Source organism: Corallococcus sp. AB038B (assembly GCF_003668955.1).
GTDB lineage: Bacteria > Myxococcota > Myxococcia > Myxococcales > Myxococcaceae > Corallococcus > Corallococcus exiguus.
On sequence record NZ_RAWO01000014.1, the window covers coordinates 170,915 to 226,719 of the forward strand.

Here is a 55,805-nt window from a genome sequence, read left to right on the forward strand (position 1 = left end):
TGCCGTGTGATGGATGCCGACAGCGCCGCGCGCACCGTGGTGGAGGCCCTGGACTCGGAGGACCTGCTCGAAGGGGCCCGCGTGCTGGTGGCGCGAGGCGACGAGAAGCCCCGCGTCGTGCACCCGCCGCTGTTCCCCGTGCTCAAGTCGTAGGCGTTTCCGGGGCCTGGGGAGCCTGGGGAGCCTGGGGCGACTGGCCCCGGGGCCCGAAGACACGGAACAGCAGCACCAGCGACGGCCCCACCGTCACCAGTCCCACCCCGAGCGCCACCAGGAGCAGCCGCTGCACCACCGGCTGCGCCGCCGCGCTCTGGAGCGTCAGGTTCGGGTAGACGAGGTACGGCGCCTGCGACACCGCCCACCCCAGCACGATGAGCCCGCCCTGCGTGGCCGCCGCCACCCGCGCGGCCCGGAAGCTCCGCGTCCACAGGAGCGCGAACGCCGTCACCGCAGCCACCGCGGTCCCCACGTGCAGCGCGAGCGCGAACGGCGTCTGGAGCAAGCCCGTCCACACCCGGGGCGCACCCTCGCGCGACAGCAGCAGGGCGGCCAGGGCCAGCGGGAACAGGAGCCCACCCGTCACCAGCGCCCGGCGCCGGAAGTCCTCCGCCAGCTCCTGCGTCGGCGCTTCATGCGTGAGGTACACGGCCGCCAGGAACGCGAACAGGCCCAGTGTCAGCACGCCCACGGACAGCGCGAAGGGCGACAGCCACGACGCGAAGAAGCCACTCACCACCGCGTGCCCCTGCATGCGGATGGCGTCGCTGGCCACCGCGCCCACGCACATGCCCAGCAGCAACGGCGCCACCACGCTCGCCACGCTGAACACCACGCCCCAGCGGCGCTCCACCGCGTCCCCGCGCGTGTCATAGGCGCGGAAGGTGAACGCCGTGCCCCGGAACACGATGCCCAGCACCAGCAGCGTCAGGGGCACGTGCAGCGCCACGCTCAGCGCCGCGAAGGCGCGCGGGAAGCCGCTGAAGAGCAGCACCAGCCCCACGATGAGCCAGACGTGGTTCACCTCCCACACCGGGCCGATGGCGCGGGCGATGAGCGCGCGCTGCTCCGCCTTGCGAGGCCCGCGCGCCAGCAGGTCCCACACCCCGCCGCCGAAGTCCGCCCCGCCCAGGAGCGCGTACAGCACGAACGTGCCCGCCATCGCGAGCCCCAGCACCGTCGTCTCAATGGGCATGGGCCACCTCGCCATCCACGGCCGCGCCGGGTCCCTTGGGCAGCGTGCCCGCCACCTGCCGCCAGAGCACGAAGAGCACCGTCACCCCGAGGAACAGGTACACCGCCGTGAAGGTGAAGAACGGCGCGGCCAGGTGCGGCACCGGAGTCACCGCCTCCCCCGTGCGCATCACGCCACGAACAATCCAGGGCTGCCGTCCCCACTCCGTGACGAGCCACCCCGCCTCCAGCGCCACCAACCCCAGCGGCCCCGACCAGAGCCACGCGCGCATCATCGCCCTGCCGTGCGGCCACTCGCGGCCCCGCCACCTGCGCCACAGCGTGGCCAGCGCGAGCAGCGCCATCAGGCTGCCCGTGCCCACCATCACCTGGAAGGCCATGTGGACCTTGGCCACCGGCGGCCAGACGTCGCGGGGGAACTCGTTCAGGCCCTTCACCTCCGCGTTGGGATCCGCGAACGCCAGGATGGAGAGCCCCTTCGGCAGGTCGATGGCGCCCGACACCGTGCCCGTCTCCACGTCCGGCCATCCGCCCACCTTCAGGGGCGCGCCCGACTCCGTGTGGAAGTGCGCCTCCATCGCGGCCAGCTTCACGGGCTGCTCGCGCGCCACGTGCTTCGCGGACAGGTCCCCCACCAGCGGCTGCGCGAGCGCGGTGACGCACGCGAGCGGCAGGGCGATGGACAGCGCCTTCTTGTGGAACCCGGCGCCCGGGTGTCTCAGCAGGATGAAGGCGTGGATGCCCGCCATCGCGAACGCGCTGGCCTGGTAGCAGGACAGGAGCACGTGGGCCGTCTGGTACTGCCAGCCGGGACTGAACATGGCCACCAGCGGCTGCACGTCCGTGGGCCCCGACGGCGTGGGCGTGAAGCCGGACGGGTTGTTCATGAACGTGTTCACCAGCGTGACGAAGAACGCGCTCGCCGCGCCGCTCACCGCCACCATCACGCCGCTGAACAGGTGCAGGCCCGGCGACACGCGCTCGCGGCCGTACAGGTAGATGCCCAGGAAGATGGCCTCGGTGAAGAAGGCCACGCCCTCCAGACTGAAGGGCAGGCCAATCACTTCGCCATAGCGGCCCATGAACTCCGGCCACAGCAGGCCCAGCTCGAACGAGAGCACCGTCCCGCTCACCGCGCCCACCGCGAACAGGATGGCGGTGCCCTTGGCCAGCTTCTCGCTGAGCTTCCGGTAGTCCGCGTCCCCCGTGCGCCGGTGCTTCAGGTCGCTCAACACCATCAACACCGGCAACGCCACGCCGGCAGCCGCGAACACGATGTGGAACGCGAGCGAGAGCCCCATCTGCGCGCGCGCATAGAGCAGGTCCGTCATGGACATCAGTCTGCTTTATGCGTGAATTTTACGCATTCAGTATTTCTTATCTTTATCCGCAGGCACCTTGGCGATGGCCCGCGAGGGCACCAGGGTCTGGATGGAGTTGCGGGCCACGGCGGTGGCGAGCGAGGTGGCGAAGATCATCACCACCTTGCGGCCCAGCTCCGCGCCCAGCGGCTTGTCCTCGATGCTGGTGGCCACGCGGTCCGGGTGGGCCCAGGCGCGCTCCAGGGCCTTGCGGCGCATGCGGCGCACGCGCTCGTCGTGGTGGCGGGCGCGGTAGATGGCGAAGCCCACGCCCAGGCCCACCGCCACCAGGGCGGCCGCGCCCACGGTGATGAGCAGGTCCTTGTTCTGGTTGACGTGGTAGCGCACGTCCGTGGCGCGGGTGCGCCGGCGGTCCAGCTCCTCCAGGGTGAGCAGCAGCTCGTCGCGGATGCGGTCCGCGGTCTGCTCCACCTGCTCGCGGTCGCCCATGCGCTTGGTGATGGCGTGGTCCGCGTGCGCTTCGGTCTCGGGTGCCTGGCTCATTGCAGCGTCTCCCGGGTCATTTGAAGGTCCGTCTTCAAGCGCTCCTGGGTGTGGACCAGCGGCTTCTTGGGAATCCGCTTCGTGCCCAGGAACAGGAGGAGGCCGGCCACGGCCAACAGCACCGCGCCCACGATGAGCACGCCCACGGCGGCTCCCAGGGGCAGCGCCAGGCCCAGCGCGACGAAGAGCACCGCCAGCGACGTGAGCGCCAGCACGGCCCCGGCACCCAGGAAGATGCCCGCCAGCTTGGCCGCCTGCAGTTCCTGCTTCAGCTCCTTCTTGGCGTGCATCACCTCCGCCTTCACCAACAGGCGGGTCTCCGACAGCGCGTGCCGGATGAGTTCGGGGGTGGAGAGCGTCTCCAGCTGGCTTCGCTCCAGGCGTTCTGATTCGAGATCCACGACCGTGCCTCCGACAGGATGACTTCCAGGGCACCACCGCCGAACGCCTGCCTGGCGTCCCGGCTGCCCCGGTCTGTCCTCAAGGTGGTCAGGAAGGGTGTGTGGGAGAAGTCCCGCCGCACACCCCATCCGCGTCCGGCTGCCTGCCTGGTGCCCCCACCCTCCCGGGCGGGCCCGGCGAGGCCGACGGGGTCGGCCGGGGCCAGGCGGTTAGCGGCGGCTCTTCTGATGCGCGATGGCCGTGGCCAGCGTCTCGCGCACCTGGCGGGCGCGGAACAGGCGGTCCGCGGTGTCCAGCAGGTTCTCCGCGTACAACACCTGCTTGCGCAGGCGGGCCGGGATGGCGCGGGTGCCCAGGTGCGCGCCCAGCAGGGCGCCGGTGAGGGCCGCGGCCACGTCCGCTTCGCCGCCGCAGCGCAGCGTGAGGACCACGGCCTCCCGGAAGTCGTGCGGCACCTTCAGCGTCGCGTACAGCGACGTGAGCAGCACCGGCACCACGTGGCACGGCAGGCCGTCCACGCCCTTCAGCTCGCTGGGGGGCACGCCCACCTTGCGCAGCTGGTTGAGCGCGCGCTGGGTGTCCCAGGTGAGCAGGCGCGGCAGGTGGCGGATCTCCTCCGCCAGGTTCTTGTCGTGCACGGCGGCGGACAGCGCCAGGGCCTCGCAGAAGGCCGCGGGCGTGAGGGCCTCCTGCTCCATGCCCAGCGCGACGGCCTGCGCGAACGCGGCGGCGGCGGCGGCGCAGACCGGGTCCTTGTGCGTGATGACGGTGAGCACGCCCGCGTCGTGCGGCAGACGCGCTCGCTGACCGCTTTCGAAGAGCCCCACCACCAGCGCGCGGCTGAGCACCGACGGGCACTTCGTGCCCAGGGGCGCGCCCGCGCTCATCCACGGCGTGCCGCTCGCCAGCCGCTGCAGCGCTTCCGACAGGCTGCGCGGCGGCTGGAGGATGATGCCCTCCTGCCACAGCCACGCCAGGTGCAGCGCCGCGCTGCGGCCGTCCACCTTGCCCTCGCGGATGACGCTCTCCGCGGCCGCGAGCAGGAGCTGCGTGTCGTCGCTGAACTGGCCCTTGGCGAACTTGCCGCGCGGCCGGGGCGCGAAGTCCTCCGCCAGGCCGGGCAGCCGCGCCAGGCTCGCCGGGGGGATGCCCCTCAGCGGAAAGCCGAGCGCATCCCCGATGGCGAGCCCCAGGAATGCCGCATGAAAACGGTCCTGGCGGTCTGCGGGAGTCAGCGGCATCGGAGGAGCAGAGATTACCCGAGCCTCAGCCAAGGACGAGCACCGAGATGAACGCTGCGATGGTGCGCGACGCGATGGCGGATCGATCATGGGGCCTTGACGTGCACGGAGTGGCTGCGGTGGAGCGCTGGACAAGAAAGGTCCCGCTGGATTGCACCACGCGCGTCGCCACTGTCCGCCTCCTCCGCCGCAACCACGGCGCAACCGGGGGCGCGGTAGCTATCGCATCCCGCTGCGTTTCAGCAAGCAGGCGGGCCTGTTGAAACGCGCGAGCACGCGTGCATGTCCAACTTCGAATGCTGCGCATGGACCGAAAGGGACGCACGGGTGGCCTCGTGCGCGTGCGCTGCCCACGGGCTCAGGTGTTCACCTTGACGCGCGTGACTTCACTTCGTCCACGCGCGTGCGCGCGGATCACGCGTCGTCACGGCCCAGGTTCACCACCGCCATCAGCCGCGCCACCACGGCCTCCGCGCCCTGGTGCAGCCGTGAGCCGTCCCACAGCGCGGGGGACGTGTGGCCGCCGCGCTCCCGCCAGTCCTTCTCCACCTCTTCGTAGGTGAGGTTGCGGAAGCGCACGCGGTCCTCCAGCGCGTGGTCCGTGACGAAGCGGCGCGCGGTGGCGGACGGCGGATCCGCGATGCGGTGGAACAGCTCCAGGACGGGCGACTCGGGCGTGCTCATGACTTGAGCCGCATCATGCGCCGTCCGAGCCCCGGAACGCGAAAAGGGTGGAGCGCCGGTCCCCACGTCCTTGGGGGATTCGGAGCACCACCCTTCCGGTACCGCACGCGCGCCCAAAGAAGGGGCGCGGGTGAGCCCCTTAGCGGGACTCGGAGGCGCTGATGCGCGCGGCCTCGCGGCGCACCGCGGCCTGCTCCAGCGCGTAGCGCGCGTCCGCGGCGTTCAGGTCCTTGAGGCGCGCCTGGGCCTCTTCCATGCGGCGGCGGGCACCCGCGACGTCGATGCCGTTGACGTGCTCGGCGGCGTCTGCCAGCACCAGCACCTTGTCGTTGCTCACCTCCACGAAGCCGCCGGCCACGAAGTAGCGGTCCTGCTTCCCCGCCTCGATGAGGGTGAGCGTGCCCGGCTCCACCAGCGACAGGAACGGCGTGTGGCCGGGACGCACGCCGAACAGGCCCTCTCCGCCCGGCACGATGGCCTCGTCGGCCTGCACGGACAGGATGCGCTTCTCGGGGGTGACGATCTCGACAGTCAGCTTGGCCATGAAGGTCCTCGTGCTACCGCACTACCGCATCAGAAAGTCAGCCGCTGGGTCTTCACACCCACCGGCTCGAACTCCACCACCCCAGCGTCCGTCAGGCGCGGGCCCCTGCCCGGGATGCCCAGCGTGCCCTCCAGCCACTTGAGGTGGTGGGCCATCTGCCGCACTTCCGACAGCTGCTTCGTCGTCATCAACTCCGTCAGCCGCCGCTCCTGGAGCTTCTGCCCGGTGCGGTCGAACTGGGCGGCCACCATCACCCGCGCCCACGCCAGGCTCTGGCCCTTCGTCCTCTTCTTGCTGGGGAGCGGCTTGCCCTTCTCCACCAGCGGGTAGAGCACCCAGACCTTCTCCCCGTCGTTGGACGCGAAGTAGAGGTCGTCCACCGTCCCCACGCACACGTCCGCCGACCAGAGGGGCCCGCTCTCCTTGAGCATCTCCAGCCGGCACTTCCCCACGCCCACGTCCACCGAGCGGACGCTGTAGAGGCCGTTCGCGCTCACCCGTGCCCGGCTGCCGCGCTCCTCCGCCAGGGCGGAAGGCGCGGCACCACAGACGAGCAAGGCGAGCGCGACGGTCAGGCGCATGGGAGCTTTACCTTACGCCGCCGCCAGCCTGCTGGCCTTCTCCCGCGCCTCTTCGATGGTGCCCACCATGTAGAAGGCGGACTCCGGGAGGTCGTCGTGCTTGCCGTCCACGATCTCCTTGAAGCTGCGGATGGTGTCCTGGAGCTTCACGTAGCGGCCGTCCAGACCCGTGAAGACCTTGGCGACGAAGAACGGCTGGGACAGGAAGCGCTGGATCTTCCGGGCGCGCGCCACGGACAGCTTGTCCTCTTCGGAGAGCTCGTCCATGCCGAGGATGGCGATGATGTCCTGGAGCTCCTTGTAGCGCTGCAGGACACCCTGGACGCGGCGGGCCACGGAGTAGTGCTCGGCGCCCAGCACGTCCGCGGACAGGATGCGGCTGGTGGAGTCCAGCGCGTCCACGGCGGGGAAGATGGCGAGCTCCGCGATGGAGCGGCTGAGCACCGTGGTCGCGTCCAGGTGGGCGAACGCGGTCGCGGGGGCCGGGTCCGTCAGGTCGTCCGCGGGCACGTAGATGGCCTGCACGGAGGTGATGGAGCCCTTGGTGGTGGAGGTGATGCGCTCCTGCAGGCCGCCCATCTCCGTGGCGAGCGTGGGCTGGTAACCCACCGCGCTGGGGATGCGGCCCAGGAGGGCGGACACTTCCGAGCCGGCCTGGGTGAAGCGGAAGATGTTGTCCACGAAGAGGAGCACGTCACGGCCCTCCACGTCGCGGAAGTACTCCGCCATGGTCAGCGCGGACAGGGCCACGCGGGCGCGGGCGCCGGGCGGCTCGTTCATCTGGCCGTACACGAGGACCGCCTGGCTCTTCTCCAGGTTGTCGGTCTGGATGACCTTGGTCTCCTGCATCTCGTGGTACAGGTCGTTGCCTTCGCGGGTGCGCTCACCGACGCCGGCGAACACGGAGAAGCCGCCGCGCTCCACGGCCACGTTGCGGATGAGTTCCTGCAGGAGCACCGTCTTGCCCACGCCGGCGCCGCCGAACAGGCCGATCTTGCCGCCACGGGTGTAGGGGGCGAGCAGGTCGATGACCTTGATGCCGGTCTCGAACATCTGCACGCGCACGTCCTGCTCCGTGAACGGAGGGGGGGCGCGGTGGATGGGCCAGTACTCGGTGGCGTTCACCGGGCCCATTTCGTCCACCGGCTCGCCGGTGACGTTCATGATGCGGCCCAGGGTGGCCTTGCCCACCGGCACCTGGATGGGGGCGCCCGTGCTGCGCACCGGCATGCCACGGCCCAGGCCCTCGGTGGAGTCCATGGCGATGCAGCGCACGGTGTTCTCGCCCAGGTGCTGCGCCACCTCGATGGTGAGGTTGTCCTTCTCCGCGCCCAGGTTGGGGTTGGTCAGCTTGAGGGCGGCGTACACCTCAGGGAGCCCGCCGGGCGGGAACTCCACGTCGACCACGGGGCCGAGAACCTGCGTGATCTTGCCAGTCGTCGGGACTTGAGCGCTCATGGGACTCCTCTGCCTTGTCTCGTGTGGCGAGCGGCCGGGGCGCCGCCGCCCGTCAGGAAATCGAACCCCGAAGAGGGGTGTGGGCGGGCCCCCTTTACCGGGGGGTGCCCGGCAGGGTCAAGCCTCCCGGGTCCGCGCACGTAAGTCCCGCTTAGCGGAGCGGTGTCCCGCACGCCAGTCCCTTGCTGTTCCCCTCTGTCCCGCCTGCCCGGTGGGGGGGCCTGAGTGGGGGGTCTGAAAATACGAAGGGCCCGTGCCCGGCGCTCGTGGGAGCGCGAAGCATCGGGCCCTCCTGGGGGTGCTGCCGGGCGGGAGGCGGGCTACTTGAGGGCCTCGGCGCCGGAGACGATCTCCATGAGCTCCTTGGTGATGACCGCCTGGCGGGTGCGGTTGTAGAGCAGGGTGTAGCTGGAGATCATGTCCGTGGCGTTGTTGGTGGCGTTCTCCATGGCGCTCATGCGCGCGCCCTGCTCGCTGGCCACGCTCTCCAGCAGCGCCCGGTACAGCTTGATGTTCACCGCCTGGGGCACCAGCCGGTCCAGCACGGCCTGGCGGGACGGCTCGTACTTGAAGTCCACCAGGGCGGGCGCGGCGGCCACGGTCTCCGGGGTGGGCGTGGCGGCGGCCTTCGCCGTGGCGGGCTGCAGCGGCAGCAGCTGCGACACGACCACGTTCTGGGTGATGGCGGAGACGAACTCGTTGTAGACGACGTAGACCGCGTCGACCTCATCGTTGAGGAAGGCGGCGGCCAGCTCTTCCGCGACGTTGGCGGCGGAGCGGTAGTTCAGCGTCGCGTACAGGCCGGCGAAGTCCTTGCGGATGGACTGGCCGCGGTTGCGGAAGAAGTCGTTGCCCTTGCGGCCCACCGTGGAGACGCGCACCTGGAGGTTGCTGTTCTCGTACAGGTAGCGGTTGGCGCGGCGGATGACGTTGGAGTTGAAGCCGCCGGCGAGGCCGCGGTCGGACGTGAGGAGCAGCAGCTCCACGCGGCGGATGGGGCGGGTGGCGAGCAGCGGGTGCGCCAGCTCCTGGTCGGCGGAGCGCACGGCCAGCTCGGAGATGATCTGCTCCAGCGTCTGCGCGTACGGGCGGGCGGCGAGGATGGCGTCCTGCGCCTTCCGAAGCTTCGCGGCGGAGACCATCTTCATGGCCTTGGTGATCTGCCGCGTGTTCTTCACCGAGCGGATGCGCTTGCGGATGTCGCGAAGGGACGCCATGGACCGGAAACTCCTCTGAGACGTGCGGCGCGCGCCCCGTGACAGCCCGGGCTGGCCATGAGGGACGGCGGGCCCCCTATATAGGCGGGGCGGGGGCCGGTCAACGGCGGGGTGCCCGGACGTAGGCCCCCTGCCAGCCTCCAAAGCCCGCCGCCACAGCCGTCCGGGGGCCGGGCGGGCGTGACCAGTTCCCGGCAGAGGGCCGCGAGTGGTGCTTTCCGACCGGGGCGCGCCGGAAGAGAATGGCCCCTTCCGACTGTTCCGCGGGGTCCATGAAGGCTGGCGGCACGACCAGGGTGTGGGTACGCAGGGGCCTGGGGCTGCTCGGGCTGGCCCTGGCCGTCCTGCTGGGTCTGTCCCACTTCGTGCGCCTGCGCTACCAGGGCCGCATCGTGCCGCTGGCCGTGGCTCCGGAGGCCCCCGTGGCCCTGGTGTTCGGGGCGGGGCTGGCGCCGGGCGCGGTGCCGTCGCCGGTGCTGGCGCAGCGGCTGGACGCGGCCATCGCGCTCTGGCGGCAGGGCAAGGTGCGGTCGCTGCTGGTGAGCGGGGACAACTCCGCGCCCTTCCACAACGAGACGCGGGCCATGCGGCGCTACCTGCTGGAGCACGGGGTGCCGGCGGACGCGGTGGTGGGAGACGAGGCGGGGCTGTCCACCTACGACAGCTGCCTGCGGGCGCACTCGGTGTTCGGCGCGAACCGGGCGGTGCTCGTCACGCAGCGCTTCCACCTGTCGCGGGCGCTCTTCATCGCCAACTCGGTGGGCATCGACGCCTGGGGCGTGGCGGCGGACGAGGGGCGGGCGACTCCCTGGCGCTACACGGTGCGCGAGACGCTCTCCCGGGTGCTGGCGCTGGGGATGGTGCTGCTGGAGGTGAAGCCCGGCAGCACTGACGGCCAGCCGCCGACGGCTCCTCGCTGACGGGGTCCGGGCCCGCCAGGCAGGCGGGCGGCGTCCATTGCCGCTCCCGTCCGGGGGGACCATTTTCGAAGGGACACGGAAGCTTTTCTCAACCGTCCCTGTCGAGGAGACCCCATGCGGTTCAACAAGCTCGGAGACGAGGATGTGGGCGAGTCCACCTCGCTGCGCCACCGGAACCCGGACACTGGAGAGGACGAGATCAACATCACGGACCAGGACCTGGCCCTGTCGCCCCCCATGGAGGAGGAGGCGGATGCGCGGGACATCCTGCCGGATCAGATCCAACGCTTCGGCCGGGGGGATGAGGAGGAAGAGGAGCGCGAGCTGACCGCGCAGCCCGACGAACCCGGCCCGCGCGCCCAGTCGCCGGACCTGCTGCCCGAGGGGTAGCCGGGTCCAGCAATCGGGTGCGGCGTAAGAACAGGGCGCGTCCCAGGACATGGGACGCGCCCCTTGTTTCAGGCGGGGCCTCCGAGGGAGGCCCCGTGCGGCTCAGGACCGACGGCGCGAGGACTTCTTCGCGGCGGCCTTGCCCGTGGCCTTCTTGGCGGCCCCGCGCGTGGATGCGCCCTTCTTGGCGGCGGCGCCCTTCTTCGGGGCAGCCCCCTTCTTCACGGCGGCCTTCTTCGCGGTGGCGCCCTTCTTCGGGGCAGCACCCTTCTTCGCGGTGGCGCCCTTCTTCGCGGCAGCCTTGCCCGTGGCCTTCTTCGCGGTGGCAGCCTTCTTCGCGGCGGCCTTGCCCGTGGCCTTCTTCGCGGCCCCACGCGCGGGCGCGGCCGTCTTCGCGGCAGCCTTGCCCGTGGCCTTCTTCGCGGTGGCACCCTTCTTCGCGGCGGCCTTGCCCGTGGCCTTCTTCGCGGCCCCACGTGCAGGCGCGGCCTTCTTCGCGGCGCCCTTCTTGCCAGCCGCCTTGCGCGCTCCCGCCTTGGTGGAGACGGCTTCGGTCGGCGCCTCCGCTTCGGCGGCTTCGGCCTTCTTCGTGGCGGCCTTGCCCGTGGACTTCTTCGCGGGGGCGGACGGCGTCTCGGTGACAGCCTTCTCGCGGCGGGCTTTCTTCACGGCGGGGCGCTTGGGCTCGGGCTCCTCGAACAGCTCCTCCTGTTCGGCGGGTTCGGCCTCCTCCTCGCTGGACACCTCGGCCTCCCCGGCTTCGAACTCGTCGGCGGACTCCGCGGCTTCGAGCTCCTCCTCCTCGTCGGCCTCCTCTTCCTCGCCCGCGTCACGGGCCAGGGCGGCCAGGGCGCTCGAGTAGTCGCCGCCACGGCCAGCGGGAGCCTCCTCGTCCTCCTCCGCCTGCGCGGCAGCACCGGACAGCGCGCCCTGGAGCACGGCGTTCATGGCGCGCGCGAAGGTCCGCTCCCCGAAGCTCTCCACCTCTTCCACGGGCGGAATCAGCACCTCGAGCATGTCCTTGAGCGCGCGGTACAGCCGCATCTCCTTCTTCTCGCCGTCAAAGGTGCCGAAGACCCAGGTGTCCCCGTCCAGCGCGTCCACCCAGCCAGGCAGCGGCCCGCCGCCGTCCCCCTGCTCCTCCATCGCGGACTTGCGCGCGACGAACAGGTGCCGGTGCGCCCCCTTCAGCCCGAAGCGCCAGACGCCCGCGGCCGGCAGACCCACCACCATCAGCCGGGTCTTCTCCAGGACGCTGGGCTCCCCCTCGTCGCCACGCAACGGGAACAGCCGCACCTCACCCTGGAACTCACCGCCGTTGAGCGACTGGTACAGGTCCGCCAGGTCCTCGGGGAACGGGACGCCGCACTCCGTCTCCGCGCGGCGGACCTCCTCCGCCAGCACACCCACCGAGGTCGCCTTCGCCGACTTGCGCAGTGCCTCCAACCACTCGTGCATGACCCCTCCACGACATCGACAGCCACCAGGGCTCGCACCTTATGGCGCCTTGGGCCCTCGTGAGCAGTGTGCATGTCGGGTTTCGTCCACCCGACGTCCTGTAGACATACCTGGACAACCTGACACGCCCGCCCCTCCATCCCTCCAGGCCGCCTGCCCCGGGTCCAGGCAACCCGCATGGAAGCCCGGTCCCCCGGGCGTTAGGAAGGGCGCCATGGCGCATCCCGTAAGCATCGAGGCGACGACCGAGACCTTCGACTCGCTCGTCATGGAGCCCCGCGACGAGCTGGTGGTGGTGGACTTCTGGGGCCCCGGCTGCCCGAACTGCGACATCTACGCCGCCGCCGAACCGGAGCTCCTCAAGGAGCTGGACGGCGCCCCCATGCGCGTCGTCAAGGTCAACGCCTACGAACACGAGGCCCTGGCCACCCGCTTCGGCCTGTACGGCATCCCCACCTTCCTGCTGTTCCGCAACGGCAAGCTGCTGGGGAAGATGAGCCAGTACTACGGCAAGCCGTACTTCCTGGGCGTCATCCGGGACCACCTGCCCGGCGGCGCCAAGGCCCAGGCCTGAGCGTTCAGTCCCGGTAGCCGCGCGCCTGCAGCCGGAACAGGTGCGCGTATCGCCCGTCCAGCGCCATCAGCTCGTCGTGGCTGCCCAGCTCCTGCACCGTGCCGTTGTGGAGCACGGCGATTTGATCCGCCATGCGCACCGTGGAGAAGCGGTGCGAAATCACGATGGCGATGCGGTCCGCGGCCAGCGCCTGGAAGCGCTCGAAGAGGGCGTGCTCCGCCTCCGCGTCGATGCTGGCCGTGGGCTCGTCCAGGATGAGCACCTCCGCGTCGTCGCGCATGAAGGCGCGAGACACCGCCAGCTTCTGCCACTGGCCGCTGGACAGCTCCTGGCCCTTCTCGAACCAGCCGCCCAGCATCGTGTCGTACTGGGCCGGCAACGCCGCGATGACCGAGTTCGCCCCGCCCTGCTCCGCCGCCCGTTCGATGGCGGGCCGGTCCTCCAGCGCGGGCACGTGTCCCAGGCCGATGTTCTCCGACACACTGAACTGGTAGCGCACGAAGTCCTGGAACACCGCCCCGAAGCGGCCGCGCAGGTCGTCCGCGTCCATCTGGGCCGTGTCCACGCCGCCGTAGAGAATCTGGCCTTCGGAGGGCTCGTACATGCGCAAGAGCAGCTTCACCAGCGTGCTCTTCCCCGCGCCGTTCTCCCCCACCAGCGCCAGCTTCTGGCCGGGCTTGAGCGTGAGGTTCACGTTGCGCAGCGCCCACGCGTCCTTGCCCGCGTAGCGGAAGGACACGTCGCGCAGCTCGATGGCGTTGTTCCTTCCTCGCGGCGGTGAGACGGCGGGCAGGAGCCTCGGCGCGTTCTCCAACGTGGGGATGTCCAGGTAGGCGAAGAGGTTGCTCATGAAGAGCGCGTCCTCGTACATGGAGCCCACGCTGGTGAGGATGCCCTGGAACGCGGCCTGCCCCTGCCGGAACACGGCCAGGTACAGCACCATGTCACCCACGGAGATGCCGCCGGCCGCCGCGCGGCTCGCCACGAAGAGATAGCAGCCGTAGAAGGCCGCCAGCGACAGGAGGCCCAGGCCCAGGCCCCACACCATGCGCTTGCGCGCGAGCGCCCGGTCCTCCGCGAAGAACTTCTGGAACAGGTCGCGGTAACGGCCCAGCACCAGCGGCCCCAACCCGAAGAGCTTCACCTCCTTCACGGTGCTGTCGCGCGTGAGGATCCACTCCAGGTAGTTGAGCTTGCGGCCCTCCGGCGCGCGCCACGAGTACAGCCGGAAGCCCTCCGCCGCCAGCCGCGCCTCCGCGATGAACGCGGGGATGGACGCGGCGAGCAGCACCACCACGCTCCACGGCGACAGCGCCACGAGCAGCACCGCGTAGGTGGACAGGGTGATGACGTTGCGCACGATGCTGAACGCCTGCATCACCAGCGACAACGGGCGCGCGTTCGCCTCCCGCCGCGCGTTCTGCATCTTGTCGTAGGTGTCCGAGTCCTCGAAGTGCTTGAGCTCCAGGTCCAACGCCTTCTGGAGGATGCGCTCGTTGAGCAGGTTGCCCAGGTGCGCGCGCAGGAGGTCCTTGGTGAGCGTGAGCCCCCGCTCCACCACCGCGGAGGCCACCATCAGCGCGAACTCCGTGGCCACCAGCCCCACCACGCGCGAGTTCGCCACCACGTCGCCCTTCGCCGCGGCCACCACCGTGTCGACGATGAGCTTGCCCACCCACGCGATGCCCGCCGGCAGCACCGCCGCCACCAGCGTGAGCACGCCGAGCACCACCGCGCCTCGGGGGCTCGCCCGCCAGAAGAGGTGGAAGGTGCCGGGCAGCTGCTTGAAGAGGACGCCCGCGTTCTTCAGACGGGCCCGGAGCGATGGCGGTGTCGACGGCGTGGGAGGTGGCAAGGTGCCGCCCCTCATAACGCCTCGACGCCCGCCGCGCTGGACTTCCCTGCTTTCAGGAAGCCGGTGCGCCCCCGCCGTCCGGCAGGGTGGAGGGCGGGGCGGCGTGCCGCGAGATGAGCACGTCGCAGCGCGAGTGCCGCAACACGCCCTCGGTCAACGCGGTGGGCGGATTCGCGGAGGACATGCCCAGCGTGAGCAGGTCCGAGTCGCGATCCCAGGCCTCCGCGAGGATGCACTCGCACGGGTCTCCGAAGCGCAGGCGGATCTCCATCGCCCGGCCCGTCTCCCGGTACGGCGCCAGGAAGCGCCCGAGCGCCCTTCGCGCCGCGTCCTCGCGCTCCTGCCGCAGCCCCAGCTGCCGCGTCAAGGGGACATCCTCACGGCGCAGGGCCTCCTCCTCCTCGCGCAGGTCCACCACGTGCAGCACCTCGATGGGGGTCGAGGCCGGACACAGGCGCATCGTCAGCTCCAGCGCGCGGCGGGACTCCCGTGAGAAGTTCACCGCGACGAGGGGCCGGTGGTAGACGCGGCCCGGGTGCGGCATCACCACCAGCACGGACGCGTCAACCTCCCGCACCAGCCGCATCACCATGGCGTCGTCCGGCAGCGGCTTGGCCGGTTGGGGCAGGTGCGGCCAGCCCACCACCAGCACCTCCACGCCCTGGTCCTTCGCCAGCTCCGCCGCCTCGTGCGGCGCGTCACCGGTGCGCAGCTCCTCGCGAACATCCACGTCGGGCCGCTGCCGCAGCCGCTTCGCCGCGGACGTCACCGAGCGGCGCAGGCACTGCTCTCCGTCCACCGTCCCATCCGGGCCGGAGTGGCCGTCCAACCGCGGGCTCACGTGCAGCACGCTGAAGGCCGCCCCGTGCGCGAGCGGGAGTCGCAGCGCGCGGGCGAGCGCGAACTCTGACTGCAGCGAGAAGTCCAACCCCACCGCCACCCGCCGCAGCCCCCGCTGGGCGCGCAGGAGGCCGTCAGGCAGCAGGGGCAGGCTCCTTCGGGAAGACACGTTTGGCCTCATCTCGACTCCCTTCCACCTCACCGATGGGACGCACTGCGCGGATGGGTTCTCCGCCTCGCGCGAGCACTCATCGACATACATTCAGGCCCGTCGGTGGATGTGCCACCCGTCTTTTGCGGGGACGCTGCGTCCTCAGCCTGGCGGCGGGGCACGCGAGCGGCGTGGCCCGGCGGCCGCTCCGGCGAGGGCAGGCGGACAGGCATTCCATCCTCTGGACGCCGTCCTGCTTCTGTAACGTTTTCAGGGCGCCCCACCGCTTCGTTCAAGGACTCCAGGGCAGGCATGCGTTCAGGGCCGCCATTTCAACGGTTTGAGACGTTCACCGCAGGACCTTGGGGCATGGGGGTGTTTTCAGAGGCTCGGCCAGCCCTTTGCAAAGACCTCTGACCGGCTTCTCACGAGGCCATGGGCGGCGGGTCGGACGGCAGGTCGCAAGGGAGCGGGAACATGCGCGGGGTCATCACCGGACGTGAGGTGGTTTCCAACCTGGGACTCATCTACCGGGAGTTCGGGACAGCCTGTGTGTTGCGCTGCCTCTGGGTGATGCTCAGCGGGAAGTCCACCACCTTCCTGGAGGTGGCGTGTCCCTGCGAGAAGATGCGGCAGTGAGCACGCGCCGCTGAAGACAGCTCGGGCCGCGGGAAGCACCAGCTTCCGCGGCCCGAACAGTTTCAACGGCGGTGTGAGGTGTGTTGCTAGCGCTGATACGGATCCGCGTCACCGCGACGCACTTCCTCGCGCTCGTCGACCTTGTCCTTGATGGCGTGCTTCACGTCCTCGACCACGCCCTTGACCTTGCCCTTGAGCGTGTCCGCCTTGCCTTCGGCTTCCAGCGAACGGTCGCCCGTCGCCACGCCCACGGTTTCCTTCACCTTGCCCTTGGCCTTGTCAGTCCACTCGCCCATGGCGTCCTCCTGACGTCGGTGTGTGAATCGTTGTGGAGGACAACGTGCGCACGTCATGGGCGGGCGGCAGGTGACGGTGGCTCGTCCGCACGGCCGCCCTGCTCGGACCGGGACAAGCCCGAATGTCAGGCAATGGACATTGCACGGCGCGCGCTGAAACGACACGCGCCCTGCCCTGCCTACCCGTTGCGCCCCTGTTATTCGCGGAGACCCGGGAGTCTGGCTCGCAAGACGAAGACGTTGCATTGACGCATCCGCACTTCGCCCTCAGGCTTGAGCCGTTCGACTGGATCCGTCACCCGATGACACAGCCATCCCCCCCCTCGACCCAGGCGCTGCTCTTCAAGCTGCTCTTGCTGCGCACGCTGGTCGTCACGGTGGCGGTGGCGCCGGCCATCTACGTCGACATGCAGCTGCTGGACGTGGACGCGAGCCACACGGGGTTCGTGCTGGGCGTCGTCACGCCCATCGTCATTGGCGGGCTGGCGCTGGTGGTGCCCATTGGCGCGGTGGGTGCGCTGTTGCGGTACGCGGTGGAGGCGAAGGCGAGTCCCGCGGAGCGGCTGGGGCGGCTGTTGCGGCTGCCGGGCGTGCTCACGTTCGTGGAGGCGCAGGCGGGCTGGTTCCTGGGCGGCATCTTCTTCAACGGCGCCATTGGTCTGGCGCTGGACCGGCCGCCGCGCGTCATCCTGGTGGGCGTGGCGGTGGCGATGAGCGCGGGGCTCTTCAGCGCGCCCATCATGTACATGCTCTACGAGAAGGCGCTGGCGGCGGTGACGCTGGAGGCGTTCCGCCGCGCGCCGCACGAGCGCCCCGCGGGAGAAGGGCTGTTCCTGCCCCGGCAGAGCTGGTTCCTGCCGGCCATCGTCGTGTCCGCGCTGTTGATTACGTGCATCACGAGCATCGCCACGTTGCAGCTGCGGCTGGAGAAGAACCTGTCGTCGCTGGCGGACGACCTGGAGCTGTCGGGCGAGTACCGGGGCGCGGCGCGGGTGCGCTCGCGCATCCAGCCGTTGCAGCGTGATTTGACGCTGCCGGTGGCGTTCCTGGGCGGGTTCGCGGCGCTGGGGGCCATCTTCACGGCGGCCTGGGCGGCGCGCCGGCTGGCGCAGGGGGCGAGGGCGGTGGGTGCGTCGCTGGACGCGCTGGTGGAGGGCCGCGCGTCTCCGCCGCAGTGGGTGTCCACGGATGAGCTGGGCGATTTGTCCGCGCGCACGTGGCTGCTCTACGAACAATTGCAGGAGCTGCCCCGGGCGCTGAGTTCGTCCGCGGGGCACCTGGCGAAGGCGGGCACGCGGCTGACGGAGGCGAGCGACCAGCAGAACCGGACGCTGTCGCGGCAGGCGTCGGCCATCCACCAGGCGCGCACGACGGCACAGGAAATCCAGCAGATGTCGAAGCTGGCGGCGAGCCGCGCGGGGAGCGTCCTGCAGGTGGCGGAGCGCGCCGCGGCGATGGGCAAGCTGGGCGAGGAATCGCTGGCGGGCACGGAGCAGGGGCTCGACGACATCCGCGGCCTGACGCACGGGTTGAATCAGCAGGTGGTGGACCTGGGCACGCGGGCTCGCGAGGTGGGCCGGGTGTCGGAGGTGGTGAAGTCGCTGGCGGACCAGTCGCACATGCTGGCCATCAACGCGGCCATCGAAGCGAGCCGCGCGGGTGAGCAGGGCCGGGGCTTCGCGGTGGTGGCGCGGCAGATGCGCGAGCTGGCGGACCAGTCCATCAAGGCGACAGGCCAGGTGCGCGGGCTGCTGGAGGGCATGGAGACCGCGACGGGTGAGGCGGTGGTCACCGCGGACAAGAGCTCGGCGGGCGTGGAGGCGGCGCTGGTGCCGCTGCGCAAGAGCGGCGAGCGGCTGCGGGAACTCATCAAGCTGACGCATGAGTCCGCGTCGGCGGTGCGGCAGATTGCTGAAGCCGTGGCGCAGCAGCACGCGGGCGTGGATCAGCTGTTCGGCGCGGTCAGCGAGATGGATGAGCTGATGGCCGCGACGCTGCGACAGCTGGGCACGACGCAGGAGGCTGCGACGGCGGTGGCTCAGGCGACGGGGCAGGTGTCGGAGCTGGCGGAGCGGTACGTGTCGTAGTCTGGCATTCCGTCTGCCATTGCATTAGCCTCTACACCGGTCGAAAAACGGCGGACCGGTTCGGTGAGCCCCGGTCACTTCCATGGTGGAAGCGCTTGTCCGTCTCCTTCGGGATTCAGGACCCACGGCCCTTCGAAGGCATTCGTGTGCCTTCGCGAGGTCCACCATGAAGCTGAATCACCTTGATCTGCAGGTCCCCGACGTCCAGGCCACCGCCCGCTTCTTCACGCGCTACTGCGGCTTCACGTCGCACGCGAAGAACCATGACTCGCCCGCCATCGCCATGCTCGGCGGGACGGATGGCTTCGTGCTCATCCTCCAGCGCCGCAAGCGCGACTCCGACGTCTTCCCCGAGGACTTCCACGTCGGCTTCCTCCAGGACTCCGAAGCCCCCGTGCTCGCCTTCCATGAGCGCGTGAAGGCAGACGGCCTGGAGGTGTCCGACGTCATCCGCAACAACCGGGGCACCCTCGTCTACTGCCGCGCCCCGGGCGGCATCCTCGTGGAGGTGAGCTGCCGCCCCGGCGCCGCCTGACGCGCGCCCCTTCAGCCGCTCCGCGCCATGCGGAGCGGCGCCTGTTCTCCGGCGTCCTCCATGGGCGGCACGTACGGCCAGCCCTTCAGCGGACCCTTGCCGGCTTCGCGCGTGAGGTAGTCCGCCGCGATGTTCGCGCTCTCCATGATGGTCAGGAGCCCGCTTCCCGGGTGCGTCCCTCCGCCCACGAAGTACAGCCCCTCCACCTGGGCGTTCTTCACTCGCGGCCTCAGCGGGCCCAATTGCATCCAGGTGTGCGACAGGTTGAACACCGCTCCCCGGAACACGTTGAAGTCGTCCCTCCACGTCTCCGCCGTGAAGTAGCGCTCCGCCTTCACGTGCTCTCGCAATCCCTTGATGCCCACCTTCTCCAGCATCTTCGGGATGCGCTCGCGCAACGTCGCTTCCGTCTTCGCCCAGTCCACCGGGCGCGCCGTGTTGGGCGTGGGCACCAACACGTACAGCGTGGAGTGCCCCTTCGGTGCTCCCGTGCCGTCCGTCACTCCCGGGTTGCACACGTAGAAGGGCGGGTCGTCCACGTCCACCGTGCGGTCCTCCAGCGCGTCCTTGTCCGTGCGCCTCGCGCTCTCCGACAGGTAGATGAGGTGGTGCGGCAGGTCCGCGTACGTCGTGTCCAACCCGTAGTACGCCATGAACGTGCTGCACGAATACTTCGCCCGCTCCAACGCCCCGTCCGACAGCCTCGAGCCTTCCCGCAGCTCCGGCGCCAACAGCTTCTGCGCCGCGTACGCCAGGTCCGCGTTCACCACCACCGCGTCCGCGTCCAACATCTCGCCGCTCGCGAGCTTCACTCCCACCGCTCGCCCGGCCTCCGTGCGCACCTGCTCCACCGCCGTGCCCATCCGGAACGTCGCGCCCAGGTCCTGGGCGCACTTCATCATCCCTCGTGACAGCTCCCGGAAACCGCCCTGCACGTGCCACACGCCGAAGCACAGCTCGATGAACGGAATCACGCTGAACACCGAGGAGCACGTCGTCGGGTGCAGCCCCAGGTACTTCGACGGGTACGCCAGCGCGTATGTCATCCGGTCGTCGTGGAAGAACGAGTCCAGCTGCCGGTAGAGCGTCTGCCACGGCTTGAAGCGCAGCGTGGGCGCGAGCCTCCAGGGCGCGTAGTAGTCCAGGCTGCCCGCGTTCGTGCAGATGAACTTCTCGTACGCGAGCGCGTACTTCCTCCTCCCGTCCTCCATCCACTCCTGGAGCGCGCGCCCCTTCCCCGCTCCGAACTTCTCCAGGTCCTGGCCCATCCGCTCCAGGTCCCTCCGCGTGTCCAGGTGCGTGCCGTCCCAGAAGTGCACGCGCGTGTTCGGGTCCACCGGCACCAGCGTGACGTAGTCCTCCAACTGCTTCCCCGCGCGCCAGAAGATCTGCTTCAGGATGCCCGGCAGTTGGAGGATGGACGGGCCCGTGTCCACCGCGTACTCGCCGTCCTGCCCGAGCGTGAGGCCCTTCATCCGGCCGCCGGGCACCGCGTCCTTCTCCACCACGGTGACCCGGAAGCCCTGCCCCGCGAGGTTGATGGCGGCCGTCAGGCCTCCCGGGCCCGCGCCCACGACGATGACGTGCTGAACCATGTGCCTCACGATGCCCGGCCCCATGCCGCCTGGCGACTTCCCTTGAGGACGGCTCGGACAAAAAAGCGTTTCCGTCCGGGACTCCGGGCGTCCCGCCGAACGTTGGCTCCAGGCCGGACCCGCTCCCTCCCTTGGGAGCGTTCGCTGGAAGACGGGCCCACATCCTGAATCCCCAGGGTGCCCTGCCTCCTGTAGCCTGCGACGCGCATCCATGAATCCCCCCTCGGAGGCCCGCCCACAGGAAGTCCTGCTGTTCACCCTGGAGCGGCAGCGCTACGGCCTGCCCGTGGAGGACGTGCGCGAGCTGGTGCGCGCCGCGCGCCTCACGCCCCTGCCCCGGGCCCCTGACGTGGTGGAAGGCCTGCTCAACCTGCGCGGTGAGCTCTTGCCCGTGCTGGACCTGCGACGCCGCTTCCGCCACCCCGCTCGCGCCCTGTCGCCCATGGACCACTTCATCGTCGCCTCCGCCGGTGGACGGCTGGTGGCGATGCGCGTGGACCGGGCCGAGGGGCTGCACGCCGTCACCCCCGGGGAGTGGGACCCGTCTCCGCGGGAGCTGCCGGGCGTTGGGTATGTGGCCGGCGCCGCGAAGCTGACGGACGGGCTGGTGCTCGTGCACGACCTGCGCTCCTTCCTCTCCGAGGCGGAGGCGCTGCAACTCGACACCGCGCTCGGAGCCCTTCCGGAGCCTGCTTGATTGGCGGTGTCCTGCCCCCGGGATTCAAGGAGGTGCTCGCCCTGGTGGAGGAGCGCGCCGGGCTCGCCGCGCCCAGCTGCCTGGCCGCGGCGCTGGAAGGCATCCAGCGCGCCATGGCCCGCGCCAACCAGGACGACGTGGACGTCTACCTGCGCGAGGTGTCGTTCGACAACGCGCTCCTGGACGACCTGCTCACCGAGCTCACCATCGGGGAGACGTACTTCTTCCGCACCCACGAGCACTTCGACCACCTGCGCCGCGTGGTGCTGCCGGAGCTGCGCGAGCGTCAGGGGCCGGAACACCTGATGCGCGCGTGGAGCGCGGCGTGCTCCTCCGGCGAGGAGCCCTACTCCATCGCCGCGCTGCTGATGGCCGAGGGCTGGGAAGACCACATGACGGTGCGCGCGACGGACGTGTCGCGCACGGCGCTCCAACGCGCCCAGCAGGCCCGCTACACGGACTGGTCCCTGCGCGGCCCCTCCGCGGACCGCATGCGTCCCCACCTCAAGCAGGAGGGCCGCTTCTACCAGCTGTCGCAGGACGTGAAGCGCCGCGTACAGCTGGGCTACCTCAACCTGGCGCTGGAGACATGGCCCTCGGCGGAGAGCGGCCTGTGGCAGCTGGACGTCATCTTCTGCCGCAACGTCCTCATCTACTTCAACCGCGCCACCATCGAGGGCGTGGCGCGCAGGCTCCATGCGTCCCTGGACGACGGCGGGTACCTGTTCACGGGGCCGTCGGATCCGCCGCTCGGGGACTACGCGCCGTTCGAGCCCGTCCTCACGGAGTGGGGCGTGCTGTACCGCAAGCCCCTGGCCGGCTCGAACGCCGGGCACTTCGTCCCGCTCCAGCCCCTGGCGCCGCTGCGCGCGGATGGCACTCCCTTCACCGTGGGCACGCCGGGTGCTGTCTCCAGCGGTCGTCCCGGAGCGGGTTCGCTCCCCGCGGTGGCCCCTGGCGCCTCCGCGTCTCCGGGAGCCCGGCCGTCTCCGGCGGGAGGTTCCTCAGGAGTCGCGCCGGGGACGTTCACCACCGGAGCGGATGGTGCGACCGCGGGTGTCTCCCCACTGTGGGCGTCCGGGACCGGAACGTCAGCCTCGGGGGCCGGCTCTTACGGCGGCGCTCCCGCTTCGGGCCTCGGGCCTGCCGGCGGTGGTGCGCCCTCGTCGGTGGGAACCGTCTCCGGCGGCGCTCCCGCTTCGGGGGCACCGGCGGCTCGCACCGGTGATGCCTCCACGTCCGGCACGCGCACCCGCTTCACGCTCAGCGTGGAGGCCCTGGAGGCCGTGCGGGTGGCGCTGGCCCGCGGCGACTGGCGCGAGGCGGCCCGGCGGGCGGGGGCCCAATCGGCCGATCCGGAGGGCGCCCTGGCCGCGGTTCGTGCACTGGCCAACCTGGATCCGCGCGCGGCGCTGTTCGCCTGCGAGGAGGCCTCGGTTCGTCACCCACTGGTCGCCGGTCTGCGCTATCTGGAGGCCCTGCTGCTCCTGGGACAGGCGCGGCTGTCCGACGCGGAGAGAGCCGCCCGGCAGTCGCTCTATCTGGAGCCGGGGCTCGCGGTGGGCCACCTGCTCCTGGGTCACTTGCTGCGCCGGCAGGACCAGTCCGCCGCCGCGGCCCGGTCCTACCGCGAGGCGGAAGGACTGTGCCGGAAGCTGTCGCCAGAGGCGCTGGTGCCGCTGGCGGAAGGTGAGCGGGCCGGAGCGCTGGCGGACGTGGCCCGCGCGGAGTGGCGGCGCCTGGAGCGGACGGAAGGCTAAAGAGGCGAGCGGATGCCGAAGCGCGAGGGAAACATCGACTGGGACAAGGCCCGGGCCCGTCTGGAAGCGCTGGAGCGCGCCACCGAGGCGCGCGACACCTTCACCGACGAGGCGGCCCTCGCCGCGCTCGACGCTCGCGCCCTCTTGCTGGCCCGCCCGGCGGAAGTCCCCGTGCTGCCCGGCAGCCAGCGGGAGATGGTCCGCTTCCGGGCCGCGGGCCAGCTGTATGCCCTGGAGTCGCGCTTCATCCTGGAGGTCATGCGCGCGCCGGAGCTCACCCTGCTGCCGGGCGCGCCGCCGCTGTTGCGCGGCCTGACGTTGCTGCGCGGAGAAGTGCTGCCCGTGGTGGAGCTGGCGCCGCTGTTCGGCCGGCCCGCGGCGCAGGGCACCGGCCCCGTGCTGGTGGTGGGCACGGCCCGCGCGGAGCTGGGCCTGCGCACGGATGAGGTGATGGAGGTGGCGGTGCTGTCGGGCACGGAGCTGTTGCCCGCGCCCTCCTCCCTGGAAGAGGAAGCGGGCGCGCTGGTGTCCGGCGTCAGCCCCGACGGCACGCTCGTCCTGGAGGGAGAGGCCCTCCTCGCCGACGAGCGTCTCGTGTTCGAGCTTTCCGAAGAAGGAGTCGCATGAGCATCGGGAATCGCATCGCGCTGGGCTTCGGGCTGTCCCTGCTGGTCCTGCTGATCATCGCCGGAGTGGCCTTCCAGGGCGCCCAGCAGCTCACCACCACCACCGAGGGCCTGCTGGAGGCCCACAACAACTACAAGCTGCTGCGCGAGGTGCGCGCCCTCATCGTGGACGCGGAGACCGGTCAGCGCGGCTTCATCCTCACCGGCGACGAGTCCTACCTGCGCCCGTACCAGAACGCCCTCACCGAGCTGCGCACGGACCTGGACGCCCTGCGCCCCGCGATGGCGAAGTACGCCGACCAGCGCTCACGCTTCGTGAAGCTGGAGCCGATGGTCGTCAGCAAGCTGGATGAGCTGTCAGACACCGTCCGCATGCGCCGGGAGCAAGGCTTCGAGGCGGCCCAGGCCGTGGTGAAGACCAACCGGGGCCAGCGGGAGATGGAGGCCATCCGGGAGATCATCACGGAGATGCGCGAGACCGAGGAGGACCGCTGGAAGCAGTACTCCGACGCCGCCACCCAGGCCGCGCAGCGCAGCGTCTGGGTGCTGGCGCTGGGCACCCTCCTGGGGCTGGCCATCGTGGGTGTGGGCAGCTTCGTCATCACCCGCGGCATCACCGACCCCCTGCGCAAGCTCACCTTCGGCGCGGAGCAGCTGGGCAAGGGCGACCTCACCCACCGCATCGACGTGCGCGGCAAGGACGAGATGGCCGACCTGGCGGGCGCCTTCAACGCCATGGCGGAGCGCCGCCATCAAGCGGAAATCCAGCTGGCGAAGCAGTCCGAGCAGCGCGAGCACACGCTCAAGACCGTGGCGGAGTTCGTCAACCAGCTGGCCGGCGCGTCCTCCGAAATCCTCGCCAGCACCACCGAACAGGTGGCCGGCGCCCAGGAGCAGGGCACCGCCGTCACGGAGACGGTGAGCACCATCGAGGAGATCACCAAGACGTCGGAGGAGGCCGCCGGCCGCGCCCGCGCGGTGAGCGAGTCCGCCCGTCACTCGGAAGAGGTGGGCCGCTCCGGCCGCCGCGCCGTGGAAGAGGCCGTGTCCTCCATGGGTGCCGTGCGCGACCAGGTGGAGTCCATCGCGTCGCGCATCCTCGCCCTGGCCGAGCAGGCCCAGGCCATTGGCGACATCATCACCACCGTCAACGACATCTCCGAGCAGACGCACATGCTCGCGCTCAACGCGTCCATTGAAGCGAGCCGCGCGGGCGAGCACGGCCGCGGCTTCGCCGTCGTCGCCTCCGAGGTGAAGGCCCTGGCGGACCAGTCCAAGAAGGCCACCGCGCAGGTGCGGCAGATCCTGGGTCAAATCCAGAAGGCCACCCACGGCGCGGTGATGACCACGGAGGAGGGCACCAAGAGCGTGTCCGCCGCCACGCGCGTCGTCACCGAAGCGGGCGCCACCATCCAACAGCTGGCGGACCTGCTCACGCAGGCGTCGCTCACGGCCGCGCAGATCGCCGCGTCCGCCAACCAGCAGGCCACCGGCATCGGGCAGATCCGCCAGGCGATGCACGACGTGAACCAGGCCACGCAGCAGGGGCTCATCTCGTCGCGGCAGACGGAGCGCGCGATGCAGGACATCAACGCCATGGGCCAGAAGTTGAAGGGGCTGCTCGGGGAGTTCGGGCGCTAAGCCATGCCCATGGACCGCGACAGGCTGGCGCAGGCACTGCTGGACTCGTTCCTGGAGGAGCTGGAGGGGCACGTCGTGTCCCTCAACCGGGACCTGCTCGCGCTGGAGCAGGCCCCGGCGCGCGCGAAGGAGCTCGTCCCGGGCATCCTGCGGACGCTGCACAGCGTGAAGGGCGCGTCGCGCGCGGCCAGCGCCAGCATGGTGGAGAACGCCTGCCACCGCATGGAGGAGGTGCTGGAGCCGCTCATCCACGGGCGCGCGCCGTCTCCGGACCTCTTCGAGCTGTGCTTCGCCACCGTGGACGCGCTGGACGACGCGGGCCGCCGCCTGGCCGCGCGCCAGGACCTGTCCGGCTCACCCCTGGAGGCGCTGCTGCCCCAACTGGAGCAGGCCGCGCACGGCACGCCCACCCAGCCTCCAGTGCCCGCCCCGAAGCTGGCGCCGCCCGCCCCTGCTCCCCACGAGAAGCCCTCGGAGGCCGAGCCGGAGCTCTCCTTCCCCTCGCAGGCCAGCGGGGAGATGCTGCCGGTGCGCGTGTCCGGGCAGAAGCTGGACGCGCTGCTGGGCCGCAGCGGTGAATTGCGCGTGGCGATGCTGCGCCTGGAGGGCCACGCCGAATCCCTGGAGGCGCTGCGCGACGACGTGATGGGGCTGCGCGAGCGGGTGCGCGGCACGCAGTCCGAGACGACGCTGCGCCGCGTGGAGCTGGAGCTGGCGCGGGTGGCGCGCGTGCTGGCGCAGGACCGCCGCGCGCTGTTCCAGTCCTCCACCGGCCTGGATGATGAGGTGCGCCGCGCGCGCATGCTCCCCTTCGAGGAGGGCTGCACCGGCCTGGAGCGCGCCGCGCGCGACGTGGCCCACAGCCTGGGCCGGCGCGTGCGCATGGAGGTGCACGGCGGCGGGCTGGACCTGGACCGCTCGCTCTTGCAGTCCCTGCGCGAACCGCTGCTGCACCTGGTGCGCAACGCGGTGGCGCACGGCCTGGAGGCGCCGGAGGAGCGCGTGCGCCACGGCAAGCCAGAGGAGGGCCGCGTGGTGCTGTCCGCGCGGCTTCGCGGCAGCCGGGTGGAGGTGGCGGTGGAGGACGACGGGCGCGGCCTGGACCTGGAGGCGCTGCGCGAGCGCGCGCGGGCCCGGGGCATGGAAGCGCCCGAGGACGACGAGGACGCGGCGCGGCTGGTGTTCCTGCCGGGCCTGTCCACCGCGGCGAAGGTGACGGCGGTGTCCGGCCGGGGCGTGGGCCTGGACGTGGTGCGCGCCCAGGTGGAGGCCCTGCGCGGCAGCGTGGAGGTGGCCTTCAAGGCGGGCCAGGGCACCCGCTTCACGCTGGACGTGCCCCTCACCCTGAGCACCCTGCGCGTGCTGCTGGTGTCCGTGGGTGGGCAGGTGCTGGCGCTCGCCAGCGAAGGCGTGGACCGGCTGTTGCGCCTGGCGCCCTCCGACGTGCGCGAGGTGGAGGGCCGCATGTCCTGGGTGACGCCGGAGGCGCTGGTGCCGCTGGCGTCGCTCGCGGGCGTGTTGGAGCTGCCGCCGGGACCGCCGAAGTCGCGGCCCCCCGCGGTGGTGCTGTCCGCGGGCACCGCGCAGGCGGCGCTGGTGGTGGACGAGGTCATCGCGGAGCAGGAGGTGCTGGTGCGCTCGCTGGGCAGCCGCGTGAAGCGGGCCCGGCACGTGGCCGCCGCGGCGGTGCTGCCGGATGGGCGCATGGCGCTGCTGCTCAGCCCCGCGTCGCTGGTGCGGGCCGCGGGGGGACGCCCCTCCACCCAGTTCTTCCCCACGCCCAAGGAGCAGGTGGCGCGCCGGCGCGTGGTGCTGGCGGACGACTCGCCCACGACGCGCATGCTGGAGCAGAGCATCCTGGAGGGCGCCGGCTACGACGTCATCGCGTGCGCGGACGGCGCGGAGGCGTGGGAGCGGCTGCAAGCGGGCGGCGCGGACGCGATGGTGATGGACGTGGAGATGCCGCGCATGGACGGCTTCCAGGTGACGGAGGCCGTGCGCACCTCTCCGCGCTTCGGACGGGTGCCGGTGGTGCTCGTCACGTCGCGTGAGAAGCCCGAGGACAAGGCGCGCGGCCTGCAAGCCGGCGCGAGCGCATACATCGTGAAGAGCGCGTTTGACCCCACGAGTCTGCTGGAGACCCTGAGGCGATTGCTATGAAGACCGAACCGTTGCGCATCCTGGTGGCCGAGGACTCGCCCACCGCCCGGCGGCTGCTGGTGGAAATCCTGCGCACCGACCCGGCGCTCACCGTGGTGGGCGAGGCCAAGGATGGCCTGGAGGCGGTGGAGCTGTGCCAGCGCCTGCAGCCGAACCTGGTGACGATGGACATCCAGATGCCGCGCATGGACGGCCTGGACGCCACCCGCCGCATCATGACGGAGGTGCCCACACCGGTGGTGGTGGTGTCCACGCTGGTGGAGCGCGACATCCAGACGTCCATGGCCGCGCTGAGGGCCGGGGCGTTGGCGGTGCTCCAGAAGCCGGTGGGCCCGGAGTCGCCGGACTTCGAGGCGGACAGCCGCCGCCTGCGCGACACACTCAAGGCCATGGCCCAGGTGAAGGTGGTGCGCCGCTGGCCGGACCGCGCCGCCACGCCGCTGCCCCCGCCGGAGTCGACGCCCACCCCCAGCGCCCGCCCGCCCGCCGTGCTGGCGCTGGCCGCGTCCACGGGTGGCCCCGCCGCGCTCCACCGCATCCTGTCCGACCTGGGCAGCCACCCCTCCCCGCCCCCCATCCTGGTGGTGCAGCACATCGCGCTGGGCTTCGGCTCCGGCCTGGCCACGTGGCTGGGCACGGCCACGAAGCTGCGCGTGAAGGTGGCCGAGGACGGCGAGCCCCTCGTCTCCGGCACGGTGTACCTGGCCCCGGATGACAAGCACCTGGGCGTCACCCAGGACCAGCGCGCGCAGGTGTCCGGCGCCGCGCCCATCCAGGGCTTCCGCCCGTCCGCCAACTGGCTCTTCCGCACCGTGGCCCGCGCCTACGGGCAGACGGCCCTGGCGGTGGTGCTCACCGGCATGGGCCAGGACGGCCTGGACGGCATCCGGGACCTGCACCAGGCGGGCGGGCGGGTGATCGCCCAGGACGAGGCGACGTCCGTGGTCTACGGCATGCCCGCCGTGGTGGTGGGCGCCAACCTGGCGCACGAGGTCCTGCCGCTCGGGCAGATTGCCCGCCGGCTGCTGGCACTGCTCCAGCCTGGGGGTCGGCTCAGCTGAAGTGTTGGTTGAGTGAAATTCATACGCCGGAGTTGGCGGGCGGAATGGCGGGCCTGGAACGGAGTGTCAATATCGGGTCCAATCCGGGCACCCCCTCGCCCCTTCTCCCCGATGAGCGCTTTGACAACCGGTCTGGCCTACGAAGCGGTGTTCGCCGCCATCCCCGACCCTGCCTACCTGCTGGATGGCACGGGCCGGCTGGTGTCGTGTAGCGCGGCGGGCGCCCGGGCGCTCGGTCGTGAGGCAGGCGCGCTGTCGGGCCGGCACTGGAGCGAGCTGGGGCTGCCGCAGGAGGCACTGACCGCGCTGGAGTCCGCGCGCGTCCGCGTGGTGACGCTGCGCGAGTCCACCACCGTGGAGGCGCCGTGGCCGGGCGCGCAGGGCATCCGCCGGCACGCGCTGGTGCTCACGCCGCTGGGCACGGACGCGGATGCGTCCCCGGTCGTGCTGGTGACGGCGCGGGCGCTCACGGAAGCCGAAGCCGTCTATTCGCGCGCGCTGGAGCTGGAGCAGGCCGCGCGCGCGGAGGTGGAGACCGCCGAGCGCCGCCGCTCCTTCCTGTACCAGGCGATGACGACGCTGTTCACGCACCCGCCGGATCCGCAGGGCATGTACACGCTGCTCGCGCACCTGGCGGTGCCGGACCTGGCGGACTGGTGTCTGGTGGACGCGCTGGAGCAGGGCCCGTGGGTGGGCCGTGCGGCGGTGGCGTGCCTGGACCCGACGCAGCAGGAGCGCGCCCGGGGCCTGCCCATGCGCACGGAGATCCGCGACGACGCGCCCGTGGGCCTGTTGCGCGTGCTGCGCACGGGCGAGCCGGAGCTGGTGCCCGCGGTGACGGAGTCGCTGCTGCGCGCGGCGGCGGCGGAGCCCGCGCACCCGGCGATGCTGGAGGCACTCCAGGCGCGCTCGTACATGATCATCCCGCTGCGCGCCCGCGGACACACGCTGGGCGCGGTGACGTTCGTGAGCTCCGGCTCTGGCCGCCGCTACGGCCCGGACGACCTGGCGCTGGCGGAGGACCTCTGCCTGCGCGCGAGCCTGGCCATCGACAACGCTCGACTGGTCGGTGAGTCCCGCCGGGCGGCGCGCGCTCGCGAGGACCTGCTCGCGGTGGTGTCGCACGACCTGAAGAACCCGCTGGGCGTGGTGCAGCTGGGCGCGGCGCTGCTCTTGCGCGGCACGGCGGGCAAGCCGGGCGGCGAGGCGGTGGCGAAGCAGGCCACGCGCATCAACGACGCGGCGGAGCGCATGTCGCGGCTCATCAGCGACCTGTTGGACTGGGGCCGCCTGGAGGCGGGCCACCTGCCGCTGGAGCTGGGCGAGCACACCGCCGTGGCGCTGGCCACGGAGGCGCTGGAGGCCATCCGGCCGCTGGCGGAGGCCAAGGGACTGCACCTGGAAGCGGACCTGCCCACGGAGGGCCTGCGCGTGAAGTGCGACCGCAGCCGCGTGCTCCAGGTGATGGGCAACCTGCTGGGCAACGCCGTGAAGTTCACCCCGCCGGGCGGCACGCTGGCGGTGAAGGCGGTGATGCGCGGCGGCGAGGTGTCCTTCGACGTGCGCGACACGGGCAATGGCATCGCGCCGGACGCGCTGCCGCACATCTTCGACCGCTACTGGCAGGCGCGCGACGCGGCCAGCCGCGGCACCGGCCTGGGGCTGGCCATCGCCAAGGGCTTGGTGGAAGCGCACGGCGGCTCCATCCGCGCGGAGAGCATCCTGGGCACCGGCAGCGTCTTCAACTTCACGCTGCCCGTGGCGCACGTGGGCATGCCCGTCGCCGCCCCGCAGGCAGCGGCCTCCGGTGGCATGTCGCGTCCGCGCGACTCCTACGAGCACTGATTCAGCGCCCCTTCCTCCGCGCGGGCGGGGTGAGCACCTGGCGCGCGTGCTCCAGGAAGGCGCGCAGCGCGGGTGACACCTGCGCTCGGCTGGGGAAGTAGAGGAAGAGGCCCGGCACGGACGCGGCGTACTCCTCCAGCACCCGGCGCAACGTGCCCGCCTTCAGTTGCCTCTCCACCTGGGACTCCAGCACGTACGCCAGGCCCAGGCCGGCCTCCGCCAGCCCCAGCCAGACGCGCTCGTCATTGGTGGTGACGGTGCCGCGCACCGGCAGCCGCCACGTGCGCGAGCCCTTCTCCAGATCCCACGGCAGGAGCGCGCCGGTGTTGGACGAGCGATAGGTGAAGCAGTCGTGCTCGAGCAGGTCCTTCGGCTTCACTGGCGTGCCGTGGCGCTCCAGGTACTCCGGAGCGCCCACCACGACGAAGCGGAACGGGGGCGCGATGCGCACCGCCACCATGTCCCGCTCCAGGTACTCCTCCAGCCGGATGCCCGCGTCGAAGCCCTCCGCGACGATGTCCGCCTTGCGGTTCTCCACCACCAGGTCCAGCTCCACCTGGGGATGGCGCTCGCGGAACGAGGCCAGCAGTGGCGTGAGTACGAAGGGCAGCGCGCTGGACGGCAGGGTCAGCCGCAGCGCGCCCGTCAGCGCCCCTGGCCGCGAGGACGCGTCCTTGAGCGCCCCCAGGGCCTGCGCCACGCCCGGTCCCGCCTGTTCCACCAGCCGCCGTCCCGCCGCTGTCACCGCCACGCTGCGCGTCGTGCGCGACAACAGCGGCACGCCCAGCCGCTCCTCCAACTGGCGCACCGTGTGACTCAGCGCGGAGGCGGACACGCCCAACTCCGCCGCCGCGGCCGCGAAGCTGCGGTGCCGGGCGACAGCGAGGAACTGGTGCAACGCATTGAGCGGGGTCAGGGCCATTCCTGAGCTTTCCTCAGGAGTCCATCCGGATTCCAGACCTACTCCCGGAGGCCCCCGTCCCCTATCCCTTGTCCTGTCTCGCGAAAGCAGCACCCTTCCCAAGCGCGAGCAGGAGTCCTCCCATGGCATCCCCTCTGTCCGGCCGCGTCGCGGTCATCACCGGCGCCTCCAGCGGCATTGGCGCCGCCACCGCCCTGCGCCTCGCACGGGACGGCGCGAGCGTCGCCCTGCTCGCACGCAGCAAGGAGCGCCTGGACGCGCTCGCCTCCACCATCACGCAAGGGGGTGGCCGGGCGCTCGCCCTGGGCACCGACGTGCTGGACGCGCGGTCCGTGAAGGAGGCCGCGAAGGCCATCGCGGGCGAGCTGGGCGTCGTGGATCTGGTCCTCAACAATGCCGGCCTCATGCGGCCCACGCCCATGGAGGCGCACCCCACGGAGGACTGGGAGCGGATGATCGACCTGAACGTGAAGGCCACCGTGCGCGTCGTGGAGACCTTCGTGGAGCCGCTGCTGGCGGCGGCGAAGGCGGGCGGGCCTGCGGACCTCATCAACGTGTCGTCCGTGGCCGCGCAGGCGGTGTACCCGAACTTCAACGTCTACGGCGCCACCAAGGCCGCCGTCACCCACCTGTCCCGCCACCTGCGCGCGGAGCTGGGCCCCCGCTTCGTCCGCGTGATGGCCCTGGAGCCGGGGCTGGTGGACACCGCGCTGCACGACGGCAACACCGACCCGGGCGCGCGGGCCTGGCTGGAGGGCGCTCGGAAGTCGCTCACCTGGATGTCGCCGGAGGAGGTCGCGGGCATCATCGCCTTCGCCACCGCCCTGCCCCGGCACATCAACTTCCAGCAGCTCACCCTCATGCCCACCCAGCAGGCCTGAGCCGCACCCCACGCCTGTTGCCGAGGTGGCCTTCAGCGTGCCATGCAGGCGCCTTATGTCCTTCCTGCATCAGGCGCTGGTGTTCCTGGCCGCCGCGGTCATCGCCGTGCCCCTCTTCAAGAAGCTGGGGTTGGGCTCCGTGCTGGGCTACCTGGCGGCGGGCGCGGCCATCGGGCCGTATGGCGCGGGCCTCATCTCCGACGTGGAGAACGTCCTCCACACCGCGGAGCTGGGCGTGGTGCTGCTGCTGTTCGTGATTGGCCTGGAGCTGCAACCGTCGCGCCTGTGGAACCTGCGCCGCTCCGTGTTCGGCATGGGCGGCGCGCAGGTGGTGCTGACGGGCCTGTTGCTCGCGGGCGTGTCGAAGGCGCTGGGCCTGTCCTGGAACGCGGCCATCGTCGCGGGCTTCGGCCTGTCGCTGTCCTCCACCGCGTTCGCGCTCCAGCTGCTCGGGGAGAAGAACCAGCTCACCGCCGAGCACGGTCAGCTGGCCTTCGGCATCCTCCTGTTCCAGGACCTGGCCGTCATCCCACTCCTGGCCGTGCTGCCGCTCCTGGGCCGGTCCGACACGCCGTCCACGGAGCCCGGGTGGCTGATGGCCGTGAAGGCCGTGGGTGCGGTGCTCGTGGTGGTGGTGGCGGGCCGACACCTGCTGCGGCCGGTGTTCCGCGCGGTGGCGTCCGTACACAGCCAGGAGCTGTTCACCGCGACGGCGCTGCTCGTCGTCGTGGGCACCGCGACGCTGGTCAGCGCGGTGGGCCTGTCCATGCCGATGGGCGCGTTCCTCGCCGGCGTGCTGCTGTCGGAGTCCGAGTACCGCCACGAGTTGGAGGCGGACATCGAGCCCTTCAAGGGCCTCTTGCTGGGCCTGTTCTTCATCGCCGTGGGCATGTCCTTGAACCTGGCGCTGCTCGCGCGCGAGTCCCTGCGCGTGCTGGCGCTGGTGCTGGGCCTCACGTTCCTCAAGGCGCTGGTGCTGTACGGGCTGGGGCGCGTGGGGCTGAAGAAGCCGGGCTCCGCGGAGAGCCTGGCGGTCGTGATTTCGCAGGGCGGTGAGTTCGCCTTCGTCCTCTTCTCCCTGGCCGTGTCCTTCCACGTGATGGAGCGAGAGCAAGCGGACCTGCTGGTGCTGGTGGTGGGCCTGTCCATGGTGGTGACGCCGTTCCTGTCCGCCATCCACGAGCGCTGGGTCGCGCCGCGCTTCAAGCACAAGGGCCCGCAGCGCGAATACGACGTGTCCCCGGAGGAGGACCACCCGGTCATCATCGCGGGCATGGGGCGCGTGGGGCAGGTGGTGGCCCGCCTGCTGCGCGCGCGCCGCATCGGGTTCACCGCCATCGACGCGAGCGCGGAGCACATCGACTTCATCCAGCGCTTCGGCAACCAGGTGTTCTACGGCGACGCGTCCCGGCTGGACCTGCTGCGCGCCGCCCGCGCGGAGAAGGCCAAGGTGTTCGTGCTGGCCATCGACGACATGGCCGCGTCCCTGCGCACCGCGCAGATGGTGAAGGAGCACTTCCCGCACCTGACCATCTACGCCCGGGCGCGCAACCGCGAGCACGCGTACCGGCTGCTGGACATGGGCGTCACCCATCTCATCCGTGAGACGTTCGACGCGAGCCTCACCATGGCCGGCGACGTGCTCCAGGAGATGGGCCTCACCTTCGCGGAGGCCCGCCGGTCCGTGGAGCGCTTCCGCGAGCACGACGAGGCCCTGATGCTGGAGAGCGCCAAGGTCTTCAAGGACGAGAAGAAATTCATGGAGGTCATCGTCCGCGCGCGCCGCGAGCTGGAGCTGTTGTTCGAGAAGGACGAAGCCGAGCAGAAGTCGGTCTGAGGGGGACGCACGACCATGAGCGCCGATACCGCTGGCCACTCGAAGTCCTCCCGCCTCTACCTCTGGGTGCTGGCCGCCATCTTCGCGGGGGGCCTGTTGGGCCACTTCGCGCCGTCCACGGCGGTGAAGCTCAAGCCCTTGGGCGACGCGTTCATCGCGCTGGTGAAGATGCTCATCTCCCCGGTCATCTTCCTGACCGTGGTGCTGGGCGTGGCCAACGTGGCGGACATGAAGAAGGTGGGCCGGGTGGGCGGCAAGGCCCTGCTCTACTTCGAGGTCATCTCCACGTTCGCGCTCATCATCGGCGCGCTGGTGGTGACGGTGCTCAAGCCCGGCTCCGGATTCAACGTGGATCCGCGCACGCTGGACGCGAGCGCCGTGGCCCGCTTCGCCCAGCAGGCGCATGACCAGTCCACCTCGGGTTTCCTGCTGCACATCATCCCGCGCACCTTCGTGGACGCCTTCACCGGCGAGGGCGACCTGCTCCAGGTGCTGCTCCTGGCGCTGCTGTTCGGCTTCTCTCTCACGGCCATTGGCGCGACGGCGAAGCCCGTGGTCGTCCTCTTCGAGGCGCTCTCCAAGGCCTTCTTCCACATGATTGGCACGGTGATGAAGCTGGCGCCCATTGGCGCGGGCGCGTCCATGGCCTTCACCCTGGGCGCCTACGGTGTCACCAGCCTGGGCCCGCTGTTGCGCCTCATGGGGTGCTTCTATCTGGCGTGCGTGCTCTTCGTCGTCGTCGTGCTGGGGCTCGTCGCTCGGGTGACGGGCTTCTCCATCCTGAAGTTCCTGCGCTACATCCGCGCGGAGCTGTTCCTGGTGCTGGGCACGTCGTCGTCCGAGTCCGCGCTGGTGCCGCTGATGCAGAAGCTGGAGCGGCTGGGCTGCTCCAAGTCCGTGGTGGGGCTGGTGGTGCCCAGCGGCTACTCGTTCAACCTGGACGGCACCAACATCTACCTGACCATGGCGGCGCTGTTCGTGGCCCAGGCGCTCAACGTGGACCTGACGTTCACGCAGACGGCCACGCTGCTGGGCGTGGCGATGCTCACGTCCAAGGGCGCCTCCGGCGTGACGGGCGCGGGCTTCATCACCCTGGCCGCCACGCTCGCGGTGGTGCCGTCCGTGCCGGTGGCGGGGCTGGCGCTCATCCTGGGCATCGACCGGTTCATGAGCGAGGCGCGCGCGCTCACCAACTTCATTGGCAACGGCGTGGCCAGCATCGTCGTGTCCCGCTGGGAGAACGAGCTGGACCGCGAACGGCTGCACGCGGAGCTCAACGGCGTGCCCACTCCCGAGGCCCCGCCCGCCGACGCAGGGACGACTGCCTGAGCCTCTGGGGCCTGATCAGGGGTGCGCCACCGCGTCGCGCACCGCTTCCTTCAGCACGTCCAGGTCCACCGGCTTGTCCAACAGCTGCCGGGCGCCCAGCCGCTGGGCCTCCGCGTGAGTCTCCTCGTCCGCGAAGGCGCTGAGCAGCAGCACCGGGCACGCGATGCCCTGCGCGCGCAGCCTCCCGAGCGCCTCCAGCCCGGTGCGCCCCGGCATGCGCACGTCGCTGACGATGAGGTCCGGCGGAGCGAGCGTCCCACCGTGGCCCTGCATCATCGCCACGTAGTCGCCCAGCTCGAAGCCGTCCTCCACCTCCACCACCGTGTAGCCCGCGCGCGCCAACGTGCGCACGAGCATCGCGCGCATCGCGTCGTCGTCCTCGGCCACCAGGATGCGCGGGGTGTGCGTTGCTTCTTCTTGCGGAGGTGCGTTCGTCATTTGATTGCGGAGGAGCATGGCGCATGCCACGTGCCTCCAAGGCAGATGGATCCGTCGTGCCGCGTGGGTCTCCGGGGCATCCTGCCCCCGTCGGGGCAATGTGCCCCAGGCATGCATGGACATCCTGCCCCGCGTTGGCAGCGCCTCACTCGGTGGCGGGGATTGGCATGGCCAATGCTCTAGCTCCGATCAGCCCCGCACCCCACACCCCAATTCACACCTCGCGGGCATGACACGGAGTCTCTCCATGAAGCGCACTTCCGCCCTGGTCCTCGGTCTGTCCCTGTCCCTCGCCTCGGGCGCCTTCGCCGCCGAGGCCAAGCCCGCCAAGAGCGCGCCCGCCGCCCAGGCGAAGGCCGGCGCCAAGGCGAAGAAGGCGAAGCAGGGCACCTCCCAGAAGGCCCCCGCCGCCCCGGCCGAAGGCTCGAGCAGCAACTAGCCACGGACTGTCGTGACGCAGCACCCGCGGTACTCGTAGCGTACCTCCCCGGTCCGTGTGTTCCTTCCCCCTCACGCACGAACCGGGGGTTGCCTCTTCCGTGAAGCTCGCTCGCAAATTCACCCTGGCCCTCGTGCTGCTCGCCGTCGCGGTGATGGCCGGGCTCCAGGCGTTCCAGGTCAACCGGGAGCTCGCCCGGTCGGAAACCGACACGCAGCATGACCACCGCCTGCTCGGTCACACGCTGGCCGGCTCCATTGGCAAGGCGTGGCAGCTGGCGGGCGAGTCCGAAGCCCTCACGCTCCTCAACCAGGCCAACCGCTTCCAGGAGCAGGTGCGGCTGCGTTGGGTGTGGCTGGACGGTGGACCGGGCTCCGGCTTCGCGCCGGCGCTGCCCCCCGCCCTGCTGCTCAGCCTGCGCGCGGGCAACGACGGCTGGTTGATGGACGAGTCCACCAGCCCGGGCGTGCTGCGCTCGTACACGCCGGTGTTCCTGGGCCGGCGCATGGGCGCCATTGAAATCACCGAGTCCATGTCCGAACAGGAGATGCACGTGCGCACCACCGTGGTGGGCACCTTCATCGCCACGGCGGCGCTCTCCCTGTTCTTCCTCCTGGCCGCCATGGCCATGGGCCGCAAGCTGGTGGGCCAGCCCGTGGAGCAGTTGGTGCATCTGGCGGGACGGATTGGCGAGGGCGACCTCACCGCGCGCGTGCCCCTGCGGCGCGAGCGCGGCGACGAACTGACGACGCTGGCGGTGGCCATGAACCGGATGGGTGAGCAGTTGGAGGAGACGCGGGCGCGGCTGGCCACGGAGACGGCGGCGCGGCTGCGCACGGTGGAGCACCTGCGCCACGCGGACCGGCTCACCACGGTGGGCAAGCTCGCGTCCGGCGTGGCGCACGAATTGGGCACGCCGCTCAACGTCGTCATGGGCCGCGCGAAGATGGTCTCCTCCGGCGAGGCGGAAGGCGATGAGGTGAACGAGTGCGCCCGCATCATCTTCCAGCAGGCCCAGCACATGACCGGCATCATCCGGCAGCTGTTGGACTTCGCCCGGCGCCGCACGCCGTCCCGCGCGCCGGAGGATTTGTCCCTGCTGGCGGAGCGCACGCTGTCGCTGCTCAAGCCCATGGCCACCAAGCGCAGCGTGACGCTGTCCCAGGAGGTGCCCCCGGGCTTCACCGTGGAGGTGGACTCGGGGCAGTTCCAGCAGGTGCTCACCAACCTGGTGATGAACGGCCTCCACGCGATGAACCGGCCCGGCACCTTGCGCGTGAGTTCGCAGGTGATGCGCGCCACGCCGCCCGCGGATGTGGGCGGCCCGGAGCAGGACTGGGTGCGGCTGGACGTGGCGGACGAGGGAACGGGCATTCCCGCGGACGTGCTGCCCCACGTCTTCGAGCCCTTCTTCACCACCAAGGACGTGGGCGAGGGAACGGGGCTCGGGTTGTCCGTCTCCTATGGGATGGTGCGCGACCACGGCGGCTGGATTGACGTGAAAAGCGAGCCGGGCCGTGGGAGTTGTTTCTCCATCTACCTGCCGCCAGGGAAGGACGCATGCCAGGCCGCATCCTGATTGTCGAAGACGAGCGCGAGATGCGCGCCATGGTGGAGAAGGGCCTCCAGCGCCGGGGCTTCCAGCCCGTGGCCGTGGCCGCCGCGGACGAAGCGCTCCAGAAGCTGGCCGCCGAGGACTTCGACACCGTCCTCACCGACCTGCGCATGCCGGGCATGGACGGCCTGGCGCTGTGCGAGCGCATCGTGCTCAACCGGCCGGACATCCCCGTGGTCGTCGTCACCGCCTTCGGCAGCCTGGAGACGGCGGTGGCCGCCATCCGCGCGGGCGCCTACGACTTCATCACCAAGCCCATCGACCTGGACGCCCTGGTGCTGGTGCTGGAGCGCGCCGTGCAGCACCGCGCCCTGCGCGCGGAGGTGCGCCGGCTGCGCCAGGCCCTGGACCAGCGCCAGGACGACGGCGCGCTCGTGGGAGAGAGCCCCGCGCTCAAGCAGGCATACGCGCTCATCGACCGGGTGGCGGACGTGGACGCCACGGTGCTGATTACCGGTGAGAGCGGCACGGGCAAGGAGGTGGCCGCGCGCGCCCTCCACGCCCGGGGCCGGCGCAAGGAGGGGCCCTTCGTGGCCATCAACTGCGCGGCCATGCCAGAGCAGCTCCTGGAGAGCGAGCTGTTCGGCCACGCGAAGGGCGCCTTCACCGACGCGAAGGCCTCGCGCACGGGCCTCTTCGTGAAGGCGAATGGCGGCACGCTGTTCCTGGATGAAGTGGGCGAGCTGCCCATGACGCTCCAGCCGAAGCTGCTGCGCGCATTGCAGGAGCGCGTGGTGCGTCCGGTGGGTGGGGACACGGAGACGCCCTTCGACGCGCGCATCGTCGCGGCGACCAACCGCGACCTGGAGCTGGCGGTGGAGGAGAACCGCTTCCGCGAGGACCTCTACTACCGGCTCAACGTCATTGGCCTGGAGCTGCCCCCGCTGCGCGCGCGCGGCAACGACGTGCTGCTCTTGTCGCAGCGCTTCGTGGAGCAGTTCGCGACCCGCACGGGCAAGAAGGTGGTGGGCCTGTCCCCCTCCGCGGCGCAGCGCCTGTTGGCCTACGGCTGGCCGGGCAACGTGCGCGAGTTGCAGAACTGCATCGAGCGCGCCGTGGCGCTCACGTCCTTCGAACAGCTCACCGTGGATGACCTGCCGGAGCGCATCCGCAACTACAGCACGCCGCGCGTGGTGCCGGAGAACACGGACCCGTCGGAGCTGGTGACGCTGGAGGAGCTGGAGCGCCGCTACATCCACCGCGTGCTGGAGGCGGTGGGCGGCAGCCGCACGCTCGCCGCGCGCATCCTGGGCGTGGACCGCAAGACGCTCTACCGCAAGCTGGAGCGCGGAGACACCGAGCCCCGGGAGGGCAAGGAGGCCAGGGAGCCTCGCGAGGCGAAGAAGCCCTGAGCCGGGGGGGCCACCCGGGGCCCGGGCGACCCGCCCCATCCGCTCCGGCCACAACCCTCCGTCATGGGCGCAAGGTGCGTCACCCCTCGGGGCGGGCCCCCGCTTTGCTTCGAGCGGGGTATGGTTCCGGGAGGATGCGTTCCGTTCCCGTCCAGAGCCTAGACTTCTGTCGCGTGGTGGACCTCGCGCACAAAGCAGGCGACAGGAATGTCACCGACCCGTTTCCTTCAAGAGGTTTCTCCCTACCCTCGGAAATCCACGAGTCCGCGTTTCGCGTAAGAGGCAGACAGGACGCCCGCCGCTGTCCTGGTTCCGTGTTCCGGCATTGAAGCCGGGCACGCTCCGCCGCACTGCTGTGTTTCTCACCTGAAGGAACCCGTCCCCCGTACCCCGACGACCCACCGATGGCCCAAGCTCCTGCCCGCCCGCGTTCCCGTCCTTCCGCCCCGTCCCCGACGGAGGCCACTGGCCCGGGTCTGCAAACGCTGCTGGAGGCGCTGCCAGAGGCCTTCCTCGGTGTGGACGCGGGCTGGCGCATCACCTGGCTGAGCCGGCGCATGCGCGAGCTGCTGGGGCCCCGCGTCCAGCCGGGCGATGACGTGCGCAAGAAGGTGGCGGACGTGCTGGGCTTGAGCCAGCACCTGCGCCTGGACGTGCCCGCCACCGAGCAGCCTTCCTCCGAGCCCTACGAGCACCGCTGGCACGAAGACAGCTTCTGCTTCGAGGTGAGCACCCGCCCCGTGGACGGCGGCCTGCTGGTGCACTGCCGCGACATCACCCGCGAGTTCCAGGCCCGCCACGAGTTGCAGCGCGTGGGCCAGCTCTTCCAGGCGGTGATGGAGGGCACCACCGACGCCATCTACATCAAGGACATGGATGGCACCTACCAGGTCATCAACTCGGCGGGCGCGCGCGCCGTGGGCCGCAGCACCGTGGCCGAGGTCCGAGGACGCACCGACGAGGAGCTCTTCCCGCCCGACGAGGCCAAGATCAACCTGAAGCACGACCGGGACGTGCTCAAGGCGGGCCATCCCCTCACCTACGAGGATTCGCACATGAATCCGAGCGGGGACGTGCGCGTGTGGCAGTCCACCAAGGGCCCGCTGCGCGACCCGGAAGGCAACGTGTTCGGCCTGTTCGGCATCAGCCGCGACATCACCCAGCGCAAGTGGGCGGAAGACGAGGTGCGCCGGCACGCCGAGTTCCAGGAACACCTGATGGGCATCATCAGCCACGACATCCGCAGCCCGCTCGGCGCCATCATGAACTGGTCGCGCGTGCTCGCGGCCGGTGGCCCCGCGGAGGAGACGGCGCGCACCAGCCAGCGCATCGCCACCGCGGCGGTCCGCATCGAACGGCTGACCCGCCTGCTGCTGGACTTCACCCGCGCCCGGCTGGTGGGCGGCGTGGTGATTGAGCCGCGCGGCACGGACACGCAGGAGCTGCTGGCCAAGGTGGCGCACGAGTTCCGCGTGGCCTTCCCGAAGCGCGACATCGTCGTGGACCACAAGGGCAACACGCAGGGGCACTGGGACCCGGACCGCCTGGCGCAGGTGGTGTCCAACCTGGTGGAGAACGCCCTCAAGTACGGCCCGGCGGACGCGCCCGTGCTGCTGTCCACGCGCGGCCTGCGCAACAAGGTGGTGGTGACGGTCCACAACCAGGGCCGCCCCATTCCGGAAGCCACCCTGCCCCACCTCTTCGAGCCCTTCCGTCAGGGCCCGCAGCAGACGCGCACGCTGAAGATGAGCTACGGCCTGGGGCTCTACATCGTGCGCGAAATCGTGCACGCCCACGGCGGCACCATCGAGGTCACCTCCAGCGAGGACGACGGCACCACCTTCACCGTCACGCTGCCGCGCCGCGCGCCGCCCCGGAAGGGCCCGCCGCCCGAGCCGCCTTCGCCCCCCTCGCACCGCGCCTGAAGACGCGGGCGCTGCCCCGCGGCCCGTCAGACGAAGCGTGAGATGAGCGGCACCAGGCCATCCAGCGGCGCGTTGCCGTTGGACAGGCCCGCTTCGTCCACCGCGCGCGGCATGCCGTACACCACGCAGGAGGACTCCGCCTCCGTGAGCACCACGCCGCCCGCGGCGCGCAGGGCTCGCGCGCCCTGGAGCCCGTCCTCACCCATGCCGGTGAGCACCAGCCCCAGCGCGTCCCTCCCCCAGACCTCCGCCACGCTCTGGAAGAGCACGTCCACGGAGGGATGGTGCGGGGTGCCCAGCGGCTGGCGGTCCAGGCGCGCCAGGTTGAGCGCCCCGTGCCGCGCCACCTTCAGGTGGTGACCCGCGCGCGCCAGCACCGCGCGGCCCGGCACCAGCTCCATGCCGTCGCTCGCCTCCACCACCTCCAGCGCGCTCTGCGAGTCCAGTCGCTTGGCCACGGCCTCCGTGTAGCCAGCGGGGATGTGCAGCGCGAGCACCACCGGCGCCGGGAAGTCCCTGGGCAGCGCGGACAACAACCGCGTCAGCGCCTGCGGCCCGCCCGTGGACGTGCCCACGGCCAGCAGCTTCGTCGACGTCGCGGGCAGGGTCTTCAAAGGCAGGGCACTCGCGGTCTCCGCCAGCTCCTGCTGATAGCGCGGCACCGCGCGCCCCGCGATGCGCACCTTCTCCACCAGCTCCGCGCCCAGTTCGTAGAGCCGGTCCGTGGCGAGCGCCGTGGGCTTGTGCACCAGGTCCACCGCGCCCGCCTGGAGCGCGGCCACCGCCAGCTCGCTGTCCGTGCCCGCGCTGCTCACCACCACCACGCGCGGCGCGTCCGGCATGCCAGCCAACGCGCGCAGGAAGCCCGTCCCGTCCAGCGACGGCATCACCAGGTCCAGGGTGATGACGTCCGGCTTGAGCTCCGCCACCCGCTCCAGCGCGTCCAGGCCGTCGCGCGCGGTGCCCACCACCTCCAGCCCCTCCGCCTCCGACAGCACCTTGCGCAGCACCTTGCGCGCGAACGCCGAGTCGTCCACCACCAGCACGCGCAACGTCATGAGTCCGCCTTGCTGTAGAAGAACGCGCCGCGGCGCTCCTCGCAGCACAGCGCCGTGCCGAAGCGCATCAGGGATTCGGAGGTGCCCACCACCAGGTGCCCTCCGGGCCGCAGCGCCCGGGTGATGCCGTCCACCACGCGGCGCGCGGTGTCGTCCTGGAAGTAGATGAGCACGTTGCGGCAGAGGATGGCATCACAGCTGCCCGGCTCCGGGTAGCCCTCCGTGTCCACCAGGTTGAGCTGCCGCCACTCCACCCGGGCCATCAGGTCCGGCCGCACGCGGGGACGGCCGTCCACCATGGTCAGCCAGCGCCCCATCACGCCCGGGGGCAGCGCGCGCAGGCAGCGCAGGTTGTGCTCGCCTGTCCTCGCGCGCTCCAGCGCCTTGGAGCTCAGGTCCGTGGCCAGGATGGACACGTCCCCCAGGATGCTCCGCGAGTCCAGCAGCATGGCCAGCGTGAGGGGCTCCTCGCCGGTGGAGCACGCCGCGCACCACACGCGGGGCTTGCGGCCCGCGCGGACCTCCGGCACGAGCAGCTCGTCCACCAGCACCTCCAGCGCCTGGGGCTCGCGGAAGAAGTACGTCTCGTGGACGAGCAGCGCCTCCACCAACGAGTCCAGCGTCTCCGGCCCCTTCGGGTCGTAGCGGAGGAAGTAGTAGTAGTCGAGCAGCGAGTCGAACCCGGCATCCAGCGCCCGGGTGGACAGCTTCTCCGCCAGCAGGTCCCGGTCCTCGGGCCCGTAGTGCAGGCCCGAGCGCTGCTCGATGAGCATGGAGAGGATGGCCAGGACCTGCGGGGACAGCGGCAGCGCACTCATGGCCGTGGGTGTCCTAGCGGCCCAGGGCCAGCAGGCAGGCGCGGCGCACTTCGGGGTCCTCGTCGCGGTGGGCCGCCTTGTCCAGCGCCTCGCGCGCCTCCACCGTGCCCAGCGCCGCCACGGCGGGCGCGGAGGCCCGGCGGCCCGCGGGGCTCGCGCCGATGAGCGACTGCATCAGCGCCGCCTTCGCGTCCGCCCGGCGCATGCGCGCCAGCGCCGCCACCAGCAGGGGCGCCGTCGAGTCGTCCGCCGCCTCCAGCGCCGACATCAGCCCGTGCAGGCGCCCTTCCACGGGCAGCGCCAGCGCGGACACCACCTGCTCGCGCAGCATCACGTCGCCCAAGAGCGACACCAGCTGCTGCGTCGCATGCGAGCCCGTGCGCGTGGCGAGGAAGCCCACCGCCGCGCTGCGCACGCTGTCATCCCGGTCCCCGGCGGCACGCAGGAGCGCGGGCAGCGTCTCCGGCGCGTCGTACTCCGCCACGGCGGACAGGGCGACCAGCCGCGTGGCCGGGTCCTCCGAGTGCACCGCCTCCAGCAGCACCGGCAGCGCGTCCGGCCGCCGGGCCACGCCCAGACCCAGGAGGGCCGCCCGGCGCACGTCCGCGTCCGCTGACGAGGCCGCCCGGCGCAGCGCCGCCATGGCGCTCTCCGTGTGCATGTGCGCCAGCGCGTCCACCACCGCCACGCGCACCTGGCCCGCGTCGTCGTTGGCCAGCGCGACGATGGCGTCCGCGGCGGCCTCCTCGTTGAGCTTCCCCAGCGACTGGCACGCGTAGTAGCGCACCCACGGGTCGCGGTCGTTCAGGCCGCCCAGCAGCGTGGAGGTGATGCGCGCCTGCTTGTCCGTCTGGCCCAGCGCGCGCATGGCGGTGGCGCGCGTGCGCTCCGACTCATGGCTCGCCGCGGCCAGCAGCGCGTCCACCGCGCGCGGGTCGTCGATGAAGGGCAGGCCGTAGATGGCCGCGTCGCGCAGCCGCTCGTCCGGGTCCCGCATGGCCAGAAGCAGCGCGTCCAGGCCGCGCGGATAGCCGAAGTACGCCACGATGCGCAGCGCCGCCCGCCGCTGGCGCGCGTCCGTGGAGCGCGCCGCCTCCAGCGCCAGGCTCTCCGTCGTCTCGCTGCCCAGCGACTGGATGGCGCCCACCACCGCCTGCGACACGCGCGGATCCTCGTCCGCCAGCCGCGCGAACAGGGCCGGCACCGCGGACGTGTCGCCGATGCGCGACAGCGTCTCCGCCGCCAGCGCGCGCACCGTCGCGTCCCGGTCCTCCAGGCACAAGAGCACGTCCGGCACCGCCGCGGAGCGCTTGCCCACCAAAGGCAGCAGCACCCGCCTGCGCGAGCTGTCACCCTCGCGCAGCGCCTGCAGGATCTGCGCGTCCGCCTCCGCGCCAAGCTCGCCCAGGGCCGCCGCGGCCGCGCGCGACACGCCCAGGTCCTGCGAATCCAGAAGCTTCAAGAGCCCCGTGGCCGCGTCCGCGCCACCCACCCAGCCCAGCAGGCGCGCCACCGCGGTCTTCTCCCCCGCGTCCGCGCCCGCGATGACCTGGGCCAGCCGGCGCCCGGTGGGGTGCGGCTCCGTCGAGCTGGAGCGCAGCACCGACGGCACCGTGCGCGCGCCGCCGAAGCGCTGCACCTGCGCGTCGTGGATTTCGACCAGCGCCACCGCCGCCACGCGCACCACCGCGTCGTTGCCGCGCTGGAGCAGGCCCACCAACGCGGGCACCGCGGCCTCCTGGCCGGTGCGGCCCAACGCGCGCGCCGCCTCCAGCACGTAGAAGGGGTCGGACAGCAGCGCCATCAGCGCCGGCACGACGGTGGGGTCGCCCGAGCGGCCCAGCACGTCGATGGCGGGGAAGATGCGGAAGAAGTTGCCGCTGCCCAGCGAGGACAGGAGCGCGTCCACCGCCGCGCCGCCGCCCACGCGACCCAGCGCTTCGATGGCGGCCACCGCCACGTTGTCGTCCGGGTGCACGATGAGCCGCGACAAGAGCGGCACGGACCGCCGGCTGCGGCGGCGTCCCAGCACCTGGGCGGCGTCACAGACGATGGCCGGGTTGGGGTCGTCCCCCAAAAGCTCCACCGGGCCCTCCACCTCGCCCGTGGCGGCCACCAGCGCGTCCACCGCCGCGGCGATGCGCGCCTCGTTGTCCCGGCGGTGGCGAAGCACGTCGCACAGGGGCTCCACCGAGGCGGAGCCCAGGCGCGCCAGCGCGGACACCACGGCGCGGCGCACCGCCCACGACGGCGCGTCCAGCCCGTCCACCAGCACCGGCAGGCTCGCCGGGCCCCGGCGCGACAGCTCGTCCACCTCTTCCACCCGGGCGCGGTCCTCCGCGGACAACGATAACGGGTGCTTCGCGGTCGTGCTGCTCACGTGGACTGCTCCCGCGTGTTCCGGGACGTCCCCGGCTCCGTGGCGCCCAACAGGCCGCTCAGGTGGCTCAAGCCCTCCACCTGCTCTCCGTTCAGCCGCGACAGCTGTCCCAGCCGGCCCGCCACCTCCTTCACCTCCTTGGCGGTGATGGCCATGGCGCGCGCCTGCTCCGCAGTGGTGCCGGAGATCTCCTTCGCGCGGATGCGCATGTCCTCCACCGACCGGCCCAGCTGCTCGCTCATCGTGGCCTGGTCCAGGGCGGCCTTCGCCACCGCAGCCACGCCCGTGGCCTGCTTCGCGGCGGACAGGGTGAGCAGGGACAGGGCGTCCGTCTGCTCATCCAGCGCGCGCGCGGTCGTCTTCGCCACCCGGCGCACCTCCTCCGCGCCGCGCACCAGGCTCGTGAGCGCCTGGGCCTGCTCGTCCGTGGCGCGCGTCACCTCCTTGGCCAGGGTGGCCACCTGACGGCTGGCGAGCTCGCCCTGCTTGAGCGCGCGGGCCTGCTCCGCCATGGCGCGCGTGGACTGGGCCACCTCCTTGCGCGTGGCCTCCATGGCCTTCGTCACCTCCTGCGCGGCCTTGGCCTGCTCCGAGATGCCGGTGAGCGTGCGCTGCGTGGAGGACGCCACCTCCTGCGCTGTCGCCCCCAGCGCCCCCACCTGCTGGCCCTGCGCCATCACCGCGGCGCTCACGCCCTGCACCAACTGGCGCATCTGCGCGGCGCCCCGGGCCAGGTCCGTGGCGGCCTGGGCCTGCTCCTGCATGGCGCGCGACACCTTCTCCGCCACCTCCGTCAGCTGGTTGTTGGAGCGCACCGCGTCGCGCAGCGCCTTGGCCTGGTCCTGGGTGGCCTGGGTGGTCTGCCGCGCCATGCGCCGCATCTCCGTGCCGCCCTGGTTCAGCGCCTGCGCGGCCTGCGCCTGCTCCACCGAGGACGCGGCGATGAGCCGCCCCTGCTCGCTCACCTTCGCCGTGGCCTGCACCAGCGCCTGCACCGCCTGCACCTGCTCCGCCGACGCGCGCGACGCCTCGCGCACGTTCGAGCCCAGCTCGTCCACGCCCTTGAGGATGGTGCTCAGCGCGCGCTCCGCGTCTCCCGCCAGCGCCGCGCCCTCGTCCGCCGCGCGCACGCCCTCGCCGGTGGCCACCGCCGCCTCGCGGGCCGTCGTCTGGAGGCCCCGGACAATCTTCGCCACGTCACTGCTGGCCGCCGCCGCCCGGTCCGCCAGGGCGCGAATCTCCTCCGCCACCACCGCGAAGCCGCGGCCGTGCTCACCCGCGCGCGCCGCCTCGATGCTGGCGTTGAGCGACAGGAGGTTGGTGCGGTCCGCGATGAGGTTGATGGTCTGCACGATGTCGCCAATCTCCTCGGCGCGCCGGCCCATCTCCTTCATCACCCCGGACGACTCCACGATGGACTGGCGGATGCGGCCGAAGCCCGCGATGGAGCGCCCCACCGTGGCGCCGCCCTCGCGCGCGCTCGTGCCCACGCGCTCCGCGGCCAGCCGCGCCTCCTCCGTCAGCTGCGCCGCGCGGCGCGTGGAGGACTCCAGCTGAGAGGACGCGGTGGCGCTGGTGGACGCCAGGCCGTTGATGCTCTCCGCCCCGCGGGCCACCGCCTGGGCGGAGCGGGACAGCTGCTCGATGGTGGCCGCGTTGGCGTCCACCACGGCGGCGTTCTTCTCCGCGGTGGCGGCCACCTCCTCCACGCTGGCGGCCACCTCCTGCACGGTGGACGCGGTGGAGACGGCGCTCGCCTCCAGGGTGCGCGTGTGCTCGGCGACGCCGCGCACGCTGCGGGCCACCTGCTCCGACGTGGCGGCCGTATCCTCCACGCTGGCGGCCATGGCGGCCGCGTCGCGCACCACGTCCTGGAGCGTCTTGCCCAGGGACACCACGGAGCCGGACACCTGGCCCATGCGCTCGCCCACGCCCTGCGCGTCCGCGGCCAGCCGGGTGATGCCCTTGGACATCTCCTCGATGGTGGCGGCGACCTCCTCCGTGGTGGCGGCGCTGGTCTGGTTGCGCGACACCAGGTCCTCCACCGTGGCGGTCATCTCCTGCATGCTCGCCAGCAATTCCTCGCTGGAGGCGGCCAGGTCCTCCGCGTTGGCGCTCACGCCCTTCACCGAGCGCGCCACCTCCTCCAGCGTGGAGGCCGTCACGTCCGCGCTGGAGGCGAGCGTGCCCGCGTCCTTGCGCACGCCGGACACCGACGCCGTCACCTCCTGCATCGTGGCCGCGTTGGCCTCCGCCTCCTGCTGCACGCCCTTCGCCGCGTCGCCCACGGACAACTGGCTGCGCACCAGCGACTGCACCGCGGTGCTCGTCTGCTCCACCTGCGCGGCCACGGACTCGATGGCGATTCGCACCTGCTCGCCCGCCGCCGCCTGCTCGTTGCCCGCGGACGCGAGCCGCGTCGCCAGCTGCTCGGTGGACTTCACCAGCCCCACGCCTTCCGCCACCTGGAGCGAGGCGCGCTCCGCCAGCGCGCGAGCGTCCTCCAGCTTCCGCACGCTGTTACCGTTGTCCGTCGACATCCGCCGCCTCCTCCCCCACCACCCGGGGGAAATCGATGAGCATCACCAGGCGCGGGCCCACCTGCGCCACGGCCTTCACGAACCCCTTCGCGCCCTCCACCACCATGGGTGGGGGGGGCTGGATGGTGCGGGGGTCCAGCTTCAACACCTCGCGGGCGCTGTCCACGAGCAACCCCACGGTGCGTTCGCCCAGCTGCCCCACCACCACCCGTGAATCCAGGGACTGCGTCCCCGCCGGCAGCCCGAAGCGGACGCGCGCGTCCACCACGGGAATGACCCGGCCGCGCACCTGCACCAGGCCGGCCACGTGCGGAGGCGCCCCGGGCACCGGCGTCGCGCCGGTGAAGGACTCCATCTGCACCACGTCCGCCGCGGGCATCGCGTATTCGGTCCCGTCCACCTTGAACAGCACGTGCAGCACGTTCATGACACCCACTCCCCTGCCCTGGACGCACGCTTGCGGCGGCCCGCGCGCGCCGCGCCCAGCGCGCCCAGGTCCAGCACCAGCGTGGGCTGGCCGTCGCCCAGGTCCGTGGCGCCGGCCACGCCGGGCACGCGCACGAGCGGATCCTCCAACGGCCGCAGGACGATCTCCTGCTGTCCCACGAGCCGGTCCACCGCGAAGGCCACCGGCTCCCCGCGCTGGCGCACGATGAGCGCCTTGGCGCCCTGGCCCGCCGCGCTGGCGTCCCCGGTCGCGTCCAGCAGCGACACCAGCGACACCAGCGGCACCGCCGCGCCCCGGCGCTGCACCAGCCCCAGGCCGTCCGCGCCCGCGGGGCGCACCACGCCCGCCACGTCGATGAGCTCCTCCACGGTGCCCACCGCGACCGCGTACCGGCGGCCCGCGCACTCGAAGATGATGGCGTCCATCAGCGTCACCGTCAGGGGGACGCTCAGGGTGAAGGTGGTGCCCACGCCCTTGCGCGTGTCCATGAGCAGCTCGCCGCCCAGCTGCTCCACGACGATGCGGCGCACGATGTCCATGCCCATGCCCCGGCCGCTGGTGCGCGTGGCCTCCTGGCGCGTGGACAGGCCGGGCCGGCACAAGAGGTCCAGCAGCGCGTCCGCGGAGTCCGGCACGGGGGCGTTCGCCGCCTTCGCCACCGCCTTCGCGTCCACGCCGCGTCCATCGTCGCGCAGGGTGAGCTCCAGCTGGCCGCTGGCGCGCGCATGGCAGCTGAGGCGCACCAGCCCTTCCTGGGCCTTGCCCGCGGCCTGGCGCTCCTCGGGGGACTCCAGCGCGTGGTCCACGGCGTTGCGCACCAGGTGCACCAGCGCGGGCAGCAGCCGGTCCGCCACCGCCTTGTCCAGCTCCGCGTCGCCCACGTCCAGCTCCAGCCGCACCGCCTTGCCCGTGGCCCGGCGCAGGCCGCGCACCAGCAGGGGCAGCCGCTCCAGCACGTCACCCACGCGCACCATGCGCAGCCGCAGGATGGCCGAGCGCAGGTCGCGCAGCTGCCGGCCGTTCTCCTGGAGGATGGCGGTGATTTCCCGCGTGGGCGCGCCCGCCTGGGTGAGCGCCGCCACCGCGCGCGTCAGCCGCGAGCGGTTGACCACGAGCGCCGCCAGCCACTCCATGGCCTCGTCCAGCCGGGACACCTCCACGCGCAGCAGGCCACCGCCCCGGCGCACCTCCGGCTCGTCCAGCTCCTCCTCGAGGACGGCGGGACCGGGCGCGCCCTCCGCGCCAACCGGGACCCCGTCCTCGGGCGCCGGCTCGGCGGGTCCGGCGGCCTCCAGCGAGCGCACCGTGGCGGGAGCACCGCCCACTGCGTCCAGCAGCACGGCGTCCTCCGCGCGGGTGATGAGCAGCAGCGCGAACGCGAGCGACGCCCCCCCCGCGGCGGCGCCGGACAGGGGCAGGACCTTCACGATGTCCGCGAGCTTCGCCATGCGCTCGCGCACGGTGTTGATGTTGAAGCCCTTCGCGGCGCGCTCCGACGACGGCACGAAGTCCAGCCGCAGCGCGCGCTGGCCTCCGGCGAGCCCGCCCTCCAGTTGCTCGCGCTCGGACGGGGTCAGGCGGGAGGCGAACGCGGCCTCCGCGTCCAGCTTCACGGGCCGGGACCGCTTGGGGGCCGCGTCCCGCACCTGCGGCCCCAGCGCCTCCAGCCGCTCCAGCAGGTTCGCGGGCGCGGGCGACGCCGTCTTCCCGGCGCCCAGCTGCCGCACGCGCAGCTCGATGGCGCGCAGGCCCTCCACCAGCGGCTCCACGCTGGACTCGGGCAGCCGGCCGCCGGCTTGATCCGCCAGCCGCAGCGACGCCTCCATCCAGTGCGCCAGGGAGACGACGGGCTCCACGTCCACCATGGCGGACAGGCCCTTGAGCGTATGCAGCGCGCGGAACAACTCGCGTACCGCGCGGGGCTGGGCCTGCCCCTTGCGGACGGCCTCCTCCACCGCGAGCAGGTCCTTCTGCGCGGAGGCGAGCAGCTCATCCGCCTCCGCCAGGTACGCGGGGAGGAACTCCGCGAACTCCCCGGTTCCCGTCACCCGCGCGGCGCCTCGGCCGGGGGCTTCTCCAAGAGGGCCCGGGCGGTGCCCTGGATGGAGTCCGGCGTGAAGGGCTTGGTCATGAAGCGGTCCGCGCCGGCCTGCAGCGCGCGCTCACGGGACGCCTCGTCGCCGCGCGTGGTGACGATGATGATGGGCAGGTTGCGCAGGTGGTCCTGTCCGCGCACGAACTCCACCACTTCGATGCCACCGATGTCCGGCATGTTGAGGTCCAGGACGAGCAGGTCGTACGGCTTGAGCGACAGCTGCTCGATGGCCTCCAACCCGCTGGACGCCTGCGTGAAGCGACTGTCCGGATATGGCCGCAGGCAGGCGACCACCATGTCGCGCATCACCTTGCTGTCATCGACGACGAGTACCTCGGGCATGGCGTCCTCTGGAAACGACCGGCCAAGCTAGATCGATTCCGACCCGCTGAAAGAAATGAGTCATCTGGCGCGCATTGAACGTTGGCTGGTCCACGCCCGCTTTGGACGATGTGCCACGGCGGGCGACGAAGCGCCACGGCTGCCCGCACATCCGGCACCCTGCGCCCTCCTGTTTTTCCGCACCGGGGACCGAATTTCAACCATGCGCCCGCCTCCTCCGCCCAACGCCTCCTTCCCCCATCCGCCGGGCCCGCCTCCGTTTCCCTCGGAGCACGCACCTTGTGTCTGGGTGGTGGATGACAGCGCCAGCGAAGCGCGCTTCATCAAGACCGCGCTGGGAACGGGATTCCAGGTGGAGACGTTCCCAGACGGCGCCGCGATGCTCGAAAGGCTACACGCCGGGCGAGCACCGGATGTCGTGGTGTTGGATTGGGAGATGCCTGGAATGTCCGGTCCTGAGGTCTGTCAGTTCCTGCGCGGACAGCGGGAGACCCAGGCCCTGCCGGTGCTGCTGCTCACCGCGCACGACCGGCCGGAGGACCTGGTGCAGGGCCTGCGCGCGGGCGCCAACGACTACGTGGCCAAGCCCTTCCGCACGGAGGAGGTGCGCGCACGGGTGGACTCGCTCGCGCGAACCAAGCGGCTGGTGGACGACGTGCGGCGCTCGACCGAGGAAAAGGCGGAGGTGTTCGCGCAACTGGACGCGCTCCTCACGTCCTCGCCCGTGGGGCTGTCGCTGCTGGACCGGGACCTGCGCTTCGTGCGCGTCAACGCGCGCATGGCGAAGCTGGACGGGCTGTCCGTGGACGCCTACCCGGGCCGGACGCTGGCGGAGGTCCTGCCCCGGCTCGCCGCGCGGCTGGAGCCGCTCCTCCGCCGCGTCATGGAGACGGGCGAGCCCGTGGAGGAGCTGGGCTTCACGCTGGAGCACCCGGACGCGCCCCACGGCGAGCTGTACGTGATGGCCAGCTACCACCCGGTGCGCACCGCCCGGGGAGAGGTGGTGGGCGTGGGCAGCGTGCTGGTGGACGTCACCCGGCACAAGCAGGCGGAAGCAGAGCTGCGCGCGTCCGCGGAGTTCCGCGAGCGCTTCCTGGGCATCGTGGGCCACGACCTGCGCAATCCGCTCAACTCCATCCGCATGGGCGCCAGCTACCTCGTCGCCAGCGAGCAACTGCCCCCGCCGCTGGTGCGCACCGCCAGCCGCATCATCAGCAGCACGGACCGGATGACGCGGATGATCACCGAGCTGTTGGACTTCACCCGCAGCCGGCTGGGCAGCGGCATCCCCCTGAACCCGGCCGCCACGGACCTGGGCCAGGTGGCGCGCCAGGTGGTGGAGGAGCTGGAGCTGGTGCACCCCCACCGCACCGTGAAGGTGACGTCCACGGGTCCCCTCACGGGGAACTGGGACGCGGACCGGCTGGCGCAGGTGCTGAGCAACCTGGTGGGCAACGCGCTCCAGTACAGCCCCCCGGACGCCGCCGTGGAGCTGACGCTCGTGAGCGAGCCGGAGCAGGTCATCGCGCGGGTGAGCAACCCGGGAGAGACCATCGCCCCGGCGGAGCTGGAGACCTTGTTCCACCCCTTCCAGCGCGCGCGCACCGGCGCCCACGTCCCGTCGGGCCTGGGCCTGGGCCTCTTCATCTCCGACCAGATTGCCCGGGGCCACCGGGGCACGCTCACCGTGACGTCGGACGCGCAGCGGACGGTCTTCACCCTGACGCTGCCCCGGGCCGGAGCATGAATCAGGGAGGGCGCACGCCACCCCGCTCCCGCGCCTCCCGGTCGTCCAGGCCCACGGGCCCCCTGGAAACGCTGGCACCCGTGCCCTACCGTGCATGCGTGTCCACTCCGCAACACCGCACCACCCTGCTCCTCGTCGAGAACAACGAGGACGTCCGCGAGGCGCTGCGCGAAATCCTGGAGTCGGAGGGCTACCGCGTCCTCACGGCGATGAACGGCCAGGACGCGCTCAACCTGCTGGCGGAGCAGGAGCGGATGCCCGCCCTCGTCCTGCTGGACCTGGTGATGCCGGTGATGGACGGCCACGCCTTCATCGAACACCTGCGCGGCACGGGCGCGCTCGCGCTCATGCAGGTGCTGGTGCTGACGGCGCACCCCACCCTGCCCTTGCCGCAAGGCGTGGCCGGACGGCTGGGCAAGCCGGTGAAGCTGGAGGAACTGCTGGACGCCATCGCGGTGCACACCGCGACAGCGTGAAGCCGTGCGCTCAGGCGGCGGCGGGACAGTGCCGCGCCACCATGGCCAGCAGCTCCGGGATGTCCACGGGCTTGCGCAGCAGCCCCACCGTTCCCGGCGGGGCCTTGGCGGAGAAGTGGGCGGTGAGCATCAGCACGGGCAGCTCGCGGTAGCGCGCGTCCTCCCGCAGCCGGTGGAGGAACTCGTGTCCGTCCATCACCGGCATCATCAGGTCCAGCAGCACCAGGCAGGGCTGGTCGTTGTTGGCGGCGAGGACGTCCAGGGCGGCCTGGCCGTTGGCGGCCTGGAGCACCGTGTAGTCCTCCATCTCCAGCAGCTCCGCCACGACCTCGCGCAGGTCCGGTTCGTCGTCAACGATGAGGATGGTGGAACGCGAGGGGGTGCTGCTCACGGACGGCAGCCTACGCAGGTATTGCTACGAGCGCCAAGGAAGACGTGCCTCCCTGCCCCTCACTGCATGCGGTGATTTCACGCGGGGCAGGGCCCCGCCCGTCCGCCTGTCGGGAATCACGAGGGAAACCAGGCGGGTCGGTTGCACCTGGAGGCCCGAGCCCCTACCCCCTTCTCTACGGGCCCATGAATCTCGTCGCGGACTTCATCGAAGGGAACCTGGACGTCCTGGTGCGGCGCTTCTCGAAAGCGGCGCGAGGGCTGGAGAGCACGCAGGGACTGAAGCCTTCGGAGCTCATCTCCACGGTCCCGGAATATCTCCATGCGGTCGCGGCCATCTGCCAGCACGGCGCCACGCCGGAGCGGTTGGAGACGCGGACGCGCCTGGAGGAGGCCCACATCAACCTGCGGCTGCGCGTGGGCGCCACGCAGGAGGACGCGACGGAGGAATACACGCTCCTGGGGCGGCTCATCCCCCAGCTCTGGGAGGACGCCCAGCCGGAGCGCAAGCCCGACGCCTCGGACCTTCAGTGCCTCTTCCAGCAGATAGAGGAGGCCATGGAACACGTGGTGCTCCTCTTCTCCGGCGACTCGCTGGAGGATCGCCAGCGGGAGAAGCGCTTCCTGCGCCAGATGGACGCGCTGGCGCCCCGGTCGCTGGAGCCCGGCACGGACATGCAGGGCCCGCTCAAGCCGCTGGTGGAGCTCATCGCCCGAGCGATGGAGGCCGCCGGAGCGGAGCTGTTCCTCGTGGACGCGGGCGGCCGGAGGTTGTTCCCCGCCGCGCACACCCTGCACCTCGTTCCGCCTGCCGGCCGGTGGGCGGACACACAGGGGCCGTCCTTCCTGGGCCGGGTGGCGCGCGCCGAGGAGCCGCTGGTGCTCGCGCAGGCGCGGGGGCTGGAGGACTTCGAACGCGAAGGGCTGGAGGCCAGTGCGTGGAGCACCCTGCTGGGCCTACGGCTGTGGCCCCACGGCGCCCTGATGGGCGTCCTCTGCGTGGGCTTCGCGGAGGCCCGGCCGGTGCCGCCGCAGGCCAAGCGCTTCCTGGAGACGCTGGTGGAGTACCTCTCCGGCATCCTCGACCGCGCACTGCTGATGGGCCGGCTGAGCGAAGCCCACGCGCGGATGGAGGCGTCGGAGACGCGCTATCGGCTGGCCAGCCAGGCGGCCGCGGACACCGTCTGGGATTGGAACCTCCTCACGCAGAAGGTCGCCTGGAGCGGAGAGACACGCAGGCTGCTGGGCTTCGCGCCCGAGGAGATAGGCCCCCTGGCGCAATGGTGGGTGGCGCGCATCCACCCGGAGGACCGGGAGCGGGTGGAGCACGGCATCCACGCGGCCATCCAGGGCACGCAGGCGCGCTGGCAGGACGAGTACCGGTTCCTCAACCGCCAGGGCGACATCGTGCGGGTGCTGGACACGGGCGTCATCCTGCGCGACGCGGCGGGCCGGGGCGTGCGCATGGTGGGCGCCATGCAGGACGTCACCTCCCGATGGGAGGCGGAGAACGGACACGAACAGCAGCTGCGGGAGGCTCGGACCGCGCGCGTCCAGGCGGACACGGAGCTGAGCCAGTTGCACGCGCTCTTGCGGCAGGCGCCCGTCGCGCTCGCCATCCTCCAGGGGCCCGCGCACGTCGTGGCGCTGGCCAACGACCGCGTCTGCCAGCTCTGGGGCCGCACCAGTGACCAGGTCCTGGGCCGTCCCGTGCTCGAAGCGCTGCCGGAGGTGGAGGGCCAGGGCATCCGGGAGTTGCTGGACGGAGTGCTCACCACGGGGGCGCCCTACGTGGGCCACGAACTGCCCGTGCGGCTGGCGCGGGCCGCGGGCGGAGCCATGGAGGAAGCGTACTTCAACCTCATCTACCAGCCGCTGCACGAGACGGAGGTCGGCCTCCAGGGCATCCTCGTCGTCGCCAACGAGGTCACCGAAGCCGTGCAGGCCCGTCAGCGCGCGGAAGACCTGGCGGGGACGCTCAAGGCCAGCGAGGAGCGCCTGCGGTTGGCGCTGGACGCGGCGGACATGGGCAGCTGGGACATCGAGCTGGCCACGGGCCGGGGCACCTGGGACGCGCGCTTCCGCGCCATGCTGGGACTGCCCGCGCAGGGCGAGGTGCTGCTCGACGAGGCCATGCGGTTCGTCCTGGAGGAGGACCGGTCCAAGGTGGAGGACGCGATGGCGGAGGCCGCCCGGCCCGGAGGCTCCGGCGAGTACGCATGCGAGTTCCGCGCGCGGCTCCCGCGGCCAGGCCAGGCCGAGCGATGGCTCTCCGGACGGGGCCACGTGCACTTCGGGCCGGACGGCCGGCCGCTGCGCTTCGTGGGCACGGGGCTGGACGTGACGGAGCGCAAGCTGGCGGAGGAGGCGGCGCGCCAGCGCGCGGAGTTCGAGCAGTACCTGGTGGGCATCGTGTCGCACGACCTGCGCAACCCGCTGAGCGCCATCACCCTGGGCACG

The 55,805-nt window shown here is 71.6% G+C and carries 49 protein-coding genes (2 of these 49 running past the window's edge); 24 read left to right on the forward strand and 25 right to left on the reverse strand.

Annotation, left to right across the window (positions count from 1 at the left end; genetic code table 11):
* Positions 1-153, forward strand: the 3' portion of a protein-coding gene (locus D7Y04_RS36335; protein ID WP_169820748.1) for a hypothetical protein. Its footprint begins 375 nt before the window's first position; the window shows 153 of its 528 coding nt (coding positions 376-528); its start codon lies beyond the left edge, outside the window; its stop codon occupies positions 151-153.
* Here the strand turns inward: D7Y04_RS36335 and D7Y04_RS36340 are convergent.
* The 10 genes from D7Y04_RS36340 to atpG all read right to left on the reverse strand — a co-directional run bounded on the left by D7Y04_RS36340 (position 143) and on the right by atpG (position 9,183).
* Complete coding sequence (locus tag D7Y04_RS36340; RefSeq protein WP_121762289.1) at positions 143-1,192, reverse strand: cytochrome d ubiquinol oxidase subunit II; 1,050 nt, start codon at positions 1,190-1,192, stop codon at positions 143-145. The genes D7Y04_RS36335 and D7Y04_RS36340 overlap by 11 nt on opposite strands.
* Positions 1,182-2,522 (reverse strand): cytochrome ubiquinol oxidase subunit I, encoded by a 1,341-nt coding sequence (locus D7Y04_RS36345; RefSeq protein ID WP_304988650.1) that lies wholly within the window; start codon positions 2,520-2,522, stop codon positions 1,182-1,184. Before D7Y04_RS36345 ends, D7Y04_RS36340 begins: the two co-directional genes overlap by 11 nt.
* A 36-nt stretch (positions 2,523-2,558) precedes the next feature.
* Complete coding sequence (locus D7Y04_RS36350; protein ID WP_120599774.1) at positions 2,559-3,056, reverse strand: hypothetical protein; 498 nt, start codon at positions 3,054-3,056, stop codon at positions 2,559-2,561.
* A complete protein-coding gene (locus D7Y04_RS36355) occupies positions 3,053-3,457 on the reverse strand; it encodes a phage holin family protein (protein ID WP_120574800.1) in 405 nt (134 codons plus the stop codon). The genes D7Y04_RS36350 and D7Y04_RS36355 overlap by 4 nt, the downstream gene beginning before the upstream one ends.
* Before the next feature lie 210 nt (positions 3,458-3,667).
* On the reverse strand, positions 3,668-4,699 hold the full coding sequence (locus D7Y04_RS36360; protein WP_120599775.1) for an ADP-ribosylglycohydrolase family protein: 1,032 nt from the start codon (positions 4,697-4,699) through the stop codon (positions 3,668-3,670).
* Between the two features lie 414 nt (positions 4,700-5,113).
* Positions 5,114-5,383, reverse strand: coding sequence for a hypothetical protein (locus D7Y04_RS36365; RefSeq protein ID WP_120574798.1), 270 nt, complete (start codon positions 5,381-5,383; stop codon positions 5,114-5,116).
* 139 nt (positions 5,384-5,522) lie between these two features.
* Positions 5,523-5,927, reverse strand: a complete 405-nt coding sequence (locus tag D7Y04_RS36370) for a F0F1 ATP synthase subunit epsilon (RefSeq protein WP_120560927.1) — start codon at positions 5,925-5,927, stop codon at positions 5,523-5,525.
* Between the two features lie 29 nt (positions 5,928-5,956).
* On the reverse strand, positions 5,957-6,508 hold the full coding sequence (locus tag D7Y04_RS36375) for a hypothetical protein (RefSeq protein WP_120599776.1): 552 nt from the start codon (positions 6,506-6,508) through the stop codon (positions 5,957-5,959).
* Between the two features lie 12 nt (positions 6,509-6,520).
* Positions 6,521-7,966, reverse strand: a complete 1,446-nt coding sequence (atpD, locus tag D7Y04_RS36380) for a F0F1 ATP synthase subunit beta (protein ID WP_120560925.1) — start codon at positions 7,964-7,966, stop codon at positions 6,521-6,523.
* A 320-nt stretch (positions 7,967-8,286) separates the two neighbouring features.
* Entirely contained in the window at positions 8,287-9,183 is an 897-nt protein-coding gene (gene atpG / locus D7Y04_RS36385; protein WP_120560924.1) for an ATP synthase F1 subunit gamma, read from the reverse strand.
* A gap of 272 nt (positions 9,184-9,455) precedes the next feature.
* Between atpG and D7Y04_RS36390 the strand changes: the two genes are divergently transcribed.
* Both D7Y04_RS36390 and D7Y04_RS36395 read left to right on the forward strand, forming a co-directional pair.
* Entirely contained in the window at positions 9,456-10,103 is a 648-nt protein-coding gene (locus D7Y04_RS36390) for a vancomycin high temperature exclusion protein (RefSeq protein WP_171809246.1), read from the forward strand.
* Positions 10,104-10,217: 114 nt separating this feature from the next.
* Complete coding sequence (locus tag D7Y04_RS36395; protein WP_120599538.1) at positions 10,218-10,493, forward strand: hypothetical protein; 276 nt, start codon at positions 10,218-10,220, stop codon at positions 10,491-10,493.
* A gap of 102 nt (positions 10,494-10,595) precedes the next feature.
* Here the strand turns inward: D7Y04_RS36395 and D7Y04_RS36400 are convergent, their stop codons facing one another.
* Complete coding sequence (locus D7Y04_RS36400; RefSeq protein WP_120599537.1) at positions 10,596-11,951, reverse strand: SMI1/KNR4 family protein; 1,356 nt, start codon at positions 11,949-11,951, stop codon at positions 10,596-10,598.
* A 214-nt stretch (positions 11,952-12,165) separates the two neighbouring features.
* Here D7Y04_RS36400 and D7Y04_RS36405 point away from each other — a divergent pair, with 214 nt between their 5' ends.
* Positions 12,166-12,525: a co-chaperone YbbN gene (locus tag D7Y04_RS36405; RefSeq protein ID WP_120599536.1), complete on the forward strand. Its 360-nt coding sequence runs from the start codon at positions 12,166-12,168 to the stop codon at positions 12,523-12,525.
* Between the two features lie 4 nt (positions 12,526-12,529).
* On the opposite strand, the gene D7Y04_RS36410 is transcribed toward D7Y04_RS36405, so the two are convergent.
* Entirely contained in the window at positions 12,530-14,395 is a 1,866-nt protein-coding gene (locus D7Y04_RS36410) for an ABC transporter ATP-binding protein (RefSeq protein WP_121762291.1), read from the reverse strand.
* 37 nt (positions 14,396-14,432) lie between these two features.
* A complete protein-coding gene (locus tag D7Y04_RS36415) occupies positions 14,433-15,389 on the reverse strand; it encodes a universal stress protein (protein ID WP_233601743.1) in 957 nt (318 codons plus the stop codon).
* A 459-nt stretch (positions 15,390-15,848) separates the two neighbouring features.
* Here D7Y04_RS36415 and D7Y04_RS45275 point away from each other — a divergent pair, with 459 nt between their 5' ends.
* On the forward strand, positions 15,849-16,010 hold the full coding sequence (locus tag D7Y04_RS45275) for a hypothetical protein (protein WP_167548270.1): 162 nt from the start codon (positions 15,849-15,851) through the stop codon (positions 16,008-16,010).
* A gap of 86 nt (positions 16,011-16,096) precedes the next feature.
* Here D7Y04_RS45275 and D7Y04_RS36425 read toward each other — a convergent pair whose 3' ends face one another.
* On the reverse strand, positions 16,097-16,306 hold the full coding sequence (locus D7Y04_RS36425; protein ID WP_120599533.1) for a CsbD family protein: 210 nt from the start codon (positions 16,304-16,306) through the stop codon (positions 16,097-16,099).
* 302 nt (positions 16,307-16,608) lie between these two features.
* Here D7Y04_RS36425 and D7Y04_RS36430 point away from each other — a divergent pair, with 302 nt between their 5' ends.
* Together D7Y04_RS36430 and D7Y04_RS36435 are read left to right on the forward strand one after the other, a co-directional pair.
* Positions 16,609-18,393: a methyl-accepting chemotaxis protein gene (locus tag D7Y04_RS36430; protein WP_121762293.1), complete on the forward strand. Its 1,785-nt coding sequence runs from the start codon at positions 16,609-16,611 to the stop codon at positions 18,391-18,393.
* A 166-nt stretch (positions 18,394-18,559) separates the two neighbouring features.
* On the forward strand, positions 18,560-18,928 hold the full coding sequence (locus D7Y04_RS36435) for a VOC family protein (RefSeq protein WP_121762294.1): 369 nt from the start codon (positions 18,560-18,562) through the stop codon (positions 18,926-18,928).
* An 11-nt stretch (positions 18,929-18,939) separates the two neighbouring features.
* On the opposite strand, the gene D7Y04_RS36440 is transcribed toward D7Y04_RS36435, so the two are convergent.
* Positions 18,940-20,523 (reverse strand): NAD(P)/FAD-dependent oxidoreductase, encoded by a 1,584-nt coding sequence (locus D7Y04_RS36440; RefSeq protein WP_121762331.1) that lies wholly within the window; start codon positions 20,521-20,523, stop codon positions 18,940-18,942.
* 211 nt (positions 20,524-20,734) lie between these two features.
* On the opposite strand from D7Y04_RS36440, the gene D7Y04_RS36445 reads away from it, so the two are divergent.
* From D7Y04_RS36445 to D7Y04_RS36475, 7 genes are all read left to right on the forward strand, one after another.
* A complete protein-coding gene (locus D7Y04_RS36445) occupies positions 20,735-21,220 on the forward strand; it encodes a chemotaxis protein CheW (RefSeq protein ID WP_121762295.1) in 486 nt (161 codons plus the stop codon).
* Entirely contained in the window at positions 21,217-22,980 is a 1,764-nt protein-coding gene (locus D7Y04_RS36450; RefSeq protein WP_121762296.1) for a protein-glutamate O-methyltransferase CheR, read from the forward strand. The genes D7Y04_RS36445 and D7Y04_RS36450 overlap by 4 nt, the downstream gene beginning before the upstream one ends.
* Before the next feature lie 12 nt (positions 22,981-22,992).
* On the forward strand, positions 22,993-23,607 hold the full coding sequence (locus tag D7Y04_RS36455) for a chemotaxis protein CheW (protein ID WP_121762297.1): 615 nt from the start codon (positions 22,993-22,995) through the stop codon (positions 23,605-23,607).
* Positions 23,604-25,247 carry a methyl-accepting chemotaxis protein gene (locus tag D7Y04_RS36460; RefSeq protein WP_121762298.1) on the forward strand — a complete coding sequence of 548 codons (1,644 nt, stop codon included), beginning with the start codon at positions 23,604-23,606 and terminating at the stop codon, positions 25,245-25,247. The genes D7Y04_RS36455 and D7Y04_RS36460 overlap by 4 nt, the downstream gene beginning before the upstream one ends.
* 9 nt (positions 25,248-25,256) lie before the next feature.
* Complete coding sequence (locus D7Y04_RS36465) at positions 25,257-27,407, forward strand: response regulator (RefSeq protein WP_121762332.1); 2,151 nt, start codon at positions 25,257-25,259, stop codon at positions 27,405-27,407.
* The gene (cheB, locus tag D7Y04_RS36470; protein WP_121762299.1) at positions 27,404-28,468 is read left to right on the forward strand and encodes a chemotaxis-specific protein-glutamate methyltransferase CheB; all 1,065 of its coding nucleotides are present in this window, start codon (positions 27,404-27,406) and stop codon (positions 28,466-28,468) included. The genes D7Y04_RS36465 and cheB (D7Y04_RS36470) overlap by 4 nt, the downstream gene beginning before the upstream one ends.
* A 111-nt stretch (positions 28,469-28,579) precedes the next feature.
* Complete coding sequence (locus D7Y04_RS36475; RefSeq protein ID WP_121762300.1) at positions 28,580-30,313, forward strand: ATP-binding protein; 1,734 nt, start codon at positions 28,580-28,582, stop codon at positions 30,311-30,313.
* 1 nt (position 30,314) lies between these two features.
* On the opposite strand, the gene D7Y04_RS36480 is transcribed toward D7Y04_RS36475, so the two are convergent.
* Positions 30,315-31,235, reverse strand: a complete 921-nt coding sequence (locus D7Y04_RS36480) for a LysR family transcriptional regulator (RefSeq protein WP_121762301.1) — start codon at positions 31,233-31,235, stop codon at positions 30,315-30,317.
* A 122-nt stretch (positions 31,236-31,357) separates the two neighbouring features.
* Between D7Y04_RS36480 and D7Y04_RS36485 the strand changes: the two genes are divergently transcribed.
* The 3 genes from D7Y04_RS36485 to dctA are packed head-to-tail and all read left to right on the forward strand — an operon-like array spanning position 31,358 to position 35,282.
* Positions 31,358-32,116, forward strand: a complete 759-nt coding sequence (locus D7Y04_RS36485) for an SDR family oxidoreductase (RefSeq protein ID WP_121762302.1) — start codon at positions 31,358-31,360, stop codon at positions 32,114-32,116.
* 55 nt (positions 32,117-32,171) lie between these two features.
* Entirely contained in the window at positions 32,172-33,953 is a 1,782-nt protein-coding gene (locus tag D7Y04_RS36490; RefSeq protein ID WP_121762303.1) for a monovalent cation:proton antiporter-2 (CPA2) family protein, read from the forward strand.
* Between the two features lie 15 nt (positions 33,954-33,968).
* The gene (dctA, locus tag D7Y04_RS36495; protein ID WP_121762304.1) at positions 33,969-35,282 is read left to right on the forward strand and encodes a C4-dicarboxylate transporter DctA; all 1,314 of its coding nucleotides are present in this window, start codon (positions 33,969-33,971) and stop codon (positions 35,280-35,282) included.
* Positions 35,283-35,297: 15 nt separating this feature from the next.
* Here dctA and D7Y04_RS36500 read toward each other — a convergent pair whose 3' ends face one another.
* Entirely contained in the window at positions 35,298-35,720 is a 423-nt protein-coding gene (locus D7Y04_RS36500) for a response regulator (protein WP_233601744.1), read from the reverse strand.
* Positions 35,721-35,967: 247 nt separating this feature from the next.
* Between D7Y04_RS36500 and D7Y04_RS36505 the strand changes: the two genes are divergently transcribed.
* The 4 genes from D7Y04_RS36505 (at position 35,968) to D7Y04_RS36520 (ending at position 41,051) form a co-directional block, all read left to right on the forward strand.
* A complete protein-coding gene (locus D7Y04_RS36505; RefSeq protein WP_120577172.1) occupies positions 35,968-36,159 on the forward strand; it encodes a hypothetical protein in 192 nt (63 codons plus the stop codon).
* A 100-nt stretch (positions 36,160-36,259) separates the two neighbouring features.
* On the forward strand, positions 36,260-37,738 hold the full coding sequence (locus D7Y04_RS36510) for a sensor histidine kinase (RefSeq protein WP_120597807.1): 1,479 nt from the start codon (positions 36,260-36,262) through the stop codon (positions 37,736-37,738).
* Positions 37,720-39,126: a sigma-54 dependent transcriptional regulator gene (locus tag D7Y04_RS36515; RefSeq protein WP_120597806.1), complete on the forward strand. Its 1,407-nt coding sequence runs from the start codon at positions 37,720-37,722 to the stop codon at positions 39,124-39,126. Before D7Y04_RS36510 ends, D7Y04_RS36515 begins: the two co-directional genes overlap by 19 nt.
* A gap of 404 nt (positions 39,127-39,530) precedes the next feature.
* Positions 39,531-41,051, forward strand: a complete 1,521-nt coding sequence (locus D7Y04_RS36520; RefSeq protein ID WP_121762306.1) for an ATP-binding protein — start codon at positions 39,531-39,533, stop codon at positions 41,049-41,051.
* A gap of 26 nt (positions 41,052-41,077) precedes the next feature.
* Here the strand turns inward: D7Y04_RS36520 and cheB (D7Y04_RS36525) are convergent, their stop codons facing one another.
* Genes cheB (D7Y04_RS36525) through D7Y04_RS36555 form a run of 7 tightly spaced genes read right to left on the reverse strand, consistent with a single transcriptional unit; the run spans position 41,078 to position 50,732 of the window.
* On the reverse strand, positions 41,078-42,109 hold the full coding sequence (cheB, locus tag D7Y04_RS36525) for a chemotaxis-specific protein-glutamate methyltransferase CheB (RefSeq protein ID WP_121762307.1): 1,032 nt from the start codon (positions 42,107-42,109) through the stop codon (positions 41,078-41,080).
* Complete coding sequence (locus tag D7Y04_RS36530; protein ID WP_121762308.1) at positions 42,106-42,927, reverse strand: protein-glutamate O-methyltransferase CheR; 822 nt, start codon at positions 42,925-42,927, stop codon at positions 42,106-42,108. The genes cheB (D7Y04_RS36525) and D7Y04_RS36530 overlap by 4 nt, the downstream gene beginning before the upstream one ends.
* Before the next feature lie 13 nt (positions 42,928-42,940).
* Positions 42,941-45,307, reverse strand: coding sequence for a HEAT repeat domain-containing protein (locus tag D7Y04_RS36535; protein WP_120597802.1), 2,367 nt, complete (start codon positions 45,305-45,307; stop codon positions 42,941-42,943).
* Positions 45,304-47,847, reverse strand: coding sequence for a methyl-accepting chemotaxis protein (locus D7Y04_RS36540; protein ID WP_121762309.1), 2,544 nt, complete (start codon positions 47,845-47,847; stop codon positions 45,304-45,306). The genes D7Y04_RS36535 and D7Y04_RS36540 overlap by 4 nt, the downstream gene beginning before the upstream one ends.
* A complete protein-coding gene (locus tag D7Y04_RS36545) occupies positions 47,828-48,274 on the reverse strand; it encodes a chemotaxis protein CheW (RefSeq protein ID WP_121762310.1) in 447 nt (148 codons plus the stop codon). The genes D7Y04_RS36540 and D7Y04_RS36545 overlap by 20 nt, the downstream gene beginning before the upstream one ends.
* Positions 48,271-50,343: a chemotaxis protein CheA gene (locus D7Y04_RS36550; protein WP_120599599.1), complete on the reverse strand. Its 2,073-nt coding sequence runs from the start codon at positions 50,341-50,343 to the stop codon at positions 48,271-48,273. The genes D7Y04_RS36545 and D7Y04_RS36550 overlap by 4 nt, the downstream gene beginning before the upstream one ends.
* Positions 50,340-50,732, reverse strand: coding sequence for a response regulator (locus D7Y04_RS36555; protein ID WP_120599600.1), 393 nt, complete (start codon positions 50,730-50,732; stop codon positions 50,340-50,342). Before D7Y04_RS36555 ends, D7Y04_RS36550 begins: the two co-directional genes overlap by 4 nt.
* Before the next feature lie 202 nt (positions 50,733-50,934).
* On the opposite strand from D7Y04_RS36555, the gene D7Y04_RS44660 reads away from it, so the two are divergent.
* Positions 50,935-52,479 carry a response regulator gene (locus tag D7Y04_RS44660; protein ID WP_158627649.1) on the forward strand — a complete coding sequence of 515 codons (1,545 nt, stop codon included), beginning with the start codon at positions 50,935-50,937 and terminating at the stop codon, positions 52,477-52,479.
* An 80-nt stretch (positions 52,480-52,559) separates the two neighbouring features.
* A complete protein-coding gene (locus tag D7Y04_RS36575; protein ID WP_233601745.1) occupies positions 52,560-52,955 on the forward strand; it encodes a response regulator in 396 nt (131 codons plus the stop codon).
* A gap of 10 nt (positions 52,956-52,965) precedes the next feature.
* Here the strand turns inward: D7Y04_RS36575 and D7Y04_RS36580 are convergent, their stop codons facing one another.
* Positions 52,966-53,346, reverse strand: a complete 381-nt coding sequence (locus D7Y04_RS36580) for a response regulator (RefSeq protein WP_120560889.1) — start codon at positions 53,344-53,346, stop codon at positions 52,966-52,968.
* Between the two features lie 185 nt (positions 53,347-53,531).
* Between D7Y04_RS36580 and D7Y04_RS36585 the strand changes: the two genes are divergently transcribed.
* On the forward strand, positions 53,532-55,805 hold the 5' portion of the coding sequence (locus tag D7Y04_RS36585) for a PAS domain-containing protein (RefSeq protein WP_121762312.1). 624 nt of this gene lie beyond the right edge of the window; only the first 2,274 of its 2,898 coding nucleotides appear in the window; the start codon lies at positions 53,532-53,534; its stop codon lies beyond the right edge, outside the window.

What these genes read in the sequence shown, in the direction of transcription:
- D7Y04_RS36340 (WP_121762289.1), bottom strand. Translation starts at nt 1,192, where the DNA reads ATGCCCATTGAGACGACGGTGCTGGGGCTCGCGATGGCGGGCACGTTC.
- D7Y04_RS36345 (WP_304988650.1), bottom strand. Translation starts at nt 2,522, where the DNA reads ATGACGGACCTGCTCTATGCGCGCGCGCAGATGGGGCTCTCGCTCGCG.
- D7Y04_RS36350 (WP_120599774.1), bottom strand. Translation starts at nt 3,056, where the DNA reads ATGAGCCAGGCACCCGAGACCGAAGCGCACGCGGACCACGCCATCACC.
- D7Y04_RS36360 (WP_120599775.1), bottom strand. Translation starts at nt 4,699, where the DNA reads ATGCCGCTGACTCCCGCAGACCGCCAGGACCGTTTTCATGCGGCATTC.
- D7Y04_RS36365 (WP_120574798.1), bottom strand. Translation starts at nt 5,383, where the DNA reads ATGAGCACGCCCGAGTCGCCCGTCCTGGAGCTGTTCCACCGCATCGCG.
- D7Y04_RS36370 (WP_120560927.1), bottom strand. Translation starts at nt 5,927, where the DNA reads ATGGCCAAGCTGACTGTCGAGATCGTCACCCCCGAGAAGCGCATCCTG.
- D7Y04_RS36375 (WP_120599776.1), bottom strand. Translation starts at nt 6,508, where the DNA reads ATGCGCCTGACCGTCGCGCTCGCCTTGCTCGTCTGTGGTGCCGCGCCT.
- atpD (WP_120560925.1), bottom strand. Translation starts at nt 7,966, where the DNA reads ATGAGCGCTCAAGTCCCGACGACTGGCAAGATCACGCAGGTTCTCGGC.
- atpG (WP_120560924.1), bottom strand. Translation starts at nt 9,183, where the DNA reads ATGGCGTCCCTTCGCGACATCCGCAAGCGCATCCGCTCGGTGAAGAAC.
- D7Y04_RS36390 (WP_171809246.1), top strand. Translation starts at nt 9,456, where the DNA reads ATGAAGGCTGGCGGCACGACCAGGGTGTGGGTACGCAGGGGCCTGGGG.
- D7Y04_RS36395 (WP_120599538.1), top strand. Translation starts at nt 10,218, where the DNA reads ATGCGGTTCAACAAGCTCGGAGACGAGGATGTGGGCGAGTCCACCTCG.
- D7Y04_RS36400 (WP_120599537.1), bottom strand. Translation starts at nt 11,951, where the DNA reads ATGCACGAGTGGTTGGAGGCACTGCGCAAGTCGGCGAAGGCGACCTCG.
- D7Y04_RS36405 (WP_120599536.1), top strand. Translation starts at nt 12,166, where the DNA reads ATGGCGCATCCCGTAAGCATCGAGGCGACGACCGAGACCTTCGACTCG.
- D7Y04_RS36410 (WP_121762291.1), bottom strand. Translation starts at nt 14,395, where the DNA reads ATGAGGGGCGGCACCTTGCCACCTCCCACGCCGTCGACACCGCCATCG.
- D7Y04_RS45275 (WP_167548270.1), top strand. Translation starts at nt 15,849, where the DNA reads ATGCGCGGGGTCATCACCGGACGTGAGGTGGTTTCCAACCTGGGACTC.
- D7Y04_RS36425 (WP_120599533.1), bottom strand. Translation starts at nt 16,306, where the DNA reads ATGGGCGAGTGGACTGACAAGGCCAAGGGCAAGGTGAAGGAAACCGTG.
- D7Y04_RS36430 (WP_121762293.1), top strand. Translation starts at nt 16,609, where the DNA reads ATGACACAGCCATCCCCCCCCTCGACCCAGGCGCTGCTCTTCAAGCTG.
- D7Y04_RS36435 (WP_121762294.1), top strand. Translation starts at nt 18,560, where the DNA reads ATGAAGCTGAATCACCTTGATCTGCAGGTCCCCGACGTCCAGGCCACC.
- D7Y04_RS36440 (WP_121762331.1), bottom strand. Translation starts at nt 20,523, where the DNA reads ATGGTTCAGCACGTCATCGTCGTGGGCGCGGGCCCGGGAGGCCTGACG.
- D7Y04_RS36445 (WP_121762295.1), top strand. Translation starts at nt 20,735, where the DNA reads ATGAATCCCCCCTCGGAGGCCCGCCCACAGGAAGTCCTGCTGTTCACC.
- D7Y04_RS36455 (WP_121762297.1), top strand. Translation starts at nt 22,993, where the DNA reads ATGCCGAAGCGCGAGGGAAACATCGACTGGGACAAGGCCCGGGCCCGT.
- D7Y04_RS36460 (WP_121762298.1), top strand. Translation starts at nt 23,604, where the DNA reads ATGAGCATCGGGAATCGCATCGCGCTGGGCTTCGGGCTGTCCCTGCTG.
- D7Y04_RS36465 (WP_121762332.1), top strand. Translation starts at nt 25,257, where the DNA reads ATGGACCGCGACAGGCTGGCGCAGGCACTGCTGGACTCGTTCCTGGAG.
- cheB (WP_121762299.1), top strand. Translation starts at nt 27,404, where the DNA reads ATGAAGACCGAACCGTTGCGCATCCTGGTGGCCGAGGACTCGCCCACC.
- D7Y04_RS36475 (WP_121762300.1), top strand. Translation starts at nt 28,580, where the DNA reads ATGAGCGCTTTGACAACCGGTCTGGCCTACGAAGCGGTGTTCGCCGCC.
- D7Y04_RS36480 (WP_121762301.1), bottom strand. Translation starts at nt 31,235, where the DNA reads ATGGCCCTGACCCCGCTCAATGCGTTGCACCAGTTCCTCGCTGTCGCC.
- D7Y04_RS36485 (WP_121762302.1), top strand. Translation starts at nt 31,358, where the DNA reads ATGGCATCCCCTCTGTCCGGCCGCGTCGCGGTCATCACCGGCGCCTCC.
- D7Y04_RS36490 (WP_121762303.1), top strand. Translation starts at nt 32,172, where the DNA reads ATGTCCTTCCTGCATCAGGCGCTGGTGTTCCTGGCCGCCGCGGTCATC.
- dctA (WP_121762304.1), top strand. Translation starts at nt 33,969, where the DNA reads ATGAGCGCCGATACCGCTGGCCACTCGAAGTCCTCCCGCCTCTACCTC.
- D7Y04_RS36500 (WP_233601744.1), bottom strand. Translation starts at nt 35,720, where the DNA reads ATGACGAACGCACCTCCGCAAGAAGAAGCAACGCACACCCCGCGCATC.
- D7Y04_RS36505 (WP_120577172.1), top strand. Translation starts at nt 35,968, where the DNA reads ATGAAGCGCACTTCCGCCCTGGTCCTCGGTCTGTCCCTGTCCCTCGCC.
- D7Y04_RS36515 (WP_120597806.1), top strand. Translation starts at nt 37,720, where the DNA reads ATGCCAGGCCGCATCCTGATTGTCGAAGACGAGCGCGAGATGCGCGCC.
- D7Y04_RS36520 (WP_121762306.1), top strand. Translation starts at nt 39,531, where the DNA reads ATGGCCCAAGCTCCTGCCCGCCCGCGTTCCCGTCCTTCCGCCCCGTCC.
- cheB (WP_121762307.1), bottom strand. Translation starts at nt 42,109, where the DNA reads ATGACGTTGCGCGTGCTGGTGGTGGACGACTCGGCGTTCGCGCGCAAG.
- D7Y04_RS36530 (WP_121762308.1), bottom strand. Translation starts at nt 42,927, where the DNA reads ATGAGTGCGCTGCCGCTGTCCCCGCAGGTCCTGGCCATCCTCTCCATG.
- D7Y04_RS36540 (WP_121762309.1), bottom strand. Translation starts at nt 47,847, where the DNA reads ATGTCGACGGACAACGGTAACAGCGTGCGGAAGCTGGAGGACGCTCGC.
- D7Y04_RS36545 (WP_121762310.1), bottom strand. Translation starts at nt 48,274, where the DNA reads ATGAACGTGCTGCACGTGCTGTTCAAGGTGGACGGGACCGAATACGCG.
- D7Y04_RS36555 (WP_120599600.1), bottom strand. Translation starts at nt 50,732, where the DNA reads ATGCCCGAGGTACTCGTCGTCGATGACAGCAAGGTGATGCGCGACATG.
- D7Y04_RS44660 (WP_158627649.1), top strand. Translation starts at nt 50,935, where the DNA reads ATGCGCCCGCCTCCTCCGCCCAACGCCTCCTTCCCCCATCCGCCGGGC.